This is a genomic window from Rhizobium sullae, assembly GCF_900169785.1.
Taxonomy (GTDB): Bacteria; Pseudomonadota; Alphaproteobacteria; order Rhizobiales; family Rhizobiaceae; genus Rhizobium; species Rhizobium sullae.
Map to the genome: position 1 here is coordinate 1 of NZ_FWER01000019.1, position 53,885 is coordinate 53,885.

General features: G+C 60.1%; 61 protein-coding genes, 1 tRNA gene and 2 pseudogenes (1 of these 64 running past the window's edge). 28 read left to right on the forward strand and 36 right to left on the reverse strand.

Features of this window, described 5'->3' with window-relative positions; translation table 11 throughout:
• Positions 1-93: 93 nt before the first annotated feature.
• From BN1800_RS18440 to BN1800_RS18450, 3 genes and pseudogenes are all read left to right on the forward strand, one after another.
• A pseudogene (locus tag BN1800_RS18440) lies at positions 94-649 on the forward strand (cupredoxin domain-containing protein).
• Between the two features lie 22 nt (positions 650-671).
• The gene (locus tag BN1800_RS18445) at positions 672-956 is read left to right on the forward strand and encodes a copper-binding protein (protein ID WP_027512654.1); all 285 of its coding nucleotides are present in this window, start codon (positions 672-674) and stop codon (positions 954-956) included.
• Positions 957-1,013: 57 nt separating this feature from the next.
• Positions 1,014-1,475, forward strand: a complete 462-nt coding sequence (locus tag BN1800_RS18450) for a DUF411 domain-containing protein (protein WP_086999995.1) — start codon at positions 1,014-1,016, stop codon at positions 1,473-1,475.
• A gap of 503 nt (positions 1,476-1,978) precedes the next feature.
• On the opposite strand, the gene BN1800_RS18455 is transcribed toward BN1800_RS18450, so the two are convergent.
• The 3 genes and pseudogenes from BN1800_RS18455 to BN1800_RS43935 all read right to left on the reverse strand — a co-directional run bounded on the left by BN1800_RS18455 (position 1,979) and on the right by BN1800_RS43935 (position 4,318).
• The gene (locus BN1800_RS18455) at positions 1,979-3,745 is read right to left on the reverse strand and encodes an adenylate/guanylate cyclase domain-containing protein (RefSeq protein WP_086999997.1); all 1,767 of its coding nucleotides are present in this window, start codon (positions 3,743-3,745) and stop codon (positions 1,979-1,981) included.
• 266 nt (positions 3,746-4,011) lie between these two features.
• A pseudogene (locus BN1800_RS43930) lies at positions 4,012-4,170 on the reverse strand (IS21 family transposase); the annotation flags it as partial.
• Positions 4,136-4,318: a hypothetical protein gene (locus BN1800_RS43935; RefSeq protein ID WP_375714136.1), complete on the reverse strand. Its 183-nt coding sequence runs from the start codon at positions 4,316-4,318 to the stop codon at positions 4,136-4,138. The pseudogene BN1800_RS43930 and the gene BN1800_RS43935, both read right to left, overlap by 35 nt.
• A gap of 521 nt (positions 4,319-4,839) precedes the next feature.
• On the opposite strand from BN1800_RS43935, the gene BN1800_RS18465 reads away from it, so the two are divergent.
• Both BN1800_RS18465 and BN1800_RS18475 read left to right on the forward strand, forming a co-directional pair.
• The gene (locus tag BN1800_RS18465) at positions 4,840-5,037 is read left to right on the forward strand and encodes a hypothetical protein (protein WP_087000000.1); all 198 of its coding nucleotides are present in this window, start codon (positions 4,840-4,842) and stop codon (positions 5,035-5,037) included.
• 295 nt (positions 5,038-5,332) lie between these two features.
• A complete protein-coding gene (locus BN1800_RS18475) occupies positions 5,333-6,352 on the forward strand; it encodes a GlxA family transcriptional regulator (RefSeq protein ID WP_087000004.1) in 1,020 nt (339 codons plus the stop codon).
• 16 nt (positions 6,353-6,368) lie between these two features.
• On the opposite strand, the gene BN1800_RS18480 is transcribed toward BN1800_RS18475, so the two are convergent.
• The 7 genes from BN1800_RS18480 to BN1800_RS18510 all read right to left on the reverse strand — a co-directional run bounded on the left by BN1800_RS18480 (position 6,369) and on the right by BN1800_RS18510 (position 15,251).
• Positions 6,369-7,700 (reverse strand): diguanylate cyclase, encoded by a 1,332-nt coding sequence (locus tag BN1800_RS18480; protein WP_087000006.1) that lies wholly within the window; start codon positions 7,698-7,700, stop codon positions 6,369-6,371.
• Positions 7,701-7,906: 206 nt separating this feature from the next.
• Positions 7,907-8,737, reverse strand: a complete 831-nt coding sequence (locus tag BN1800_RS18485; RefSeq protein WP_027508951.1) for a response regulator — start codon at positions 8,735-8,737, stop codon at positions 7,907-7,909.
• 167 nt (positions 8,738-8,904) lie between these two features.
• Positions 8,905-9,168: a hypothetical protein gene (locus BN1800_RS18490; protein WP_027508950.1), complete on the reverse strand. Its 264-nt coding sequence runs from the start codon at positions 9,166-9,168 to the stop codon at positions 8,905-8,907.
• Between the two features lie 122 nt (positions 9,169-9,290).
• Entirely contained in the window at positions 9,291-11,816 is a 2,526-nt protein-coding gene (locus BN1800_RS18495; protein WP_087000008.1) for a mechanosensitive ion channel family protein, read from the reverse strand.
• Positions 11,817-11,904: 88 nt separating this feature from the next.
• A complete protein-coding gene (locus tag BN1800_RS18500) occupies positions 11,905-12,456 on the reverse strand; it encodes a DUF924 family protein (RefSeq protein WP_087000010.1) in 552 nt (183 codons plus the stop codon).
• Between the two features lie 20 nt (positions 12,457-12,476).
• Positions 12,477-13,532 (reverse strand): sensor histidine kinase, encoded by a 1,056-nt coding sequence (locus tag BN1800_RS18505; protein WP_087000142.1) that lies wholly within the window; start codon positions 13,530-13,532, stop codon positions 12,477-12,479.
• Between the two features lie 273 nt (positions 13,533-13,805).
• The gene (locus tag BN1800_RS18510; RefSeq protein ID WP_087000144.1) at positions 13,806-15,251 is read right to left on the reverse strand and encodes an MFS transporter; all 1,446 of its coding nucleotides are present in this window, start codon (positions 15,249-15,251) and stop codon (positions 13,806-13,808) included.
• 241 nt (positions 15,252-15,492) lie between these two features.
• On the opposite strand from BN1800_RS18510, the gene BN1800_RS18515 reads away from it, so the two are divergent.
• The 4 genes from BN1800_RS18515 (at position 15,493) to BN1800_RS18530 (ending at position 17,513) form a co-directional block, all read left to right on the forward strand.
• The gene (locus BN1800_RS18515) at positions 15,493-15,753 is read left to right on the forward strand and encodes a hypothetical protein (protein ID WP_027508945.1); all 261 of its coding nucleotides are present in this window, start codon (positions 15,493-15,495) and stop codon (positions 15,751-15,753) included.
• A gap of 109 nt (positions 15,754-15,862) precedes the next feature.
• Positions 15,863-16,837, forward strand: coding sequence for a DMT family transporter (locus tag BN1800_RS18520; RefSeq protein WP_087000012.1), 975 nt, complete (start codon positions 15,863-15,865; stop codon positions 16,835-16,837).
• A 122-nt stretch (positions 16,838-16,959) separates the two neighbouring features.
• Positions 16,960-17,193 (forward strand): hypothetical protein, encoded by a 234-nt coding sequence (locus BN1800_RS18525; protein ID WP_087000014.1) that lies wholly within the window; start codon positions 16,960-16,962, stop codon positions 17,191-17,193.
• Positions 17,194-17,276: 83 nt separating this feature from the next.
• On the forward strand, positions 17,277-17,513 hold the full coding sequence (locus tag BN1800_RS18530; RefSeq protein ID WP_087000016.1) for a hypothetical protein: 237 nt from the start codon (positions 17,277-17,279) through the stop codon (positions 17,511-17,513).
• Between the two features lie 6 nt (positions 17,514-17,519).
• On the opposite strand, the gene BN1800_RS18535 is transcribed toward BN1800_RS18530, so the two are convergent.
• On the reverse strand, positions 17,520-17,708 hold the full coding sequence (locus BN1800_RS18535; RefSeq protein ID WP_087000018.1) for a hypothetical protein: 189 nt from the start codon (positions 17,706-17,708) through the stop codon (positions 17,520-17,522).
• Between the two features lie 259 nt (positions 17,709-17,967).
• On the opposite strand from BN1800_RS18535, the gene BN1800_RS18540 reads away from it, so the two are divergent.
• Entirely contained in the window at positions 17,968-18,372 is a 405-nt protein-coding gene (locus tag BN1800_RS18540) for a hypothetical protein (protein WP_027508941.1), read from the forward strand.
• A 50-nt stretch (positions 18,373-18,422) separates the two neighbouring features.
• Here BN1800_RS18540 and BN1800_RS18545 read toward each other — a convergent pair whose 3' ends face one another.
• Complete coding sequence (locus BN1800_RS18545) at positions 18,423-18,581, reverse strand: entericidin (protein ID WP_087000020.1); 159 nt, start codon at positions 18,579-18,581, stop codon at positions 18,423-18,425.
• 338 nt (positions 18,582-18,919) lie between these two features.
• Here BN1800_RS18545 and BN1800_RS18550 point away from each other — a divergent pair, with 338 nt between their 5' ends.
• Positions 18,920-19,162 carry a hypothetical protein gene (locus BN1800_RS18550; protein ID WP_087000022.1) on the forward strand — a complete coding sequence of 81 codons (243 nt, stop codon included), beginning with the start codon at positions 18,920-18,922 and terminating at the stop codon, positions 19,160-19,162.
• 38 nt (positions 19,163-19,200) lie between these two features.
• Here the strand turns inward: BN1800_RS18550 and BN1800_RS42485 are convergent, their stop codons facing one another.
• On the reverse strand, positions 19,201-19,419 hold the full coding sequence (locus BN1800_RS42485; protein WP_037141260.1) for a DUF1515 family protein: 219 nt from the start codon (positions 19,417-19,419) through the stop codon (positions 19,201-19,203).
• A gap of 75 nt (positions 19,420-19,494) precedes the next feature.
• On the opposite strand from BN1800_RS42485, the gene BN1800_RS18560 reads away from it, so the two are divergent.
• Both BN1800_RS18560 and BN1800_RS18570 read left to right on the forward strand, forming a co-directional pair.
• A complete protein-coding gene (locus tag BN1800_RS18560; protein WP_087000024.1) occupies positions 19,495-20,025 on the forward strand; it encodes a c-type cytochrome in 531 nt (176 codons plus the stop codon).
• A 1,163-nt stretch (positions 20,026-21,188) separates the two neighbouring features.
• Positions 21,189-21,500: a hypothetical protein gene (locus BN1800_RS18570; RefSeq protein WP_087000028.1), complete on the forward strand. Its 312-nt coding sequence runs from the start codon at positions 21,189-21,191 to the stop codon at positions 21,498-21,500.
• Between the two features lie 85 nt (positions 21,501-21,585).
• Here BN1800_RS18570 and BN1800_RS18575 read toward each other — a convergent pair whose 3' ends face one another.
• Positions 21,586-21,846 carry a hypothetical protein gene (locus BN1800_RS18575; RefSeq protein WP_087000030.1) on the reverse strand — a complete coding sequence of 87 codons (261 nt, stop codon included), beginning with the start codon at positions 21,844-21,846 and terminating at the stop codon, positions 21,586-21,588.
• A 180-nt stretch (positions 21,847-22,026) separates the two neighbouring features.
• Between BN1800_RS18575 and BN1800_RS41980 the strand changes: the two genes are divergently transcribed.
• Positions 22,027-22,314, forward strand: a complete 288-nt coding sequence (locus tag BN1800_RS41980) for a hypothetical protein (protein ID WP_087000032.1) — start codon at positions 22,027-22,029, stop codon at positions 22,312-22,314.
• Positions 22,315-22,464: 150 nt separating this feature from the next.
• Here BN1800_RS41980 and BN1800_RS41440 read toward each other — a convergent pair whose 3' ends face one another.
• From BN1800_RS41440 to BN1800_RS18620, 9 genes are all read right to left on the reverse strand, one after another.
• Positions 22,465-22,602, reverse strand: a complete 138-nt coding sequence (locus BN1800_RS41440; RefSeq protein ID WP_179213822.1) for a hypothetical protein — start codon at positions 22,600-22,602, stop codon at positions 22,465-22,467.
• The gene (locus BN1800_RS18585; RefSeq protein ID WP_087000034.1) at positions 22,599-23,159 is read right to left on the reverse strand and encodes a DUF1643 domain-containing protein; all 561 of its coding nucleotides are present in this window, start codon (positions 23,157-23,159) and stop codon (positions 22,599-22,601) included. The genes BN1800_RS41440 and BN1800_RS18585 overlap by 4 nt, the downstream gene beginning before the upstream one ends.
• 265 nt (positions 23,160-23,424) lie before the next feature.
• Positions 23,425-23,500, reverse strand: a tRNA-Lys gene (locus BN1800_RS18590).
• Positions 23,501-23,626: 126 nt separating this feature from the next.
• A complete protein-coding gene (locus BN1800_RS18595) occupies positions 23,627-24,541 on the reverse strand; it encodes a PhzF family phenazine biosynthesis protein (protein ID WP_027508933.1) in 915 nt (304 codons plus the stop codon).
• 64 nt (positions 24,542-24,605) lie between these two features.
• On the reverse strand, positions 24,606-25,352 hold the full coding sequence (locus tag BN1800_RS18600) for a DNA mismatch repair protein MutT (RefSeq protein ID WP_087000036.1): 747 nt from the start codon (positions 25,350-25,352) through the stop codon (positions 24,606-24,608).
• Positions 25,349-26,461, reverse strand: a complete 1,113-nt coding sequence (locus tag BN1800_RS18605) for an endonuclease/exonuclease/phosphatase family protein (protein WP_027508931.1) — start codon at positions 26,459-26,461, stop codon at positions 25,349-25,351. The genes BN1800_RS18600 and BN1800_RS18605 overlap by 4 nt, the downstream gene beginning before the upstream one ends.
• Before the next feature lie 72 nt (positions 26,462-26,533).
• The gene (locus tag BN1800_RS18610; protein ID WP_087000038.1) at positions 26,534-27,562 is read right to left on the reverse strand and encodes an ABC transporter ATP-binding protein; all 1,029 of its coding nucleotides are present in this window, start codon (positions 27,560-27,562) and stop codon (positions 26,534-26,536) included.
• Positions 27,550-29,244 carry an ABC transporter permease gene (locus BN1800_RS18615; RefSeq protein WP_087000040.1) on the reverse strand — a complete coding sequence of 565 codons (1,695 nt, stop codon included), beginning with the start codon at positions 29,242-29,244 and terminating at the stop codon, positions 27,550-27,552. The genes BN1800_RS18610 and BN1800_RS18615 overlap by 13 nt, the downstream gene beginning before the upstream one ends.
• Before the next feature lie 17 nt (positions 29,245-29,261).
• Complete coding sequence (locus BN1800_RS18620) at positions 29,262-30,239, reverse strand: ABC transporter substrate-binding protein (protein ID WP_087000043.1); 978 nt, start codon at positions 30,237-30,239, stop codon at positions 29,262-29,264.
• A gap of 175 nt (positions 30,240-30,414) precedes the next feature.
• On the opposite strand from BN1800_RS18620, the gene BN1800_RS18625 reads away from it, so the two are divergent.
• The gene (locus BN1800_RS18625; protein WP_087000045.1) at positions 30,415-31,473 is read left to right on the forward strand and encodes an aldo/keto reductase; all 1,059 of its coding nucleotides are present in this window, start codon (positions 30,415-30,417) and stop codon (positions 31,471-31,473) included.
• A gap of 22 nt (positions 31,474-31,495) precedes the next feature.
• Here BN1800_RS18625 and BN1800_RS18630 read toward each other — a convergent pair whose 3' ends face one another.
• The gene (locus tag BN1800_RS18630) at positions 31,496-32,716 is read right to left on the reverse strand and encodes an aminotransferase-like domain-containing protein (protein WP_087000047.1); all 1,221 of its coding nucleotides are present in this window, start codon (positions 32,714-32,716) and stop codon (positions 31,496-31,498) included.
• Positions 32,717-32,930: 214 nt separating this feature from the next.
• Here BN1800_RS18630 and BN1800_RS18635 point away from each other — a divergent pair, with 214 nt between their 5' ends.
• From BN1800_RS18635 to BN1800_RS18645, 3 genes are read left to right on the forward strand one after another with little or no spacing between them, the layout of a single operon-like run.
• The gene (locus BN1800_RS18635; RefSeq protein WP_027508925.1) at positions 32,931-33,140 is read left to right on the forward strand and encodes an AbrB/MazE/SpoVT family DNA-binding domain-containing protein; all 210 of its coding nucleotides are present in this window, start codon (positions 32,931-32,933) and stop codon (positions 33,138-33,140) included.
• On the forward strand, positions 33,140-33,517 hold the full coding sequence (locus BN1800_RS18640) for a type II toxin-antitoxin system VapC family toxin (protein ID WP_087000049.1): 378 nt from the start codon (positions 33,140-33,142) through the stop codon (positions 33,515-33,517). Before BN1800_RS18635 ends, BN1800_RS18640 begins: the two co-directional genes overlap by 1 nt.
• Positions 33,514-34,089, forward strand: coding sequence for a class I SAM-dependent methyltransferase (locus BN1800_RS18645; protein WP_087000051.1), 576 nt, complete (start codon positions 33,514-33,516; stop codon positions 34,087-34,089). Before BN1800_RS18640 ends, BN1800_RS18645 begins: the two co-directional genes overlap by 4 nt.
• A 125-nt stretch (positions 34,090-34,214) precedes the next feature.
• Here BN1800_RS18645 and BN1800_RS18650 read toward each other — a convergent pair whose 3' ends face one another.
• From BN1800_RS18650 to BN1800_RS18675, 6 genes are all read right to left on the reverse strand, one after another.
• Positions 34,215-34,526: a hypothetical protein gene (locus BN1800_RS18650; RefSeq protein WP_425299041.1), complete on the reverse strand. Its 312-nt coding sequence runs from the start codon at positions 34,524-34,526 to the stop codon at positions 34,215-34,217.
• 89 nt (positions 34,527-34,615) lie between these two features.
• Positions 34,616-35,311 carry a L,D-transpeptidase gene (locus BN1800_RS18655; RefSeq protein ID WP_087000053.1) on the reverse strand — a complete coding sequence of 232 codons (696 nt, stop codon included), beginning with the start codon at positions 35,309-35,311 and terminating at the stop codon, positions 34,616-34,618.
• On the reverse strand, positions 35,308-36,231 hold the full coding sequence (locus tag BN1800_RS18660; protein WP_244564552.1) for an ABC transporter substrate-binding protein: 924 nt from the start codon (positions 36,229-36,231) through the stop codon (positions 35,308-35,310). Before BN1800_RS18660 ends, BN1800_RS18655 begins: the two co-directional genes overlap by 4 nt.
• Positions 36,232-36,598: 367 nt before the next feature.
• Positions 36,599-37,618, reverse strand: a complete 1,020-nt coding sequence (gene ilvC / locus BN1800_RS18665) for a ketol-acid reductoisomerase (protein WP_027508918.1) — start codon at positions 37,616-37,618, stop codon at positions 36,599-36,601.
• A gap of 49 nt (positions 37,619-37,667) precedes the next feature.
• The gene (locus BN1800_RS18670) at positions 37,668-38,333 is read right to left on the reverse strand and encodes a TetR/AcrR family transcriptional regulator (protein WP_027508917.1); all 666 of its coding nucleotides are present in this window, start codon (positions 38,331-38,333) and stop codon (positions 37,668-37,670) included.
• A gap of 105 nt (positions 38,334-38,438) precedes the next feature.
• Positions 38,439-39,347, reverse strand: a complete 909-nt coding sequence (locus BN1800_RS18675) for an AraC family transcriptional regulator (RefSeq protein WP_027508916.1) — start codon at positions 39,345-39,347, stop codon at positions 38,439-38,441.
• A gap of 111 nt (positions 39,348-39,458) precedes the next feature.
• Between BN1800_RS18675 and BN1800_RS18680 the strand changes: the two genes are divergently transcribed.
• Entirely contained in the window at positions 39,459-39,830 is a 372-nt protein-coding gene (locus tag BN1800_RS18680; RefSeq protein ID WP_027508915.1) for a VOC family protein, read from the forward strand.
• Between the two features lie 251 nt (positions 39,831-40,081).
• Positions 40,082-41,128 carry an NAD(P)-dependent alcohol dehydrogenase gene (locus tag BN1800_RS18685; protein ID WP_087000057.1) on the forward strand — a complete coding sequence of 349 codons (1,047 nt, stop codon included), beginning with the start codon at positions 40,082-40,084 and terminating at the stop codon, positions 41,126-41,128.
• Positions 41,129-41,159: 31 nt separating this feature from the next.
• On the opposite strand, the gene BN1800_RS18690 is transcribed toward BN1800_RS18685, so the two are convergent.
• Both BN1800_RS18690 and BN1800_RS18695 read right to left on the reverse strand, forming a co-directional pair.
• The gene (locus BN1800_RS18690; RefSeq protein WP_087000059.1) at positions 41,160-42,425 is read right to left on the reverse strand and encodes an NAD(P)/FAD-dependent oxidoreductase; all 1,266 of its coding nucleotides are present in this window, start codon (positions 42,423-42,425) and stop codon (positions 41,160-41,162) included.
• A 90-nt stretch (positions 42,426-42,515) separates the two neighbouring features.
• Positions 42,516-42,980 carry an Lrp/AsnC family transcriptional regulator gene (locus tag BN1800_RS18695; RefSeq protein WP_027508912.1) on the reverse strand — a complete coding sequence of 155 codons (465 nt, stop codon included), beginning with the start codon at positions 42,978-42,980 and terminating at the stop codon, positions 42,516-42,518.
• A gap of 159 nt (positions 42,981-43,139) precedes the next feature.
• Between BN1800_RS18695 and BN1800_RS18700 the strand changes: the two genes are divergently transcribed.
• From BN1800_RS18700 to BN1800_RS18715, 4 genes are all read left to right on the forward strand, one after another.
• Positions 43,140-43,859: an aspartate/glutamate racemase family protein gene (locus tag BN1800_RS18700; protein WP_087000061.1), complete on the forward strand. Its 720-nt coding sequence runs from the start codon at positions 43,140-43,142 to the stop codon at positions 43,857-43,859.
• A 65-nt stretch (positions 43,860-43,924) separates the two neighbouring features.
• Complete coding sequence (locus tag BN1800_RS18705; RefSeq protein WP_087000063.1) at positions 43,925-44,842, forward strand: bifunctional helix-turn-helix transcriptional regulator/GNAT family N-acetyltransferase; 918 nt, start codon at positions 43,925-43,927, stop codon at positions 44,840-44,842.
• 62 nt (positions 44,843-44,904) lie between these two features.
• Positions 44,905-45,522 carry a TetR/AcrR family transcriptional regulator gene (locus tag BN1800_RS18710; protein WP_087000065.1) on the forward strand — a complete coding sequence of 206 codons (618 nt, stop codon included), beginning with the start codon at positions 44,905-44,907 and terminating at the stop codon, positions 45,520-45,522.
• A gap of 80 nt (positions 45,523-45,602) precedes the next feature.
• Positions 45,603-46,811, forward strand: coding sequence for an MFS transporter (locus BN1800_RS18715; RefSeq protein WP_027508908.1), 1,209 nt, complete (start codon positions 45,603-45,605; stop codon positions 46,809-46,811).
• Between the two features lie 8 nt (positions 46,812-46,819).
• On the opposite strand, the gene BN1800_RS18720 is transcribed toward BN1800_RS18715, so the two are convergent.
• Positions 46,820-47,239: a winged helix-turn-helix transcriptional regulator gene (locus BN1800_RS18720; protein ID WP_027508907.1), complete on the reverse strand. Its 420-nt coding sequence runs from the start codon at positions 47,237-47,239 to the stop codon at positions 46,820-46,822.
• 112 nt (positions 47,240-47,351) lie between these two features.
• Between BN1800_RS18720 and BN1800_RS18725 the strand changes: the two genes are divergently transcribed.
• Positions 47,352-48,239 (forward strand): SDR family oxidoreductase, encoded by an 888-nt coding sequence (locus BN1800_RS18725; protein WP_087000067.1) that lies wholly within the window; start codon positions 47,352-47,354, stop codon positions 48,237-48,239.
• Between the two features lie 245 nt (positions 48,240-48,484).
• Here the strand turns inward: BN1800_RS18725 and BN1800_RS18730 are convergent, their stop codons facing one another.
• On the reverse strand, positions 48,485-49,237 hold the full coding sequence (locus BN1800_RS18730; RefSeq protein WP_087000069.1) for a pyridoxine 5'-phosphate synthase: 753 nt from the start codon (positions 49,235-49,237) through the stop codon (positions 48,485-48,487).
• 387 nt (positions 49,238-49,624) lie between these two features.
• Here BN1800_RS18730 and BN1800_RS18735 point away from each other — a divergent pair, with 387 nt between their 5' ends.
• Positions 49,625-50,314, forward strand: coding sequence for a MerR family transcriptional regulator (locus tag BN1800_RS18735; RefSeq protein WP_087000071.1), 690 nt, complete (start codon positions 49,625-49,627; stop codon positions 50,312-50,314).
• Positions 50,315-50,348: 34 nt separating this feature from the next.
• Here BN1800_RS18735 and BN1800_RS18740 read toward each other — a convergent pair whose 3' ends face one another.
• Entirely contained in the window at positions 50,349-51,476 is a 1,128-nt protein-coding gene (locus BN1800_RS18740; protein WP_087000148.1) for an ATP-dependent DNA helicase, read from the reverse strand.
• A 170-nt stretch (positions 51,477-51,646) separates the two neighbouring features.
• On the opposite strand from BN1800_RS18740, the gene BN1800_RS18745 reads away from it, so the two are divergent.
• Positions 51,647-52,216, forward strand: a complete 570-nt coding sequence (locus BN1800_RS18745) for a DUF922 domain-containing Zn-dependent protease (RefSeq protein ID WP_087000073.1) — start codon at positions 51,647-51,649, stop codon at positions 52,214-52,216.
• Here BN1800_RS18745 and BN1800_RS18750 read toward each other — a convergent pair.
• Positions 52,194-53,792 (reverse strand): ABC-F family ATP-binding cassette domain-containing protein, encoded by a 1,599-nt coding sequence (locus BN1800_RS18750; RefSeq protein ID WP_087000075.1) that lies wholly within the window; start codon positions 53,790-53,792, stop codon positions 52,194-52,196. The genes BN1800_RS18745 and BN1800_RS18750 overlap by 23 nt on opposite strands.
• Between BN1800_RS18750 and BN1800_RS41445 the strand changes: the two genes are divergently transcribed.
• Positions 53,779-53,885 carry the 5' portion of a hypothetical protein gene (locus BN1800_RS41445; protein ID WP_179213823.1) on the forward strand. 100 nt of this gene lie beyond the right edge of the window, so 107 of the gene's 207 nt are visible here — the first part of the coding sequence; its start codon is at positions 53,779-53,781; its stop codon lies beyond the right edge, outside the window. The two genes, BN1800_RS18750 and BN1800_RS41445, sit on opposite strands and share 14 nt — an antisense overlap.

Below are 53,885 nucleotides of genomic sequence, written 5' to 3' on the forward strand. Positions count from 1 at the left end.
GGCGACCAAGGCCAAGGACGCGAAGACGCACATCACCCCGAAGCCGACAAACGGCTGAGGCTCCATCTTCCACATCAAGAAAAGGATTTACCCATGAAGAACTTTGTATTGGCACTGGCGCTGGCCGCCTTCGCAACCCCAGCCCTGGCTGCCGGCAATCATGCCGGCGGCCACGCTGAAAAAATGGCCATCGGCGAACCTGGCGATAAAGCCAAGGCCACNGGCTGCCGGCAATCATGCCGGCGGCCACGCTGAAAAAATGGCCATCGGCGAACCTGGCGATAAAGCCAAGGCCACGCAGACGATCCGCGTCACGATGAAGGAAACCGACGACGGCAAGATGCTATTCACCCCCGCCGTCTTCAACGTCCGCAAGGGGCAGACGGTCAAGATCGCGATCAAGAATGCCGGGACGGTCGACCACGAGTTCGTGCTCGATCAGGAAGACAAGATCCTTGAGCACAAGGCGGTCATGGAGAAGTTCCCGGAGATGGAACACGACGATCCGAATTCGATCCGACTTCCGGCCGGCCAATCCGGCGAGATCGTCTGGAAGTTCACCACCGACGGGCAGTTCAAGTTCGCCTGCCTGATCCCCGGCCACTACGAGGCTGGCATGCATGGCGACGTCACCGTCGCCGGGAAATAATCGAAACCAAGGAGACACAAGCATGAAAACCGCAATGAAACTCGGCCTCGCCGCCCTGCTTTCGGCCAGCGCAGCCTTCGGTGCGTTCGCCCAGGAATTCACCAAGGGCGTCGTCAACAAGGTCGACACCAAGGCCAACAAGGTCACCATCAAGCATGAGGACCTGAAGAGCCTCGACATGCCTGCGATGACGATGGTCTTCCGCGTCGAAGACCCGGCTCTGCTCGAAAGGCTCAAGGAAGGTTCGAACATCGAGTTCGTTGCCGAACGCGTGAATGGCAAGCTGACCGTCACCGAGGTAAAGTAAACCAGCCTCCCGCCGCCCGGAGGCATCCGGGCGGCGGGACATCGAGGAGTGGAGACGATGCACAGGAGAAGCTTCATCGCGATGGCGGCATCCGCCCTAGTGTTCCTTGGGGGAAGGGCCCAGGCCACTGTCCCGGCCGAGATGACCGTCTATAAGGATCCGAACTGCGGCTGCTGCCATGAATGGTCGAAGGCGATGGCGGCGGCAGGATTTTCCGTCGACGCCCGCGACACCGGCGACCTTGCCGCTGTCAAGGCGCGACTGCACGTGCCCGCCGAATTGGAGGGATGCCACACCGCCGTCATCGAGGAATACTACCTTGAGGGACACGTGCCGCTCGAGGCCGTCCAGCGCCTGTTGCGGGAGCGGCCACCCGTTCGAGGACTGGCCGTGCCGGGCATGCCGTCTGGCTCGTTGGGAATGGGCGACGACCCGGAGGCATCCTATGACGTTTATGCGATCCCGTCGGAGACCGGCGCACCATACGTGTTCATGGAGATCCGTCCCCGCAAGGGCTGACGCCGCGATCGATCAAGCCGTGCAGTACTGCCGCTCAGGAAACTGGCGCGGTGCAGAGCGCTGCCCAAAGATCGTGCTTCCAGTCGGCTCCCGGCTGCGCCGAAACGTCGACTGCATAGTCGGCGGAATTGATCCGCACCATGGCGGGCGAAACGCAGCGCACCTCGCCTCGTGTCTTCCTCCGTCCCGATAGAGCACTGTAAGGCAGTCCCCTTTTCGCAAGCTATCAATCTTGCCTATGATCGCACTCTTTGCCCTCTACCTGCCTAGAACCTCAGATAATCAAACCAGCCCCACCGCGAGCTCCCTCCCGCGAAGCGGGTTCGTGCATGGGCCTGAAAGGCGACCTCGGCGGCGGACAAGTCTCGGGCTATTGCAAAGCTCGTACTGATCGCCGCCCTGCAATTCTTCTGTCATGGGCAAAGATGATCCGAGACATCGCCCTCAGATTTCACAGAACTGGCATCTGGTGGCAGTTGCTGCATAATTGCGTTTAACTGCAGTCAATGTTCGGGCAGTCCTGCCTTCCGCAAGCCCTCGGCCATTTGATCGGCCCATTTCGGTACGGCTCGAAACACGGGCCGAGTCAGATAGCGCTGGATCGTAAAGTCCGGTTCGGCTGCCAACAGTTTCTTCGCGGCCCATCGAGCGGTGTCCTGGTCGCCTGCCATTGACGACCACGCAGTCATCATCCGATAAGGCCAGGTGACCTCTGGATGTTTGTTGACTACCTCCCGGGCGATGGAGACTGCCTCTGAAAGGGAGCCTGCCAGAGCTAATGCGAGAGCGAAGCCCATTCTCATGTTGAAGGCAAGCGGGTCCGCCGGACTGAGCGTCATCGCCCGCTCGAACCGCTCCTTAGCGCGATCAGGCTCGCCCTTGTAGCTTGCAACCCATCCAAACCTCGCCCATGCCCAGGCATTGTTCGGATCGAGCGCCAGCGCTCTTTCAAGGTAAGCCGAAGCACGCTCCTGATCGCCGCAGTGGCTCAACGCTCCACCTACGGCTGTCAGGGCAGCCGGATCATCGTCGATGGAGCGCGCCGCAGCCTCGGTGGCCCTAAGGGCGCGTTCCAAGTCCCGCTCCGGCTCTTCGGTCCAGATATAGCCGAGGTTCTGCGCATGGCACCATGCGAGAAATGCATGGGCTCGGCCGTAAGCAGAGTCGATCGCGATGGCATCCTCAAGTAGCGGTATCGCCCGCCTGACAGCATCTTTGTTGTGACCCCAGAGGTGTGGGTAGGCACGCATGACGAGGTCATAGGCGCGCAGACTGCTAGGCGGCTTACGCTTCGACAGCTCGATTTCCGCGCTGCGGATGGCTGGATGGATTGCGCCCGCGACCTGCGCCGCGATCCTGTCCTGAAACTCAAAGATGTCGTGGGTCGCGCCCTCATAACGCTCGGACCAAAGCTGGGTCCGCATCTCGGCGTCGACCAGTTGTACAGAGATGCGCAGCCGATCCCCTCCCCGGCGAACGGTCCCTTCGACCACGTAAGTGACTCCAAGTTCCCTGCCAACGTCACGCACGTCGACGAAACGTCCCTTGTACGTGAACGCGGACTGGCGGGCGATCACAAAGAAATCGCGAACACGGGAGACGGCGGCGGTGATTTCCTCCACGACGCCGTCCACAAAGTACCCATCGCTCTGACCGCTGAGGTTGTCGAAGGGCATGATCACGATCGACGGCTGGTCCCTGCCAAAGCGGGTCGCAAGCGATGGCCCTGACCCCGCGTCACGGCCCTCGGGCGTCTCTTGCCGCCAGTCGACCCGAAAGGCAGAAATTGGCCTGGGGATGTTCTTCAAGGCCCGATCGCCAAGGCTGGTCAGCGTGAACGGCACCTTGCCGTCGAGATGTTCGCGTACCGACCCGGATATGCAGATGCCTGATGGGGCCGCCATCTCCTGCAAGCGCGCCGCGATGTTGACGCCATCGCCTAGCAGATCGTCACCTGACACAACCACGTCACCCAGATTGACGCCGATGCGAAATTCCAAACGGCGATCCAGTGGGAGGTCTTCCGTGAGGCTGAGAACGCGACGCTGGATTTCAACCGCGCACCGGACCGCCTGAACTGCACTTGGGAACTCCGCGACAAGGCCGTCGCCTGCGCTGCCGAAGATACGACCGCCATGCTCGCGCACTAACTCGGCGATCCGACCATGGCACAAGTTAAGTGCACGAACCGTGCTCTCCTCGTCAATCGCCGTGAGGCGGCTGAAGCCGGCCACATCGGTGGAAAGGATGGCTGCAAGCTTTCGATCCACAGCGGTGACCGCTCCTGCGGCGTACAATATCGTTGGGTGGATGTGCGCGCATTCAATTGCGCGACTTTACATCTGACCAACGTCAAAATCCACAGGCCGTCCTTCCTGTTTGAGTAGTTCAAGAACTTCGAATCTTTGCGTCAGGATTGCTGATTCCGATGAAGCCGCCCCTCTGTTCCGAGATGATTGCGCCCCCGGATTCCGGGATGATCTCGTCCCCTTGAGGCTGCGGTTCTGCTGGCATTAATTGTTGTCAGTTCATTCGCGTCACGAGGCTTTCTCGGTCGCGTCGGAAGAACAGCGCTCCCGTAGTGAGCCGCCATCCCGGCATAGCTGCGATTGACCTGCAGATCAAAGAGGCAAGCCTTGATCACGGCGACCTTGGCATTGTCAGGCACAAGCAATGCTGCAGCCCCGCGAAAGCCCGGCAATCTCCGCACGGCGCAGCGTCTCACGCACCGTCGACGGCGCCGCACCAACGCGCACCGCAATCGACTTGTGGCCAAGACAGTCCTTAAATCGGTATCTTAAAATCTCGCGGACACGCCGCATCTTGAGTCTCTCCGCTGGCATCGCGTTCTTTCCTCTCAGCGCAATCGAAAGGACGAACGTCTCGCCAGCAGAACACCCCGACAAACAGCCCAATCAGGGGCGGAATGATTTCGGAACAAGGGCGCGGTTAATTCTCGGAATTGGGGGGGCGGCATCATTTCGGAATGCGAGGGCGGATTGCCTCGGAATCTGCAGTCAGGATTTTTCATGTTAGCCAACGATCTGTTCGTCGTATTCTCAAACTAGGCCTTGCGGTAGCCCTGACCCGACGCGGAACTTGGACGGTTGTTTTATTGTGGCCTGCCCAAAAGAACCGACTCACCTGCGTCAATATTTCACTGGGTTGCATCAGTATCGTTTGGCCTCTGCGTCACGTTTTTCAGTCTGCGACAAGTGGTTCATCACTGCCGAAGCGACATGCTGACCGTACTAAAGACGTTCAATAAATCTGATCGTATCCATAAAATCTATTCGTTTGTTTGATGAATGACCGAGGAGCATATTAAGCACCAAGCGCAAACCGCGTGAGAAAGGAAACGGCGATGACTACGATCGGTTACCGGGATGGCAAGAGTTCATCCTCCGACGCACATTTTGATGTAGCAAGCCTTGCCCGCAGGCTCGTACATTCCTGGCACCAGTGGCAGAACGCGCGGGAAATCGAATCCATGCCTTTCGACATCCGCAAAGATATTGGCTGGCCGTCTGCAGACGACGCGGATGAACGCAAGGTAATGTAATGAATGCGACATACCTCCCCGCTTGAAGGCGGCGCCCAGCCCACCGGCAGCGCCGCCTTCATCGTTTCAGCCTACAAAAATTAAATCTTGAATTTCAGACGCATATATTTCGCAAGTAAGCCGTTGGCGCAACTTTTGCAGGCTGGCTTCGTCATTTGACAATGGTCTAATTCGTCAATGTCGCAAAATAGCTCTTCACGGCCGCATTTTTCCATGCGAATGTCGCTTTTGAGACATCGGAACGGCGCATTCCACGCAACGAATAGGCAATCGCCCTCGAGCATGGATTTTTCTCATGAACAAGATGCTGACCAAGAAGCGTTCTCTCGTGTTCTTCATGGTTCCCCAGTTCACCATGCTGCCCTTTTCGGCGGCGATCGACACGCTGCGCATCGCCAACCGCATGCTCGGCTACCAGGCTTACACCTGGCGGCTGACCTCGGTCGACGGCAACAAAGTTTATTCCTCCTGCGGCATCGGCGTCGAGGCGAATTCCTCCCTCGCTGAAGAGCGCCGGCATCTCAGCGGCGAGAACCGGCCAAGCATGGTGCTCGTCTGTTCGGGCATTGATGTCGAGGATTTCAACAACAAGTCCGTCAATGCCTGGCTTCGCGAATCCTACAACCGCGGCGTTGCCGTCGGAAGCCTCTGTACGGGCGCGCATGTGCTTGCTCAGGCAGGGCTCCTGAACGGCAAGCGCTGCGCGATCCACTGGGAAAACCTGCCGGGCTTTTCCGAAGCCTTCCCGCAGGCGGAGGTCTATGCCGACCTCTACGAAGTGGACAGCAATCTCTACACCTGCGCCGGCGGCACCGCTTCGCTCGACATGATGCTGAACCTGATCGGACAGGATTTCGGCGAGGCGCTCGTCAACCGGGTTTGCGAGCAGCACCTGACAGATCGCGTCCGCAGCCCGCACGACCGTCAGCGCCTGCCGCTGCGCGCCCGCCTCGGCGTCCAGAACGCCAAGGTCCTGTCGATCATCGAACTGATGGAAGGCAATCTCGCCGAACCTCTGTCGCTGCTTGAGATCGCCGACGGCGCCGGCCTGTCCCGCCGCCAGATCGAGCGGCTTTTTCGTCAGGAAATGGGCCGGTCCCCTGCCCGCTACTATCTGGAGATCAGGCTTGACCGCGCCCGCCACCTGCTGGTGCAGTCTTCGATGCCGGTCGTCGAAGTCGCGGTCGCTTGCGGCTTCGTCTCCGCGTCGCATTTCTCGAAGTGTTATCGCGAACTCTACAACCGTTCGCCGCAGCAGGAGCGCGCAGAGCGCAAGCTGACCATTGCAACGGCCCGCCAGGCGATCGCAGCGTAACGAAGATGGCGGCGTTTTACTGCGCCGCTTCTTCCGTCATCTTGGCGTCGGAATAGACCTGATTGCGGCCCTTGTGCTTGGCCATATAGAGAAACTGGTCTGCGGCGTTGAGATAATTTTCGAAGGTCTCGTATCCCGAGATTTCAGCAACGCCGATCGAGATGGTGACCGACAGTTCCTCATCGTCGGCAGCCACCTTCAGCCGTGAAATATCCGAGCGGACTTCGTCGCAGAGCTTCGTTGCCGCAGCGGAATCCATCATCGGGAAAAGGATGGCGAACTCCTCGCCACCGAGGCGTGAGAGCAGGTTGTCGCTGCCCTCGAAGATGACGGCAAGCCGATTGGCAACCGCCTTCAGCACCTCGTCGCCGATCTCGTGGCCATAGGTGTCGTTTAGCCGCTTGAAATGATCGATATCGAGGATGGCGACCGAACTCAGCGATTTCTGCCTCAGGCACTCGTTCACGACCTTAGGCCCGTAATCGTAGAAATAGCGGCGGTTGTGGAGACCCGTCAGGTAGTCGCACGCCGCTGCCGCCCGCAGCTGCTTCATCTGCGTCAGCGTCTCGACATTGTTGGCAATGCGGCACTGAAGCTCCTCGGCCACGAACGGCCTGTAGACGAAATCGCTGGCCCCGGCCTTCAGGAAGCTCGCAGACAGCAAACGGTCATTGGAAGACGAGATGCCGATGACCCGCATCCGGTCGGAACCGAAGCGATGGCGGATGCGGCGCGTTAACTCATAGCCGGTCATATCCGGCATATGGTGGTCCGTCACCACGAGCTCGATATCGCCGTAGGCCTCAAGCGCAGCAAGCGCCTCCAGCCCCGACGTCGCCTCGACGACCATATATTGCTGCGCCTTCAGCAGATCGACGAGCACCTGGCGCGCGGACGGAACGTCATCGGCGACGAGGACGCGCATCTTGCGATTCAGTATCGCCCGCCGAACGGTCGCGACCAGATTGTCGAGCGCGAATTCATTGTCCTTCAGGACATAATCGATGACGTTGCGCTCCAATATCCGGTTGCGCGTCGCGATATCGAAGGTCGCGGTGAAGACGATCGCGGGGATGTTGTGCTCGATCGTGCAGTCGAGCGCCTCGCCATAGGGCGAATCCGGCAAATTCAGGTCGACGACCGCCATGGTGTAGCCCTGACCATCTTGCGCCAGCGCGTCCTGCAGTGCCTTCAGCGAAGAACATGATTTGACGTTGAGACCGAGTTCGGTCTGGAACCGGTGGCAGAGCACTGCGGAAAACATCCGCGAATCTTCAATCAGAAGTATTTTCTGGCCGCCGAAGCGCGGACCTGAGCCATCCCGATTGAAATCCGCCTGAAACGCCATGCAGCCGCCTACCCTCCCCAGTGCACGGATGACCCGAATCGGCCTTCCTTGCAGCGGTGCCGACGATAGTCGAGAGTCCGTGAAGGTTGAAGGTGCAGCACGGTCGCGCAGTAACCTGCAATTGTAAAAATTCGAAATGTCGTAACAACTGCCAAGGCGCCCTGGATCATCCGGGAGCCCTCCTTTCGCCGTGTTCGACCTCCGAATCAGGCAACGGCCCGCTCCCTCTTCATCGTCTGGATCTGGAGAAGCGTGTCGAGGTTCTGGTTGACGCGGCAGTAGAACTCCTCGTCTATGAACGGACGCAGCATGAAATCGTTGCCGCCCGCCTTGAGGAAGCGCGCCGAAAGCAGCCGATTGGACGAGGACGAAACGCCGATGATGCGCAGCTGATGCGAGCCGATATTGGCGCGGATGCGCCGCGTCAGCTCGAAGCCGTCGATATCGGGCATATTGTAATCGGTGACCATCAGGCCGATGTCGCGATTGGCCCTCAGGATCTCGAGCGCCTTGGCGCCGCTCTCGGCAACGCTGACGCGGAAGTTATAGCGCTTCAGGCGGCTGGAGAGCAGAGCGCGCGCCGTGGCGCTGTCGTCGACGATCAGCACGTGATGGCGCTTATTGGTGAGGAAGCGGCAGATCGCTTCCGCGAGCAGATCGACTGCGAAGATGTTATCCTTGAGGATGTAGTCGACGATATCCTTCGACATCAGTTCGTCGCGCAGGCCCTCATGGAAGGTGCCGGTGAAGACGATGGTCGGAATGCTGAGATCGACCAGATATTCCAGCGCCTCGCCCTTTTCGGCGCCGGGCAGATTGATGTTCGATATCGCCAGCATGATCGGCTCGGAAGACTTGTCGTAGGCGAGCTGCAGGTCATCGAAATTGCGGCAGATCTCGACGTCGATATCGAAAAGCTCTTTTAACCGCTTGCTGATCATCGACGTAAAGACATTGGAATCTTCCGCGAGAATAATACGCGCACGAGCAAACATCTCTCCGGAATACTGCATTCCCGAAATGCCTAAAAATGACATAGCAAACCTTTTAGTGGAAAATTCTGTCCCCGGTCGAAACCGATACATGAATTGATTTGAGTAAGTATTAATCGACATAGCGTGAAACCAAGTCAGTCCGCGAGGCGGGCTGCGATTCGTCGATTTATGCTTAAGAGACTATGCGCGAAGTGCTGTGCGGCGTGTGCCTACTTGAAGACCGCCGAGCCTTTGACGATCTCGATGGTCTCGCCGCCGCCAAGGCCGATGCGGTCGCCGTCCGGCGTCGTCATGAAGCAGCCTGTGGCGCAAAGCGTCTCCGACACACCAGCATCGACGACGACCTCGACGCGTTTGCCGCCTTCGGTGACGATAACGATGACTGGTGCGGGATCGGTGTTGGTGATTGTCGCCGCATATGCGCCCCCGGCGGCGAAAAGCGAAAGAAACAGAACCGTGGCAAATCTTGCCATTCAGTGCGGCGCAGCGATGCGCCCTCCCCTGGAGCGTCTCGGCGCTGCTGCCCCCAGCAGCGAAATCCCGATTGCCCAGGCGTTATAAGCGAAAGCCTCTGAACGATCCCTGAATAAAATCCTTAGAGTTTGCGATTGCCATCGGCCGTCTTGCCGCGCAAATGGCGCACCGCTCCGTCGTCGGTATCGTCATCAGGCTGTTCGTCTACTGTTATCGCGGAAGGTTCTGGCGCCGGAGCAACGACGTCGTCGCGGTGAAAAATGACATCGCTCTGCGGCAATGGGATTTCGATTCCTTCCTCCTTGAAGCGCTTGAGGATGGCGACACGCAGGTTGTTACGCACCTTCATGCCCTCGCCCATGTCCGCCAGCATGAAGCGCAGTTCGAAATCCAGCGAATAGACGCCGAAACGCAGGAACTCGACATGCGGCTCCGGATTGCGCAGCACGAACGGCGCCTCGTTGACCAGTTCCAGCAGGATATCCATGACCTTCTGCGGATCGGCGTCGTAGCTGACGGAAACCGGGATCTCCGAACGGCCGACCTTGTTGCGATGCGTCCAGTTGCCAACGGCAGCATTGATGAGTTCGGAGTTCGGCACGATGATCGACTGCTTGCGGAAAGTCTCTATCTCCGTCGCACGCACAGAGATACGTGTCACGATGCCTTCAGCCGTTCCCGATACCACGTGGTCGCCGACCTTGAAGGGCCGTTCCACGAGCAGGATCAGACCCGACACGAAGTTCGAGACGATGTTCTGCAGGCCAAAACCGATACCGACCGAAAGCGCCGAAGCGACAAGCGCAAGGTTCGAAAGATCGATGCCTGCCGCCGAGACGCCGAAGATCGCTGCGACGGCAACACCCAGATAGCCGATGCCGGTCTTCACGGAATTGCGCACGCCCAGGTCGACATGGCTTCGCGCCATGACGTTGGTGTCGAGCCAACGCTGAACCCAGCGGGTCAGGAAATAGCCGCCAGCGAAAAGCAGGATACCGGTAAAGATGCCGAGCAGCGAAATGTTGATGCCGCCGAGGCGGACCTCCGTAAAAAGACGGTAGGCGATCAGCTGAAGATCCTGGATATGGAAGCCCCAGAGCAGCAGGATCAGCGGAATGCCGGTCAAGAGCGCGACGGCATAGATCGCAAGGCCTACTGCGAGACCGACCTGGTCGATCGCCACCGGCCCCATGTCGAAGCGGTTCCTTAGGAAGCGACCGATGAAGGTGTCGCCGAAACTCTCCTGCTTGGAAATCGCCTTGCCCGAGAGCAGTCCGATATAGGTCGTCACGACGATCGCGCCGGTGATGATGAGCTGCGTGGCGACGAAGCGTGCAAGACCGACATAGCCGGTCAGTGCCGTGACGATGAGGCCGATGCCGAGAAGGCGCAGGACGATGGCCATGCCGCGCGGCCAGTGGCGGCCCGGTGCATCGGGATCGCCGTCGCGTGCCAGCATTGGACGACCAAAGGAGGCCGCAATCAGGATGAGGCCGATGATCAGCGCCGCAATAAAGCTTCTGACGACAGTCAGAACCAGTGGCGAGCCCATCGCTTCGCTGATGCTGCCGAACAGATAGTCGAGCGCATTGACGATCGCCATCGCCAGCAGGCATGCGCCAATCGATTGCGCGCCGCGGTTCGAAAGACGTACGAGGCGCCATTGCGGCTCGCCCGGAGCAAAGACCGCATTGCTGAAGCGCCCGACGAAATAGATAAGTCCGATTGCCGCGAAAAGCGCGCCGATGACCGGCGCGATGTCCGGCCTCAGCACATTGAAACTGTTGAGGAAAATATATGAGGTCACCAGCACTGCGGCAAGCGCAAAGGTGCGGATCAGCGTCGACCAGAAGGCAATCGAGAGCCGGCTGATATAGGAGGGATTCTCGATGCCATCGTCCCGCGTCAGGTAGCGGCCGAACATCCGGTAGCCACCTGAAAGCATGACCAGGCCTGTCGCGAGCGACATGAAGATCGCGGCGAACATCGGGAAACGCTTGAACTTCCATACGAAGCTCAGCCAGCTCGACAGCGCCTCCCGGAACTCGCCAACCTCCGCGACAAAGGCGTTGGCCGCATCGTCGAACACGGATATCGAAACCTCGGTGCGCCTCAGCAAAGTTTCAGCAAAAAGCCGCCGGCGGGTCTCGGCAACTTCGTTCATCAGCTGGTTGACGGCCACCGAGAGGTTTTCCGCATCGCCGGTGACGGCATTGATCTGCGCACGTTCGGCCGTCAGCGCGTTTCGCTCGTCGGTGACGATCTGCGCTTCCGGCGGCTGCCCTTCCTTCGGCGGGTCGCCGAGTTCGGTGAGACGGTGCTTGATCTGGTCGAAACGGGGTCGGAGTTTGACGGAGGTCGCGAGTATGTGGCGTCCCAGTTCATCCACCTGCGTGGACAGGCCAACCAGGGCGTCGTCGTTGTCGGCGCTCTGCTTTACGCTGTCCTGAAGCGATGTGAGCTTCGCCTTGGCCTTTTCGATATCCTTGACCGCTTGATCGAGCCCCGAATCCGCAAGGGGAGCCGGCGCCTCCGCCTGCGCCTGCGGTTGCTCCTGCGCAGCGGCAAAGCCGCCATGCAGGCTGGCAGCCGATACCGCAAGCATCAGGTAAAGAAACGTCCGGAGCAGAATGATTGTCAGCCGCAAAATGTCCCCGCAAGGATTCGCTTCATCAATGAGGCCTGCTTCTTATCGCAAAGAAAGGCGACAGAAAGGCGGAAGTTGCTTTCGCCGCTCAGAAACCGGCGTCGGGCCGGGCGAGATATTCCAGTTCATCGACGGTCGAGTCTCTTCCGATGATGGCGTTGCGGTGCGGAAACCGGCCGTAGGCAGCGATCACGTCCCGATGGCGGATGGCATAATCGAGATACTCGGCATCGCCGAGCGCCTGAAATAGCATCACCGACCGCTCCTGCTCCGCCATATCCTCAGCATGCTCGAAAGGCAGGTAGAAGAACGTCCGGCATTCCTCGCCAACGAGCCGGTCGGCACCGGCATCGATCGCCAATTTCGCCTCGCGAAGCGCCAATCCGTCCGTCGCAAACGCAAGCGGCGTATTCCGGTAGATATTCCGCGGAAACTGATCGAGCACAACGACCGCGGCGAGCCGGTTCTCAGGGCTTGCATGCCAGGCGCCGATCACGCCGCCCGCCAGCGCCAGGTGCGTATCCCGGAAACGGTCCCGAATTTCCTCATCGAGTGACAGCGACGTCTCGAACCACTGCTCACGGCTGCATTCCTCAAACCAGAAGGAATAAACCTCCTCCGGCGTGCATATCTTGGCCACCGCTTCCTCCCCTGCGCCGATCAGTCGACGGAAAAGACCAGTATGGCCCGCGTGCCGTGATGCGCCGGGTCATAGGTCAGCTCCGCTTTGAGGCTTGCCGCCATCGCGGTCAATATCTTCGTGCCGAGGCCGGTCCCCTTCGCGGGGCCGGAATGGTCGAAGCCGGCACCGTCGTCCTCCACGGCGAGACGCAACTGCTCGCCCACCTGTTCAACGATGACCCTGACCTCGCCCTGCACGCCTTCGCTATAGGCGTATTTGAAGGCGTTGGTGACAAGTTCGCTGACGACAAGGCCGAGCGTGACCACCTTATCCGTCGGCAGATTGACGGGCTGTGCGGCCAGCACGACGCGGTGCGGCCGCTTGTCGTCGCGGATGGAAGCCTCGAGCTCGTTCAGAAGGTTCTCGAGATATTCGTCGACTTGAACCGTGCCGATCTGGCGGTTGGTGTAAAGGCGCCGGTGAACGCTCGCTATGGCATTGATGCGCATCTGCGTTTCATGCAGCGCGTCGATCGCCACCCGGTCCGTTGTCATCGACGACTGCATGCGGATCAGCGCACCGACAAGGCCGAGACTGTTCGCGATACGATGATTGACCTCGGCGAGCAACATCTCGGCGCGGTCCCGTTGCTGGCGGATCACCTCCTGCGCATCAGCCGTCTCGCGCCGGAAGCGCGCGCGCTCCAGCGCTTGCTCCAGCGTCGCCGCCAGCAGATCGAAATAGTCGGGGGAGTTGCTCTTGAGAACATGGCCGCCGGCGCCGGCCTTCAACGCAGCCACGGCAATGCCGTTATCGCCGGAAACGGTCGCATAGATCACCGGGGGGTGATCCGGCAAGGCGATCAATTGCGGCAGGATATCGAGTCCGCTTCCCGCTCTCAGGACATGGTCTAGCACGACCGCATCGATATCGCCTTCAGCGATACGCCTCAACGCAGTGGCACCGTCTCGCGCCCATTCCACCTCGAAACCATGGCGGGCAAGATTCTCTTGCATCCGCATTGCAAACGTCTCGTCATTATCGATGGCGAGGATGCGGATTTCGGGCTCCGCACTGTTAGCATGTTCACGCATTTGGCCTCCGGACTCGGCCAAGTTGCCACGCAACTGTCCGGCGGCCGGATCGTCTGCATTCGAATGTCGTAGTGCATCGGCCATTGCGCGTAAACGGCGGCAAAGCCTCCGTCCCCCTGCAAGCCTTCAATCGAAGGAAGTTCGTATCTGAAATCATGCCGGCAATATGACCCTGCCCGCTGAAGACATTGCGGGACGAAAATACGCTACGAACGCTGAAAGATGCGCAAACCCGAAACTCAACGCAGCCGGATCGAAATGGTTCCATCGCCTTCACTTTTTTTGGAAGCGCTTGTGCTTGGAGACTTCCGCGCCGGCATCTGCAGGCAGACTGAAAAAGCGCAAGGACGATATGATGCCCATAAGGCCGACCGCCAGAAAGGCCCAGCGGAAATCGACAAGCGCAGGCTCCGGCGCTGAACGAAGCGCGGTTGAGACATTGAGCAGCGCCGCCGCAACAGCAACGCCGAGCAGCATGGCGGCCTGCTGGAGCATGCTGGACAATGTCGAGGCGGAGCTGCGCTGCGCCGGGCTGATATCGGCGAAGGCAAGCGTGTTCAGGGCGGTGAATTCCATCGAGCGCGAAAGACCGGCCGCAAGCAGGATCGCGTAGATTACCGCCAGCGGCGTAACCGGCGTGAAAAAGCCGCACGCCATGATGCACAAAGCCGCGATCAGCCCGTTCACGCAAAGAACATTGCGGAATCCGAACCGGGCAAGCAGCGGCGTCGTCACCGCTTTCATGCCGAGGTTACCGAGAAAATAGACGAGCAGATATGTGCCGGCGGCAATCGAGCTCAAGCCGAAACCTAGCTGGAACAGCAGCGGCAGCAAAAAAGGCGTGGCGTTGATCGCGACCCGGCAGGCCGTGCCCGCCGAGAGCGTCGACATCGCAAAGGTCTGGACTTTGAAGGCCGAGAGATCGAGTAGCGGATTTTCCACCTTCAGGAAATGCCGGGCGGCCATGACGGAAAGCACGATGCCTGCGGCAAGCATTGCAAAGACGGGAAGCAGGCTGCCCTCCCACTTCACGGAGAGTTCGAGCGCGGCAAGCACGAATGTCATGCCGGCGCCGCTTAGAATAAAGCCCAGCATGTCGAGACGACCCAGGTTCTCCTCGCGCTGCTCCGGTACGAAGCGCAGCACGAGCGCCATGCCGAGAAGGCCGATCGGAATATTGATCAAGAAATTCCAGTGCCAGCTTGCATAGGTCGTGATGAAGCCGCCGAGCACCGGCCCGATAACCGGTGCCGTCAGCGCCGGCCAGGTGATAAGCGCGATCGCATTCACCAGCTCGGATTTCGGCGCGCTCTTCAGGACGATGATGCGTCCGACCGGCGTCATCAGCGCGCTTCCCGCACCCTGGATCGCACGCGCGGCGATGAATTCCGCAAGGCTGCCGGAAAGTCCGCAGAAAAGCGAAGCGCCGGTAAAGACCCCAATCGACGCCAGAAACACCCGCCGTGCGCCAAAACGGTCGCCGAGCCAGCCGGAAAGCGGGATGAAAGCCGACATCGTCAGCATGTAGACGGTGATGCCGATGCTCATCGAGACCGGCTGCACGCCAAAGCTCGCCGCCATCTGCGGCAGCGATGTCGCGACGATCGTGCCGTCGAGAATCTGCATGAAGAACGATACGGCAACGACCAGCGCCACGATCTTCGCCTGGCCTCCGCTTGGCGCTTCGCCCGCTTTTTCACTCGTCTGTACTGTCGTCATCGATATGCCGTTGCGCATTGCAGGAGGAGATTCATATCGCCGCTGGGAACCGGGCAGGCAGGAGTCGGTACCCTGAATACGCCCCTTGCGCCGCCGGGAAAAGTTAAAAGGTCCAAGCCGCTTGCAATTTCCGGTTTCCCGCGCGATCCGGTGCGCATCAACGGCACAAATTGGCTTCACAAGCGTTTTACGATGATCGGCGGCAGTTTTCGCCACCGGAATTTCGATCGAGGGCATTTCGATGACGCCGGAAGACCGACGCGCTGTTTTCAGCCACCGCAGGATTGCAGCCATAGTCAAGGGAATAACGCGGGAAGACGGAACCGACATACCAATCACCGGCAAGTCGCTTGGCGAGGCAATTCTCTTCGTCTCCGAGGAGGCGGCAACCGATGCGTCGAACGTGCATATCATCTACGGTGAGCACGGTTCGCTAAGCTACACGGATTGCCTCAGCATCTACCGTGAATATGGCGCAGAGCTTCGTAGCGAACGGATGTAGACAGCCCGATGGGTTGCCCATTCGCATGGCAGCTATTCGCAACCGCATCTGCTCTCCGTAGGGATTTTTTCGTATTCGGGGATAACCTCCTCAAGTTCGATTCGAGAACATGTCCCCCATTCATTCGCCGGTCCGCGGTGTCCTCCTCGCATTCGCGGCCTACGCCGTCTTCGCTTTCAGCGATGCCTCCATCAAGATCCTTCACGGCGCGATCCCTGCCTATCAGGTTGGCTTCATCGGCGCCGTCTTCGGGCTGGTTGTCCTGCCGGTCGTCAAAGCGCGGGACGATTCCTGGCTCGATGTTGCCAGGACGTCGAACCGCACCCTTTGGGCGCTTCGCTTCGTCTGTGGAGCGATCGGCGCGATCGCCTCGATCATCACCTTCACGAAGCTGCCGATGGCGGAGGCTTTCTGTCTCCTCTTCCTGCTGCCCTCCTTCGTGACGATCCTCTCGGTCATCTTCCTCAAGGAGGATGTACGCTGGCAGCGCTGGACGGCCGTAATCGTCGGCTTCATCGGCGTGCTGATCGTGTTGAGGCCGGGCTTTCGCGAATTGTCTATTGGCCATCTAGCCGCCGCCATCGGCGGCTTGAGCGCGGCCATCTCCATCGTCATCCTGCGGGCGATGGGACCGGCCGAAAAGCGTATTTCGCTTTATGGCGCCGGGCTCATCGGAACACTGACCGTCGCCGGCCTGCTGATGCTTTCCGACATTGCTACTCCCACGCCGCGCGAGTGGCTCTTCATGGCGAGCTATGGCATTCTCGGGGCGATCGGCAATGTGCTTCTCATGACGGCGGCCCGATTCGCGCCCGCAAACCTTGTCGCACCGCCACAGTACAGCCAGATGATCTGGGCAATCGCCTTCGGCTATCTCATCTTCGATGACACGATCGATCTCCCGATGGCCGCCGGCATCGTGCTGATCATCTGCTCGGGCCTGCTGACCCTTGCCCGCGAGCGCAAGCGCGGCACGCCGCTTCCGGCCGCTGTCGTCTCGGTGGACAATCAGGCTCCCGTTTCTGCAACGGCAGAGCTTGCGGAAGCCGGCTTCGAGGGCGTGGAACGTCGAATTGCGGAATAGGCCCGCGATCGTCATAGTCCGGCCCTCGCTCGCTGCTATTCGAAAGCCGGAACAGTTTTTTCGCTCCGTCGGCACGGGAACAATCCGGAGAGGCGCTTGTTCCTGACAAAAGAGGGAGTTTCATGATTGATAAAAACAACGGCCGTGGCGAGCCGTCCACCCCGCTATCACCTTTGGAAGAAGAAAAGCGCCTGCTGGCAGAGGAGCGCCGGAGCTGGCTGATCTGGACCTTCGGGATTGCCGGAGCGATCGCCGTTGTCATCGTCATCGGCAGCATAGCCATTTCACCCGGCCCTGATCAGGCTACGACCGGATCTACCAAACCCCCGCCGCAGGTCGAAGCGCCGGCACCCTGATGGAGTGAATGCCGGTCGACAGCATTCCGACTTTCATGCGCGGTCTTTCGGCTGTATGACGCGACGACAACGAAAGGAAGCCGATGGCCGCGCGAGACCGTTTTTCGAAGAAGCTGACCTGCCCCCAATGCGGCAATACCGGTTTTGCCGAGGCCTCGGAGGACGACCACCATTCGCGCAAGCATCCCGCATTTCGTGTCGATCAGCTGCCAAAAGGCTTCTTCGAGCAAAAAAGCTCGAACTTTCAGGAAACCTATATCATTCGCTGCGAATGCAGCCGCAAGTTTCCGTTCCGCGCACTGACAGAGAAGACCGCCTGAAACGGCTCAGGCGAGACCCAGCGGAACTTCTGCGACCTTGCGGCCCGGACCATAATCGCGCTCGTGCGAGGAACGATCGCGCTCAATACGGCGGGCGCTGAAATCGATGCGGTTCGATTCGAAAATGCCGTCGGGATAGGTTCCGGTGTCATCGGTTTCGACTTCGGATTTGGCGGTAACGATTTTAAAGATCATGGGCTCCTCCAGTTCGCCGCCTTAACGGCTGACGGCGCGCTTCCGTTCCTTCATACGCGCGAGATAGTTAAAAATTAACCATACTCGACAGGCGGAAGATTGAATCTGCGGACGCCCGGTAACCCGACGCAGAGCACGGCACCGCAAGAATCGATCGAAGTCATTTCTTGCGATTGCAACAGAGTTACTTTCGTTTCCGGCATTCTCGTCATTGCAAAGAAGTGGTATCCTCGCTTTGGCAAAAAATAGGGGGAATCTCATGCCACGCTTAGCAGAACTCTACTTCAAGACCGCAGTCGTCTTCTTCATTGTCGGGATAGCCATCGGTTTGAACATGGCCATTTCCCATGATCATTCTGTTATCGGCGCCCACGCCCACTGTAATCTCTTGGGCTGGGTCAGCATGGCGATCTTTGGAGGGTATCACGCGCTGAACCCGAAAAAGGCCGAACGCCGTATCGCGCTGATCCAGTATTACATCTACACGGCGGGCCTGACGGTGTTGGTCCCTGCGCTCTACCTGATGCTGCGGGGGAACGCGGCCATGGAGCCGGTCGTGGCCGTTTCGTCGCTGATCATCTTCGCCGGCGCGTTGCTTTTCGCCTTCATTATCTTCTCACCCAAGGAACCGGCAATCACGCCTTCAGCCGCGCCGCTTCGGTAAGATCAATGCCGATAGGCAAGCGAGGGACGGCCACCGCCCCTCGCCCAGGCCTATCTCTTTTTCGAGCCAGCAGACAGCACGCGATGCGACGCGTCGTCCATCGCGCGGCTCGCTTCCTGGCCGTCACGCTTCAGGCCCCAGGCCGTATTTCCGCAAGACGAAAGCAGCAGCGCCGAGAGGCAGGCAAAAACGAACGCGGATTTCGGCATCGATTTCCCCCAATAGGAATTGACAACGTCCTGAACATGTTACGCCGCGCAATAAAATCAATACCGTACTGGAAGCGCGTGACGGCTTCTGCCGGCTGCGCGGTCTCTGCCTTGGTCAATTACGAGCGTGAGAAGATCCGTATGACAAGTGGATGCCTGAAAAACGGGTCGCCGTAAAACTCTGGCGTGCGCGCCCGGGGTCTGTCATCGCTGACGAGAACGGCGTGATTGCCTTAAGGGGCGGCTAAGCGTACTGTTGTTTATCGGCCCGATAATTCAACCGGGTGCCCGGGCCGATTGAGAGACGATCTGCTCTTGCCTGAAACAGGAGAGCTGTCATGTCTCGTTTCGAATTGTGTTCCTTTACCGATGATGACATCGAACTCGTAACGTCTGCAGTCGGGCGTTGGTCAGACAGGAATCATGTCGATGTCAAAAGCGAACACGGCCAGGCCGCGCTAACGCAGGCCATCGCCCTCGTCAGCTCCGGCATAAGGTTGCCGGAGGACATTGTGGCGCGGCTCGATGAGGTTTGCGCGCCGCCCGCCCCCGAGTACCCCAAGTCTCTTTTCGGCGAGTAGACGCTAGTGGCGACGAGGTAGCCCTTCGTTGTATGGCGCTAGCGTCCTAGAATGATTGCTTCAATCCGCCGAAGCGCATCGGCAAGGCTTACGCCCATCGCCATATCGCCGTTTCCGATGACGGCAAGCGCTCCAATCCCCATCAGCTTCCAACGCTGAACATCATCGGTGACCTTTCGCATTTCCGGAAGATCCTCCTGAATGGCCGTGACGCTGCCTAAAATAGCGGACCACTTCGGCGCAATCGATAATTCCAAATGGCTAATATATAGAGCAGGTTCGCCGTGATATTCACTTCGTTTCCAGTTGTGAATTAAGTCACGGAGGGGAAGATGTTTCGATGGAGCTCCCGGTTCGCATTTTTAGCCGTCTCTGCATTGGGTCTGCAGCCGTCCATGGCACCGGCTGCCGACGATACGAAGATTGCGCGCGGCGAATATCTCGTCACGATCGGCGGCTGCAACGACTGCCACACACCGGGATATTTCTTCGGAAAACCGGACAGCTCGCGATTTCTGGGCGGCTCGGATGTCGGTTTTGAAATCCCGGGGAAAGGCGTTTTCGTTGGCAGCAACATAACGCCTGATAAGGAGACCGGCATCGGCAGCTGGACCATGGAGCAGATCGTGACTGCGATTCAGACCGGGCAACGGCCCGACGGTCGCGCCCTGGCGCCAATCATGCCGTGGCATGCATTCGCGCGGCTCACCGAAGACGACGTGACATCGATTGCAGCATTCCTTCAAAACCTGAAACCGGTTAGCCACCAGGTACCTGGTCCTTTCAAGCCAGGGGAGAAGGTTTCAACCTTTATGTTCCGGATCTTGCCGCCGGGTGAAACCGCAGCCGCCGCGCCAAACTAGGAGGTAACGGATGCCGCGCGAAGGTGACGGTGGCGTTCCCAAGCCTTGAGTGCATTGGCGGAAGATAGACCGATTCAGACAGCCGCGCCGTACGTGCGCTACTGCTGCGTCGAAGGTTGCAACGAATGGGGTGGTCATGGCTTCTCGGCGTCACCAGGCGTGGAAACGCGGTGGTGGCCGCGGTGGGAGATATACTATTGCAGGGACTAAATCGATGCCTCCAGAACTGCCCCACACCACCGGTCACCACAAGAATTTCAACAAGTGCTTAGGTCACTGTTTTATAAAAAAGGGCCTGATGAGAAAGTCCCACACTAAAAATGAGATAATTGGAGAGAGAAAAGCGAAATAAATGAACTGATCGCCGATCGCCTGTAGCCCGAAAGGAAATAAAAAAATCAACAGAGGGTTTATGATGGCGAGCGGTATGAGGATGTCGGAATATTTCAATTGCCCTCTCCCTCATCAATCGAACATAGACTCCGGCTGACGTCGAAATCTATGTTCATTACCATACGCCCCTTCGAGCTATCTGTGGCTTCCACCGCTACTAATCCCCCTCCACTATCGGAAGAGGGAGCGCCGCCATAGTCACCTCAGTTCCCCGACCCCGGGACGATCCGCCTCTTCGTGGCCGCCCTCGCCGTCTCCGCGATCCACATCAGCCAGCGCTGCCACTCGATCCGATGCCTGATCGCATTGAGCGGACGGCAAGGCTGAGGCAGGCATGTCACACGAAACCTTTTGGTTCCGTGGGCACGGGATCGAGGGCTTTACCCATGTGGAAGAGAACCATGATCCGTGTCAACATTACGGTCAATCTAGCCCTTGTCTTTTCGGCATTGCGGCGATTTTGAAGGTGTTGCTCTGACGCAGGGCGTCGGCCTTACGGTCGGCGCCTTTCATATTCCGCCAAATCCCACGCTGAACCGTATAGAAGGCAAAGAGCCGGCTTGCCCACTTCTCACCCTCGAATGAAGGCTGCTCCGAACGGGCGAGCGCAATCTTATTCCCCATCTATTTTAGATCAAACCGCCCCACAGCTTGTGGAGAAGTCGAATAACCGGGGCGACAATGTGCAAAGCCGATCCTGTTGTTGAACTGCACTTGCGACTCATGGGCGTTCATTATCAATTGCTCATGCAACCAGCAAAGGAACGGCTATGGCACGCTACATTGCAGTTTACGATATCGCCGACACCTATCGAGATCCGCACGCCGCGTTTATCGCTCAAGCGGAGAAACTTGGATGGTCGACTTGGGTATGGGCGCTTACCGCAAAGAAATGGTATAAGCTACCCAACACCACCCTGATCGGCGACTTCCAAGATCGCGACGCGGCACAAGCAGCATTCAACGCCGCAGCAAAGGCCGCCAGAGCTGAGAAGGGTGAGCTTACGGTTGAGAAGTATTTTATCGCCGACTGGGACTCAGCCACATTTGACTCTGACGTCAAAGCCGACCCCGCGAAATGATCGCTCGTTCGGTGCGCTTAGACATAGGTGACTTTTGTCATCACCCCGGAAGCCGTGTGTTGTAAGGCCCCCGAGGTGGTTTCCTTCACCGTTCGTCACCGGCCTTTTCAAAGGTAAGGCGATAGACGCCGCCCATCTCGAACTGCTCAATGGCAGCCGGATTCGTGGCGGTCATGGAAAGCTCGCCCTGCGGCGTATACTTCGACCAGTCGCCATTGCCTTCCGGCAGGCCCTGCAGATAGCCGGCGAAGGCAGCAGCAAGCTTGATCTCGACGTTAACCTGGTCTGCCTGGCTGGTGGCGCGGTGATTGATTTCCTTCACGTAGAACATTGCCTGTACGCTCATGCGTCTTCTCCTTATTTGCCGGAACCCGCCAGCGCGGATGGATGTTGATTTTTCCGCCCTCGAATGAGGAAGCAAAAATGAACATCGGGAGCTGCGGAGCCTGAACAAATGGGCCTGCTTCGCGTTTAACCGTGACACTGTTGCGTAAGGGCGCCATACCGTTGCCTGAGGCAGGACATCATGTCTTCCGACATCTACACCCCATACGACCGCCGAGCAGAACTCGACGGCACTTGGACGGTTTTCGATGTCGTCACCGGCTACCCCGCAATGATCGGATGCAAGCAGCTCACCGAGCTGGCTGAGAAGAACGCGGCAGAACTAACAGACATGCTCAACCGGATCCCGGTGCGCGATAGATGGCGGCTCCCCAGACAGGCCACTCAGGGACTACCACCACGTACACAGGGCGTTGATCTCGGTCCGAATAGCCCAGGGTCGGCTCCACAGCCGAAGCCAGGGCTGTAATGTGTCAGGAAGTTCACCCGGGCAGAGCCTCAAACCTTCATCCCGCACCTGGGTTGGTTCACTCCGCTTGAACTTTAGCAAATCTCTTGCGTTTTACAGCGAACGCAGCGCCCGGATTTCCCGGTGGTTGATATTTTGTTTGACTCCCAATCACTTGCCGAAAGGATCATCTTCGATCTCGTGCATCATTCCTCGAGCGTGGCTTTGCGCGGCCGCACGGCGTCGATAGACCGGCACCAACTTGATGCCGAGACCGTCGAGCAGTGCGTCGAGCTTCCCTTTGCTCATATGCCGGCTGCCCTCCACATGATTGCTTTCTGATCTGCCGGGATACGATGCTTCCCCCGCGCCATCGGATGCTTAGGAGCTCCGCTCGACGTCACGCCCCAGCACCACAAGTCAGGATACGGCCCTTCCCCGGACTGGATTTCATCGGCAACATGATCCGCAAAGTCTATGTCCCAGGCTATCGCGCCCCAGCAGACAAACACTTTGGCTGCGGCTTTGGCCTTGGCAACGACATGAGGGAGATTGACGAAATAGAGATCGTCTCTGACGTCACATGCGCCATGCTCGATGGTTGCGACGATACGGCGGCACTCCGAAGGGTCTGAGGTGGAGAATGGATAGAGGTTGACGGCGTCATATCCGCCGAATCCGAACTCGCGGAACCATCTATTCCACCAGAGAGAGGTGTTGTCCTCTACGAGCTTTCCTGCCCTCGACGGATTGTGGCCGATGACACAAGCCTGCGGGCCTTCTCCCCATCGCCTGGTCAGCGTCAGCCGGTTCGGGCCGTAGAACTCGGCATCGCGATGCATCGCGAAGCCGAAGAGGTCAGTCATTCGCTCTCCTTCGGCCGGTAGGCACGCTTCAAGTGATGCCAGCAGTAATTATCGTCGCCGGTGGCCTGAGCACAAAAGATGAAGGGACGGCCTTGGTTACGGGAGGGAGGTCACACTGCGCAGTCTGGCGCGTGATGCGATGAAGCTCATGGAGAGCCGCTGGAGCGAGATTGAACCCCGGAACAGGAACGGAACGTGAATTGGAAACCAGTAGTTCGTATTTTCCGGAGTACCTCAAGATTTCCCAATGATTTCAAGAGGTTTTTGGTGGGTGATGTAGGGCTCGAACCTACGACCCGCTGATTAAGAGTCAGCTGCTCTACCAACTGAGCTAATCACCCGTTCGCGCTTGGCTGCGCGGTGTGACGGGGCGTATAAACAGGATCGCTGGTCTTGTCCAGCGCCCTGCCGAAAATTCTTTGATTTAATTTCGAAGAATTTTTCGCACGGCTGAAATGGGAATGAAATCAAAGGTCGAGCGTACCCGTGGCGATGCGCACCGCCTGCCCGCCGATCCGGGCATTGGAGATGGTCCCGGCTTCGACATCGACATGCAGGTGAACGAAGGACGGCCGGCCCATCTCCACGCCCTGTTCGACCGTGATCGGATGATGGCCGTCCGGCAGCCGGTCGAAATGATGGATCGCGCCTGAAAGAGCTGCGACAGCCGCGCCGGTCGCCGGATCTTCGGTTATTCCCATGTCGCTTGCAAACATACGCGCGTGGAACTGCGCCGAATGGTTCATGCCGGCGCGGCAATAGACATAGGCCGAGGCCAGCGAACCGTCGACGAATGGCACGGTCTTCTCCCATAGCTGCGGATCGAACTCGAGCCGCGTTGCAGCCCCAACATCGTGGACCGGCACCAGCAGGAAAGGAACGCCGGCGCTCCAGATCGAGGGCACGTGATTTTCAAAACCGATCTCCGTCACCTTAAGCGACAGCGCATTGGCGATGCCCAGCTTATCCAGCGGCATGCTGATCTGCTGCGATTTCTTCGGTAGATCGAATTCGGCAAAACTCGCCTCGCCCCGCCGCAGCCGAACCGCGCAGCGCACCGGCCCGACATTTTCCTCCAGCACCGAGACGAGATCGAGCGTCATGTCTCGGCCATGCGCGTCTTCGGCAAGCGCAATCGCCGCGCCGACGGTCGGGTGGCCGGCGAAGGGCAGTTCGCGGCCCGGCGTGAAAATCCTGAGCTTGGCTGTGTAAGCCGGATTTGCGGAGGGACGTACGAAGACGGTCTCCGAGAGGTTCATCTCTCGGGCGATCGCCTGCATCGCATCGTCGCTCAGATCGTCGCCGTCGAAGATGATGGCCAACGGATTTCCGGCGAGTTTGCGGTCGGTGAACACGTCATAGACGCTGTAGCTACGCGCCACGTCGGTCTCCTTAATCGGTCATCGAACCTGCAACCTGCCCGACCGGCGAAACGAGCGCAAGATATTAGCCGTCGTTTATATTGGCGAAATACCAATCGATGATCGGAAGCATGGCGACATTGTAAGGATAGGCCGAATGATCGGCTGAACGGATCGCGACCGCGCCGGCAATTTCCTTATCCTCGGCAACGAGCATATGGGCCGCGATCCGCTCGATCATTTCGTCCGCAGTTAGGTCGAACCGGAACAGCCGGAACACGGTCACCGTGCGGCGGAAGTGGCTGGCATAATAGGTGGCATCCGGCGTCGCGTCGCGAAGATCGAGACCCGTTTCCTCAATCACCTCGCGCCGCATATTGCCCTCGACGTCACAACAGCCGCCCGCGATATCGTCGAGGTCCAGCGAACCGGCGGCACAATAAACCTGGCCGGCATTCGCCGTGTGCGCACCCATGCGCACGGCGATGATCGCGCCATCCGACGACACCATGATGCCGAATGCGAAAAGATGGATGCCGCCTCGGCGCTCGGCCTGCTTGCGCCACCACATGAAGGTCGAGAAAGGAATGATATGGCCCGCGCCCGCTATACCGCCGTCGTTCAGGGCAAGCTCATGCTGAAACACCATTCGACCGTCGAAGAGCTCCGGTTTGTCCGATATCTCGCGCTTCCAGTTCTCGCCCGCAAGCGCTGCATTCTGCAGATGAAAAGGATGCTCGCCCGGCAGCACGCGAAGGTCGATCGAGGCGACAGGAAAAACAGTCCTCTCCGGTGGCCACCCGGCAAAATCATCTGAAAATTCAAGACTCATACTAAATCCAGTGTCATGACGACGGGGCAATGGTCGGAGGCTTTCGGTCGGTCCCAACCGGTGCGCGGATAGCGCTCGACTTCCTGGCCTGGCGGAAAGATCGTGCGGAAAGGCTGGCCGTTCCGAATGATCTCCGCCGCCCGGCCAACGTTCGCTTTCGCAAGCGCCGGTGAGAGCCAGAGATAATCGAGCTGGCAAAGCCACTGCTCTTCCGGTCCCCGCGCGTGATAGAGCGTCCAGCGGTCGAGCGGATCGCGGCGGCGAACGGCGTTCTCGGCAAAGTCGTCATGGCTGAACACGTCGAGCGCGCTTTCGGCCTCGTCGTTGTGTTCGAACCGGTACCCGCTCCGGCGCACGCCGATGACGTTCACCCGCTCCTGATAGTCGTTCATGTCGCCGCAGATCACGAAATTCTTGTTGGCTGTATGTCCGGCGCCGAACCTATCCTCGATGATCCGGCGCACGGCCAGCGCCTCGGCCCGGCGGACGGGCATCGTCGCCTGCCTGCTGCTGACGCCGTTGGTGCGTGGCCCATCCATCGACTTGAAATGCACGACATAAAGCGACAGCGGCACGCCGCCGATCACGAGGTCGAGTTCCAGGCAGTCGCGCTTGAAGATCTTGTCGTCAATACGGTTCGTGAGCGCCAATTGATCGTTGAACAAATCGAGATCGCGATAGGTGAGCATCGCGTGGCTCTTGATCTCCTTCAGTTCGATCTTCTGACCGTCATGCGTTTCCTCACGCATGAGGACCGCGACATCGATACCGCGGCTGTCATTGCCCTTGACGAGATATTTCTGCCGGTAACCGGTTCCCACCATCCGGAAAAGATAGCCGTACTCGAAGGCCTGCAGCGCCTCAATATTGTCGATTTCCTGGAGGCAGAGAATGTCAGCAGCGGCATCGGCGATCGCAAGCGCCGTCATCTGTCGCGTATCGTCAGTCGAGGCGATGACCCGCGCCTGTTCGAGCTGCTGATAGACGCCTTCGCTCTGCACCTCGAAAAGCTTGATCACACGGTCCTGGCGCAACTGATTGCGAAAGCCGGTGAAATCGAAACGCGTCATCAGGTTTTCGACGTTGAATGTGGCAAGGCGAAGCGACATCGAACATTTCCGGTTGGCGTTACGTCATTTGTAGAGACGAAAGAGGCATTCGGGAAGGCTGCTTGGACGAAATCAGAGTCGCCATGCGGCACGGATCGCGACCTTCAACACGTCGCCCGCCTGCACTGCCGTACGGCTGAAAGCGCGCAGCATCTGGCCATCCTCCAGGGCGAGTTTCAGCGCGTAACGCTCGCCTTCATAGAGAACCGATTCCACCGTGGCCGGAATGCCCTCGCCGCCGAGCAGGACGTCTTCGGGACGCACGAGCATATCGATCTTCGGTCCCTCGCCTGGCTTGCCGGCAATAACAGCCTGGAGCACTTTCCAGTCGAGGTCGCGCCTGTCACCGACCGGATACCGCGCGGTCAGGATCGCCCCTCGCCCTATCAACCCACCGACCATCCGCCCTTCGGGGCGCGCGTAAATTTCGGCCGGTGGGGCGACTTGCAACAGGCGCCCTTCGGACATCACCGCAACGTCCGTGGCCAGCGCCATCGCCTCGCTCTGGTCGTGCGTCACATAGATCATCGTGGCGCCGGAACGCTGGTGAAACTCGCGAAAGGTCTCCTCCATCTCCTGCTTCAGATGCCGATCGAGATTGGCGAGCGGCTCGTCGAGCAGCACCACATCCGGCGATGTCACCAGGCAGCGTGCCAGCGCCACGCGCTGGCGCTGCCCGCCCGAGAGGTCGGCTGGACGCCGCTCGGCGTAGTCCGCAAGCCGCACCGTCGAAAGCGCATCCCGCACCTTCCGGTGATAGGTTTCGCCTGCAACGCCGCGCACCTTCAGCGGGTAGCCGACATTGCCGGCGACGTTCATATGCGGCCAGAGCGCATAGGACTGGAAGACCATTGCCATGTTGCGCCGTTCGGGCGGCAGAGATTGCGAAGCATCGGCAAGCAGCCGCTCGCCGAGATGGATCGAACCGTCGCTCGGTGTCTCGAAGCCTGCGATCATTCTGAGCACCGTCGTCTTGCCGCAGCCTGAAGGGCCGAGCAGCGCCAGGAACCCTCCCTCGCGCACGTCGAGTGAAAGCGCGGTCACTGCCGGTTTTCCGGTGCCGAAATCCTTGGCTACATGATTGAGGATCAGCTTCGCCACGGCACCACTCCCTTGGGAAGCCGCTTTGCCAGCAATTCCAGAAGCAGCATCGTGACGACGACCATGACGACGACAAGCACGGAAAGCGCAGACGCCAGATCCGAGCTGCCGCTGTCATCGAGATTGTAGATTGCCACGCCGAGCGTCTGCGTACCCGCTGACCAGAGCAGCGCTGAAATCGTCAGCTCGTTACAGGCGATCAGGAAGACGAGAATGACGGAAGCACCGGCTGCTGGGGCAATCAGCGGCACGATGACGTCCCTCAGCCGCCGGAAGAAGCCTGCGCCGGAAAGCCGTGCTGCCTCTTCCAGCGCTGGATCGAGCTGGTGGAACGCGCTGACGACCGGCTTCAGGCTGACGGCAAAGAAGCTCGAGAGATAGGCGATCAGGATGATCCAGATGGTGCCGTAAAGCGTGACGTTGAGAACAGGCACCGGTGCGGCAAAGACGAGGATGAAGCACACCGCAATGACGATGCCCGGCAGCGAATAGGGTATCTCGATCAGACTTGAGACGATACGCGCAATCGCGTCCTTGCGCCGCGTCAGGGCATAGGCCGCCAGAAAAGTCACCAGCAGGAGACACACCGCCGTTCCGGCCGCAAGCGAGAGCGAATTGATAAAGGCCGTCCGCGTCACCGCCTGGCGGAAGAGAATTTCATGAAAGGCGCTGAGGGACATGGTTTTGAAGGTCAGCGGCACGCCATAGGCCGGCACCAATGCTCCGGCAAGCAGCGCGAAGAACGGGGCTGCCAGCATGAAGAACAAGATGATCCAAAGCAGCGGCACGAACAGATACTTCCAGCTGCCGAGACCGAAGGCCGCTGTCGCGCCCGAAAGGCCAAGCACACGATAGTCCCGGCCGCGCAAGGCCCGATCCTGGATCGCAAGCCCTGCCACCGAAATGATCGCGATGATTGCCGACAGCAGCGCCACATCACCGAACGTACGGCTGGTGAAGGCCGAGAATTTCGAGAAGATCAGCGTCGGCAAGGTATATATCGAGGCGGGAATGCCGAGGATCGCCGGAATGCCGAAATTGCCGGTGCAGGAGACGAATGAGATCGCCGCACCCGCGATGACACCGGGCAGCGACAGCGGCAGGATAATATCGCGAAAGACACGAAAGCTGGATGCGCCCGAAAGCCGTGCAGCCTCCACGCCGTCGCGCGGCAACGCCATCAGCCCGGCCCTCAAAGCCAGATAGACGAGCGGCGCATGCTGCACGCCGTAGAGCAGCGCAATACCGCCGACCGAATAAAGCGGCTGCGGGGAGCCTAGCGGTGGCGCGATGTGCAATGCTTTGAGAAGCGGGCTCGACGGGCCGGACATCTGCACCCAGGCCAGCGCCGTCACCTGCGGCGGGATCATCATCGGCAGCACGAAGAGGAAGCTCAAAAGCCCCTTGCCGCGAATATCCGTCAGCGTCAGCAGGAAGGCGAAGGCGCAGCCGATGACGAGCGAAAGCGCCGTGCCGAGAACGGCGGTGACGATCGTGTAATAAGTGGCCGACCAGAGGGCCGGATCGGCAAGTACGGCAGCCACGCCACCATTCGCCAACGCGGCAATGCCTGCAACGGCGAGCCGCGCCAGCGGCAGCACGCTGAGAACCACAACCATAAGAATGACAAAGGGAAACAGCCAGGCCGGCTGGCTGCTTCCCGCACGAACATATCCCTGCATCGGCTATCCGGTTGTGATCAGTTCGATCCGTAGATGCCCGAGAAGGTCTTCAGATCCTGATCGGTATTCTTCAGCGCTTCGCCAGCCTTGATCGGTAGCACCTTGATGCTGTCGCGTGCCGGAAAACCTTCCGGCAGCTTCATGCCGTTACGGGCCGGAATATAGCCGAGCTTCACGAAGGCTTCCTGGCCCTTTTCAGACAGCACGTAGTCGACGAATTTCTTCGCCGCGTCGGCGTTCTTGGTACTCGCCAGAATGCCGACGGGCTCGGTCACGGCCGAAACGCCCTCTTGTGGGAAGACGAACTCGACCGGTGCGCCCTTTGCCTTCTCGCGGATCGGCATATAATCGACGACCATGCCGTAAGCCTTCTCGCCGGAAGCGACCGATTTCAGGACCGCGCCGTTGCCGCCGGCAGCTATGGCGCCGTTTGCGGCAAGGGCCTCGTAGTAGTCCCAACCGAGGCCATCGACTGCAGCCAGCGTCTGGGCGTGGATGAGAGCCGCACCCGAGGTCAGCGGGCTCGCCATAGCAACGAGGCCCTTGGCGTCCGGCTTCGTCAGATCCTTCCAGCTCGCCGGCTTCATTGGAGCCGAGGTATTATACATGATGCCGGTAGTGATCAGCTTGGTGGAATAATAGTAGCCCTCGGCATCGTAGAGCGCGGCGTCGTAGTTTGCCGCTTCCGGCGACTTGTAGGCGAGCAGCTTACCGGCTTCCTTGAGGCGCTCCAGCGTCACCGTGTCGGCAATCAAGAGCACGTCGGCAACCGGATTGCCGGCTTCGATCTCGGCCTGGAGCTTCGCCATGATCTTCGGCGTGCCGTCGCGCACCCAATCGACCTTGACGTCCGGATTGGCGGCCATGAAGCCATCGACCGTCGCCTGCGCGTCTTCGTTCGGCTGGCTGGTGTAGAGCACGAGATCGGCGGCCTCGGCCGAAACGGAAATGAAACCGGCAGCCAGCAGTGCGGTAAAGATGGAGAGCTTCTTCATGGCAATTCCCTCATGATGAACATGAGCGTTCCATAGAGAGGCCGAATAACATGATTGTGACAGTCGGCTAAAGATCGCCGCGAATACCGGCGCGAGCCGCACTTGACCGTAACGGTACTCCGCTATCTTCTAACCCGCGTTTCGATTTTTGATTTTTGAAGTTGGGAGATGAGCAATGGAATATCGTCTGCTTGGCCGCTCGGGCCTCAAGATTTCGACCGTGACGATGGGCACGATGACTTTCGGCGGCAAGGGCTGGGCGAAGATGGTGGGCGATCTCGGCGTTGCCGAGGCCCGCCGCCTCGTCGACATATGCCTCGATGCAGGCGTCAATCTGATCGATACCGCGGATGTCTATTCGGCCGGTATTTCGGAGGAAATTCTTGGCGACGTCCTTGGCGGCAAGCGCAAGAACGGCGTGCTGATCGCCACGAAGGCGCGCTTCCCGATGGGCGACGGCCCGAACGACGCCGGCTCGTCGCGCCAGCACTTGATCGCAGCCTGCGAGGCAAGCCTCAGGCGCATGAAGACCGATGTCATCGATCTTTACCAGCTCCATGAATGGGACGGCCAGACGCCGCTCGAAGAAACGATGGAGGCCCTCGATACGCTCGTGCGCCAGGGCAAGGTCCGTTATGTTGGCTGCTCGAACTTTTCCGGCTGGCACGTCATGAAAGCACTCGGCGTCAGCGAAAGGGAAAGGCGCCAACGCTTCGTCAGCCAGCAGATCCACTATACGCTCGAAGCCCGCGACGCCGAATACGAGCTGCTGCCGATCAGCGTCGATCAAGGTCTCGGGGTTCTCGTCTGGAGCCCGCTTGCGGGCGGCCTCCTCTCCGGCAAACATCGCCGGAACCAGCAAACGCCGGAGGGCACGCGCCAGTTCGCCGGATGGGACGAGCCGCCGATCCGCGACGAAAACCGTCTCTGGAATATCGTCGAAACGCTTGTCTCGATCGCCGAAAGCCGCGGTGTATCGGCCGCACAGGTGGCGCTTGCCTGGCTGATCGGCCACAGGGCCGTGACCTCCGTCATCATTGGCGGGCGCACCGATGCGCAGTTCAAGGATAACCTCGCGGCCGCCGAACTGAAGCTAACGGAGGAGGAGCGCAAACGCCTCGACGACGTCAGCCTGCCGCCGCTGATCTATCCTTACTGGCACCAGCTCAATACGGCGAGCGATCGCCTCAGCGAGGCGGACATGGAACTGTTCGCCCCGCACCGCCAGAAATAGGCTTCAAAGGGATCGGCGGCGTTCAGCCGCCGATTTCCTTGGCGATCAGCTTGCCGAGACGACCGATGCCTTCCTCGATCATGACGTCGTTGGCGCAAGAGAAGCTGAGGCGGATCGTGTTCTCGCCCGAGCCGTCGGCAAAGAAGGCCCTGCCGGGAACGAAGGCGACCTTGGCGGTCTCGATCGATTTCGCAAGCAACGCCGCGCCATCCATGCCTTTCGGGAGCGTAATCCAGATGAACATGCCGCCTTCCGGTTTCGTCCAGGTGATACCGGCCGTCATATGCTTGGCAAGCGCTGCCAGCATCGCGTCGCGGCGATGGCTATAGGCGGCCTTGATCTTTGCAACCTGCGCATCGAAACCGCGCTCGGCGACCTGGGTAATCGCCATCTGGTTGATCGTCGAGGAATGCAGGTCGGCCGCCTGCTTCATCAGCACGAGCTTACGGATGACCGGCGCGTTGGCGACGACGAAGCCAACGCGAAGACCGGGCGCCAGCGTCTTCGAGAAGCTGCCGCAATAGATCGTGCGGGTGTTGTCGATATGCCCCTTCTTGGCGATCTCCAGCGCCAGGATCGGTGGGACCGGCTCGCCGTCATAACGCAGCGATTGGTAGGCGGCATCTTCGATAACCGCGATATCGAGTTCTTCCGCAAGTTCGAGTACCTTTTCACGGCCCACGCGATCGACGGTCTCGCCGGTGGGGTTCGAAAAGTCGGCGGAGAGATAGGCGAACTTCACCTTGCCGCCATTCCGGGCAGCCGCCGCGCGGTAAGAATCCGGCGTGCGGTTTCCATTGGGCGTCAGCTGGTCGTAGGACGGCTCGTACGCATTGAAGGCCTGCAGCGCGCCGAGATAGGTAGGCCAGGTAACGAGCGCCGTATCCATCGGCGAGAGGAAAAGCTTGCCGAGATAATCGAGTCCCTGCTGCGAGCCAGAGACGATGAAGACGTTGTCGAGCTCGCAGGGGATATCGAGCGCCGCCATCTGCTTCACCAGCCATTCGCGCAGAGGCTTGTAACCTTCGCTCACCGAATACTGCAACGCCGAGTCGACAGCCACGCCATTGAAAATATCGGCATAAGCCGCCTGGAATTCCTTGCCGGGAAACAGCGCCGGATCCGGAATGCCGCCGGCAAACGAAATGATGTCCGGCTGGTCAAGAAGCTTCAGAAGCTCGCGGATTTCCGATGCACGCATGCGCGACGAACGCGTGGCAAACATATTCTCCCAATTCAACATGGGCGTTTCCTCATATTTTCTATAGCCGCCACCAGACCACGCAGCCGGATTTATGTCAACAATACTGACCTATTTTCTTGTCATGGTGACAAGTTTCAGGTCTTGTATTCGAAAGCGGCAGGGACAGGAATAGCGGGCCGATGGAAATCGAATGGCTCTTGACCGATCCGCGCAGTATTCTTACCTTGTTGAGATCGATACCAAAGAGGTAAGAATGGCCACTGCAACGTTGTCCACGAAATTTCAGATTTCCATTCCCAAGGAAGTGCGCGACCAGCAGCACTGGACGGCGGGCCAGGAGTTCGTCTTTATCCCGAAAGGTAAAGGCGTATTGCTGATGCCCGTCCCGGGATTGAACGATCTGCGCGGGCTTGCAGAAGGCGCAAACGCCGAGAATTATCGCGACAGGAACGACCGCTTTTGATGCGGGTCGTCGATAGCTCCGCGTGGATCGAATGGCTGGTTCAGGGTCAGGCCGCCGATCGCATTCAAGGCGAAATACCCGAGCGAACTCAATGCATCGTTCCCACCATCGTACAGCTCGAGCTTGCAAAATGGCTGGAGCGGGAACGTGGCGAAGAGGCCGTCGACAGTTTCTTCGCTTACACGGCCACATGCGTCATCGTACCGCTCGACACGGTACTTGCCCGCAGGGCGGCAGAGATTTCGGCTGTTCACAAGCTGGCTATGGCCGACGCGATCATCTATGCGACTGCGGAAGAGCATGATGCCGATATTTTAACGCTGGACGCTCACTTCAAAGATTTGGATCGCACCCTTTATTTCGAGAAGAACGGATGACCTCTTCATTCTACGACGAAAATGCCGAGATCTACGCCTCGCGAAACCGCAAGCTGCCGACGGCGCGGCTCGATGTGTTTCTCTCCGCCCTACCCTCCGGAGCTGCAATCCTCGAACTCGGTTGCGGCGGCGGACAGGACAGCGCCTACATGCTTTCGAAAGGCTTCGACGTGACGCCGACGGATGGCTCGGCTGAACTGGCCAAGCAAGCTGAAAACCTGATTGGCAGGCCCGTGCAGGTGATGCGTTTCGAAGAATTGCAGTCCGAGAACGAATTCGATGGCATCTGGGCCGAAGCCAGCCTGCTGCATGTGCCGCGCGCGGACTTGCCCGGCGTGCTCGCGTGTATCCGCCGGGCGCTGAAGGATGGCGGCGCACTCCACGCGAGCTTCAAGGCGGGAACGGCAGAGGGCCACGACGGCTTCGGCCGGTATTACAACTACCTTTCCGCGGCCTGGCTTTCGGAATTGCTGACGGCCGGCGGCTGGCGGCACATCACCATCGGTGAAACAGATGGTAGCGGCTACGACAACAAGCCAACGCGCTGGCTTCACCTCCAAGCACAAAAATGAAAAGGCTGGAGCGTTCGCCCCGTCCTTGGCCCGTGATTGACGCCGCTTGATTGGCTGCCTTTCGTCGGGCGTGATCCCGTCCGCCTCACCGGCGTAGCCCCGCGGGACGGCAGATCTGCCGACGCTCAGGCCGGCGTGACGGAGCGCACCGTGCCGTTATTGTCGACCACGCATGTAAATTTCCGGCCGCTTGCGTCGAGGTCGACGCCATAGGTCGCCGCATCGATCTGACGCGAACCCGTCGGCAGGATCTTTGTACTCTCTGTGCCGGCGCTCTTCGCCGCCGCGTTGGCGCAAATCAGTTGCAGATCGGCCGGCGCCGTCTGCAGGCTGGTTCGCGACATCTCGGTCGGTGGCGGCGCCGACGATTGGCAGGCGCCAAGAAGTGCGGCCGCAACCGAAATGAATGCCATCGTCCAGTTCAAACGCCCGTTCATAGGTATTCCCGACACGTCCGCCTCCGTTCCTTTTGTTGCCAGCGCACTCCCGAAGACAGCGCTCTCACCGGCCTTGCCCCCGCAGTCCTTCAGATGCCCTTGTAAAGCGCCGCTCCTTGCATCAAGACGATGACCTTCGCACCAACTGAGACCCGGGAGTAAAGGTCGACAACGTCGTCGTTGTTCAGCCGGATGCAGCCGGACGAAACGTCGAGCCCGATCGTCCACGGTTCAACAGTTCCGTGAATGCGGTAGATCGTGTCGCTGTCGCCTTCGTAGAGATACATCGCTCGCGGGCCGAGCGGGTTGTCCGGGCGCCCTCCCGGCATTCCGGCGGCCCATTTTGCCGCGTTAGGGTCGCGCGCCACCATCTCCGGCGGCGGCGTCCACGTGGGGTTTTCTGCCATCCGTCCAACGCGGACCATACCGGCCCAACCGAACCCCTCGCGCCCGACGCCGATGCCGTAGCGGATTGCCTGGCCTCCGGGCTGCACGAGATAGAGAAAATGCTGGTTTCCGTCGATGATGATCGTGCCCGGCTCCTCGGCCGTGCGGAACGTTACAAGCTGCCTGCGGAACGCCTCCGGAGGCTGCTTGTTGCGCGCATAGTATTGCCGCGCCTTCTTCTTATCGAAGTCGACCCATTTGTGCGTCTTCGAATCATAGATCTGCGTCTGTGCGAGAACAACGAGCGGTCCCAGGCACACGGCGGCAGCAAGAACGAATGCGCCGATTCTGCGAGGCCGCGCGACGACGGTTTGGCGGCGATCGAAGCCCTTCGTCATTGCTTAGCCCACCCGTCGATTCGTGTTGCATTGGCTTCGACCCATCTGGTCGCGTAGTCGATCGGCAACTGGCGCTCCACCTCGAGCGCGTAGCTCATCTTCGTCACCTCTTCCTGCGAGAAATCCACGTGATCGAGAAACCTGGCGATATCGGGGTGTTTCTTGCCGAAGGCGGTGGCGTAGGCGATCCGGAACTCGGTGGCGTCCCAGGCCGTGGTCGCGCTCGACTTGCTGATCCACAATGGATCGCGGGCCGGCACGATCTTCCACTTGGCATCGTCGTGCGGCGGCTCCTCGAGACGGACGAGTTTGTGGAGTTCGAATACGTGGTGCGGCGCATAGCAGTAAAATACCATCGGCCGACCTGTCGCCACTGCCGCATCCACCGCGGCCATGGCCACGTCCTCCTCCACTTCGACCAGCGTCAGGTTCGCCCCATAGCCATAGCTGTTGGCCCGCACGCGCTCGATGCCGGTCGACAGCCAGGTGGGCGCGCCGATCCACATCTCGCCAAGCCCATCGTCATCCGTATCGAGGATCTTCGTCTTGGCCGCATCGGCCAAGTCGCTGACCGACTTTATGGTCTTTGCCGCCTCGGGCGTCGCACAGAGGCCTTGCCATGCAGCCACGCCGCGCGGCGACAGGGTCACGGTGCTCTTTTCCGTCACGTATTTCTTGATGAGCTCGTCGAAATTCGGGCGCCACACCTCGGGCTGAATATCGACCTTGCCGCCATCGAGCCCGACGAAAGCATTGAGCGTGCCGAGCGGCTGAATTTCTGCTTCGAGACCGAACTTCTTGGCGATCCCGACCTTCAGGATATTGGCGGCCGCCTGCCCCGACGGCCAGTTCGGCATGGCGATCACCAGATCTGTCGCGCCGGCTGGCAGGACCGCCGCGAGCGCGAATACGAGCGCCATGGAGCAAATGCGCAGTTTTGTCTTCACAGTCCCCTCCGAGCAGATTGACCTGACCGATCCGAATGACATGCGAATGCGAGATGCCTGCGAGTGGATGGCCGAAAGCCGGCACCACCAACCAATTGCGACGCGATATCAAGACCGCGTCTCAGCATTTTTCAATTGCTTCTGTTCTTTAAGCCCAATTCAGCGCGCTGTGCCCGCTCAGTTTCCACCAGCGAGAGCAAGATGCCCAGCTTCTTGGCCCTCGTCAACTTGCCGTTGACGGTTTTTTATCTTGGGATGCCGGAGATTGCCGGCACCTTGCTCCAAAATAAAGGGCCGGAGCGTTGCGCCCGGCCCCTTCTAATCAGCAGTCAAGACGCGCTTAGTTGACGCTCTTGTCGACCAGCTTGTTCTTGCCGATCCACGGCATCATGCCGCGCAGCTTGGCGCCGACTTCTTCGATCTGGTGCGAGTCGTTGACGCGGCGGATACCCTTGAAGCGCGAGCCGCCGGCGCGGTATTCCTGCATCCACTCGGAGGTGAACTTTCCGGTCTGGATGTCCTTCAAGACGCGCTTCATCTCGGCCTTGGTTTCTTCGGTGATGATGCGCGGGCCGGTAACGTACTCGCCCCACTCGGCTGTGTTGGAGATCGAGTAGTTCATGTTCGCGATGCCGCCTTCATAGATCAGGTCGACGATCAGCTTCACTTCGTGCAGGCACTCGAAATAGGCCATTTCCGGCGCATAACCGGCTTCGACCAGCGTTTCGAAACCAGCGCGGATGAGCTCGACGAGACCGCCGCAGAGGACGACCTGCTCGCCGAAAAGGTCGGTTTCGCATTCTTCGCGGAAGTTGGTTTCGATGATGCCCGAACGGCCGCCACCGACGCCGCAGGCGTAAGAGAGAGCGAGTTCAAGTGCATTGCCGGACGCGTTCTGGTGAACGGCAACGAGGCAGGGAACACCGCCGCCCTTCTGGTATTCGCCGCGAACCGTGTGGCCCGGGCCCTTCGGCGCGATCATGACGACGTCGACCGAAGCCTTTGGCTCGATGAGGCCGAAGTGGACGTTGAGGCCGTGCGCGAAAGCGATCGCGGCGCCGTCGCGGATGTTGGCAGCAATTTCCGCCTTGTAGATGTCGGCCTGCAGTTCGTCAGGCGTCGCCATCATCATCAGGTCGGCCCACTTGGCGGCTTCGGCAACGGTCATGACCTTGAAGCCGTCGGCTTCAGCCTTCTTGACGGTCGGCGAACCGGCCTTGAGCGCGATGACGACGTTGCCGGCGCCGCTGTCCTTCAGGTTCAGCGCATGGGCGCGGCCCTGCGAGCCGTAGCCGATGACGGCGACTTTCTTGGACTTGATGAGGTTGAGATCGGCATCACGATCGTAATAGACGCGCATTTGAAGTTCCTTCCCTTTGCTTGTCGTGTTGATGGTAGAACAGCGGAAATCAGCTCAGCGCCGGCATTTCCGCCAGAACCTTCTCCGTGCCGTAAAGCCGGAGGAAGGCGGTGACCGCCCTCTCCGCCTGGCGTGCGGTATCCTTGAGGCCTGGCTCGCCGAGCAGCATGCGCACATGCAGATCGGAAACAATCAGGCCGTAAAGCGTGTGATAGGCTTCGTCGGCATCATAAAAGCGCAGCAGCCCGGCCCGCTTCCCCGCATCGATCAGCGCCATGGCGCGGCGGTCGATCTGGCGGCGGCCGCGCTCCAGAAGCAGCTTGCCGAGCTTCGAGCCGTCGCGATGCGACTGGCCGATCGCCAGCCTGTTCAACGCAAGCGAGACATCGCCGGCCAGAACCTCCAGCAGGTCGCGTGCGAAAAGGACGACATGGTCATGCAGGCTTGCCGCCGTCAGCCGCTCGCCATTGCGCTCGAAGGTGCGCACCTTGCTTGCCTGATAGGCGATCATCGCAGACAGCAAGCCATCGCGGTCGCCGAACCACTTGTAGAGGCTTTCCTTGGAGCAGTTGGCGGCGCGCGCGACGCCGGAGGTCGTCAGCGCCTTCTCCCCGCCATCGACAAGAAGCTGCAGCGCCTGCTCCAGAACGGCGTTCTGACGCGGCGAAAATTCGCTGGGCTCCAAGGTTTCGACAGACACGATATGCGCTCCCAAATACGTACCGTACGGTACGGTTCGTGGGTGCTTATCGCGCAGACGCCATCCCCCGTCAAGAGGGGTCACGACAGGCGAAGCACAAATTTTCTGCAGCCGGCCGCTTTATTCGGCAGCGGTCGCCAAGAGTTCTGCATCGACGTCGCGCGCAGGCGAGATCCCGTAAAGACGGCTGTATTCCCGGCTGAATTGCGACGGGCTCTGATATCCGACGCGATGCCCGGCCATTCCGGCATCCAGCCGCTCGACCATCATCAGGCGACGCGCCTCGTGCAGGCGGAGCTGTTTTTGGAACTGCACCGGCGTCAGTGCTGTGACGGATTTGAAATGATGATGGAACGAAGAGACACTCATGCCGACATGATCGGCGAGCGTTTCGATCCTCAGGGGTCGCGCATAGTTTTCCCTGAGCCACGCAACCGCGCGGGCAATCCTGTTGCTCTGGCTTTCTGATAGCACAATGCTCAGGAGGCGCGGGCCGTCCGGCCCCGTCAGAACGCGATAGAGAATCTCCTGCTCGATCAGGGGCGCCATGGCGGCGATATCGTTTGGACGGTCAAGCAGGCGCACCAGCCGCACGGCGGCATCCAGCAATTCCGGCGGCGCAGCGTTGACGACCATGCCGCGCAGCCCGCCGGTATTCGCCTCCGGGCGCGGGATGTCGACACGGTGCAGAAGCGCAGCAACCCGCTCGGCATCGATCGCCATTGCAAAGCATAGATGGGGCGCCTCCGGGTGTGCTTCCGTCACACGCCACGACACCGGAAGGTCAAGTGACGTCAGGAGGTAGTCACCGGTGCCGTAGTTCAGCGTTTCCGTCCCAAGCCTGACGCTCTTTGCGCCCTGCAGCACCATAGCGACGCAGGGGCGGTAGGCCGAGTGGAAAGGTCCCGCGGGCTGGGAACGGCGGCTCAGGAACAGGTTGCCGATTGCCGTCGTGAACTCGCCCTCCCCGGACGTATGGCGCGCCGCGATGGAAGCGATTTCCTGATAAGGGTGGAAGGGCAGTGTCATTGAGTAACTCGTTCTGAGAGGCACAGTTCATTTTATCTAAGCTTCATGGCAGCATCCCACAAACCCGAAGTCGCATTATGCGGTCTCAGGAAGCAAAAGGAGTAGAAAACGATGCGTTTCATCAATCCTATTCCTTTCGTTCGCGACATAAATCGCTCGAAGGAATTCTACAACAAGCTGCTCGGTCTAAAAATTATAGAGGACGCCGGGAATTTTGTCCTTTTCGAGTCCGGCTTTGCGATCCATGAGGGACGATCGCTTGAACAAACGGTCTGGCGCCAAACGCGTGACGCCGCCGAATCTTATGGGCGAAGAAACTGGATTTTGTATTTCGAACACGGCGATGTTGATGCCGCCTTTGAAAAGATCGCGCCGCATGTGGAACTGATCCACCCCGTAGAAAAACAAGCGTGGGGCCAGCGGGTCTTCCGTTTTTACGATCCGGATGGGCACGCAATAGAAATTGGCGAACCACAGAGCTGAAGGTCGACATTTGACCGACAGTCTGCGTGGGAACGTTTTTCACGCGTGGATGTTCACAAATCATCACCCTGGAGCATGGCGCAGCACACCTGAACGACAGTGTGCGGCCTGCAACTGCCGCCAATAGCCTTGCTACCAGACAGCGCGGATTTGCAGGATCGTGCAAAAAGCTCGCAGGATCTTTCTAGCACTTCTTTGCAGTTTCGATGCATAGTTCGGCCGTCCAATTCTCACATCAAAGGAAGTTTCAGATGGCTATTGCAAAAGGCTATGCCGCGACCGATGCGTCGAAACCGCTGACGCCCCTCACCTTCGAGCGCCGCGAGCCGAATGACGACGATGTCGTTATCTCGGTTCAGTATTGCGGCGTCTGCCATTCGGATATCCACCAAGCCCGCAACGAATGGGGAAATTCGCGTTACCCGATGGTCCCGGGCCATGAAGTTGCCGGCGTGGTGTCCGCTGTCGGCTCAAAGGTCACGAAGTTCAAGGTCGGCGATCGCGTCGGCGTTGGCTGCTTCGTCAATTCCTGCATCGGCTGCGCTACACGCGACCTCGACTACGAACATTTCCTGCCAGGTCTCACCCAGACCTACAACGACGTTGAAGCAGACGGCGAAACGCCAACCTATGGCGGTTATTCCGACTCGATCGTCGTCAAGGAAGGCTATGTCCTCTCCTTCCCGGACAACATCCCGCTCGACTCGGGCGCGCCGCTGCTTTGCGCCGGCATCACGCTCTATTCGCCGCTGCGTCACTGGAAGGCCGGTCCCGGCAAGAAGGTCGCAATCGTCGGCATGGGTGGGCTCGGCCACATGGGCGTCAAGCTCGGCGCCGCCATGGGTGCCGATATCACCGTGCTCAGCCAGACGTTGTCAAAGAAGGAAGACGGCCTGCGGCTCGGCGCCAAGGAATATTACGCCACGAGCGATGCCGAGACCTTCACCAAGCTCGCCGGCACCTTCGACCTGATCATCAACACGGTCGGCACGGCGATTGACTGGAACGCCTACCTCAACCTTCTGAAGTTCGATGGCTCCATGGTGCTTGTCGGCGTTCCGGAACATGCCGTTCCTGTCCATGCCTTCTCCGTCATCGCCGGCCGCAAGAGCCTTTCCGGCTCGATGATCGGCTCGATCAAGGAAACGCAGGAAATGCTCGACTTCTGCGGTGAGCACAACATCGTCTCCGAAATCGAGAAGATCGCGATCCAGGACATCAACGAAGCTTACGAACGTGTCATCAAAAGCGATGTGCGCTATCGCTTCGTCATCGACATCGCCTCGCTGGCGGCCTGACAACAGGCAGGCGGCTCACCGAGCCGCCTGCCTATTTCTCTTCCCGCATGGTTTCCCTCTGAGTGATCAGCCGCGCGCTGTGCTGGCCGCTGAGATAGATCCAGAGCCAGCTCCAGGCGACGGCAAAGCGCGAGCGCGTGCCGATCAGGAAGTAGATGTGGGCGATGCCCCATATCCACCAAGCGATCCACCCTTTGAGCTTGATCCTGCCGAAATCGATAATCGCGGCACTTTGGCCGATCGTGGCAAGGCTACCCTGATGCCAGTAGCGAAAAGGCCCCGGCGCAGGCTTGTTCTGCAGCCGCGCGCGGATGACCTTCGCAACGTAAGCGCCCTGCTGCTTGGCGGCGGGCGCGATCCCGGGCACCGGCTTGCCGTTTTCCCGAACGACGGACGCCGTATCGCCGATGACGAAGACATCCGGCAATCCCGGCGCGCTCAGGTTCTTTTCGACGATAGCCCGGCCTGCCCGGTCGGCTGGTATATCCAGCCATTTCGCCGCCGGCGACGCCTCCACGCCCGCCGCCCAAACAATCGTCCGGCTCGGGATGAATTTCTCGCCGACCTTTACGCCCTCTGCGGTGCAGTCCGTCACGAATTCGCCGAGATGAACCTCGACGCCGAGTTTTTCGAGCGCCTGCTGTGCATAGGCCGAAAGCTCCTCGGCGAAGCTCGCAAGCACCCGCGGCCCCGCTTCGATCAGCACGATTTTCGCATTGCGCGTATCGATGTTGCGAAATTCCCGCGGCAGAGTCTTGCGCGCCAGCTCGGCGATGATGCCTGCAAGCTCGACGCCGGTCGGTCCCGCTCCGACGATCGCGAACGTCAGAAGCGCATCGCGCGCGACCGGGTCGGTTTCGGTCTCCGCGCGCTCGAAGGCCAGCAGCACGCGTCGGCGGATCGTCGTCGCGTCTTCCAATGTCTTCAGACCAGGAGCAACGGGCGCCCAGTCGTCGCGCCCGAAATAGGCATGCGTTGCGCCGGTGGCCAGAACGAGCGTGTCATAACCTAACGTCATTCCGCTGCGTAATGCCACTTGCTTTGTCGAGGTGTCGACGCCGGTGACTTCACCGAGCAGCGTCGTGACGTCGGGCCGATCGCTGTAGAGATGGCGGATAGGCCACGCAATCTCCGAGGTGGACAGGATCGTCGTCGCGACCTGATAGAGCAGCGGCTGGAAGAGATGGTGGTTGCGGCGATCGACCAGTGTGATCTTCGCCCCCGCGCCCTTGAGCCCGTTGACGAACTGCAGCCCGCCAAAACCGCCGCCGACAACGACGACACGATGATCGCTCATGACATAGCCCTCTTCGCCATTTCGCTGTCGCAAATGTCACGCTTTACGGGCAGGTTTCAACTGCTGGTTCGGCATGGCTGCCCTGCAGTCTCAGTCGGCATAGCTGACCGGGATCGCTGTGCCGCCTTTGAGCAGTTCCATGGAGATCGACGCCGCGACCTCGAACAGCTCGACCTTGCGGACGATCTGCTTGTAGATGACGTCGTAATGCTCGACGCGTGGCAGCACGATCTTCAGGATGTAATCCTGATTGCCCGTCAGCCGATGGGCTTCGACGATTTCCGGAATGCCGCTGATAGCCTTGCGGAACGTCTCGATCCATTCATCGGAATGATGCGCCGTCTTAATCAGCGCAAAGACCGTGGTCGGCACGCCCATCTTTTCGCGGTCGAGCACGACGACGCGCCGGGCGATGTGGCCGCTTTCCTCGAGGCGCTGGATACGACGCGAACAGGCCGATACCGAAAGCGCGACACGCTCGGCGAGATCGCTGACGGAAATGCCGGCCTCCGCCTGGAGAAGGTCGAGAATCTTTTTGTCACGATCATCAAGCATTGCCGTCTTTCATATTGGCGCCGCTTTTTTGCACGATACAGAGAAAATGCGCAAATTTCTAGATCGAGGCTGCAAAGTCGGTCAAAGAATGCAAAGATTCGGCGCGAAGACTGATGCATGCTTTGCGCAGATAGAAATCTGAACAGCAGGAGCGCGAAAATGCAAACAATCGGCTTAATCGGCGGCATGAGCTTTGAAAGCTCTGTGGTCTATTATCGTCTGGCGAACGAGATGGTGCGCGAACGCCTGGGCGGCCTCGCATCGGCCGAACTCGTCATGCACTCCGTCAATTTCGAAGAGATCGTCGCCATGCAGAAGGCGGGCGACTGGAACGCCGCTGCCGCGCGCCTCGGCGATGTCGCGCTTCGCCTGCAGGCCGCCGGTGCCAGTTGCATCCTGATCTGCACCAACACCATGCACCTGATCGCCGATCAGGTCGCATCCCGGCTCTCTGTTCCGCTGATCCATATCATCGACGAGACGGCGAAGTCGCTGAAGGCTGCCGGGCGCAAACGTCCGCTGCTGCTCGCAACGCGCTACACGATGGAGCATGGCTTTTACGCGGATCGCATGAAAAGCCTGGGCGTCGACGTGAGGGTTCCGGATGCAGACGACCGCACCATTATTCATGACATTATCTTCAACGAGCTTTGCGCCGGAAAAGTGCTCGACAGTTCTCAGACAAAGCTGATGGAGATCATCGAACGCGAACGCGCAAATGGCGCAGACAGCATCATCCTCGGCTGCACCGAGATCTGCCTCATCCTCGATCCAAACAGGCTGCCCCTGCCTGGCTTCGACACCACGGCGATCCACGCAAAGGCCGCTGTCGACTTTTCAATAGGTGAAGTGCCGAGCGAGAAAACAGAAGCTGCGTAACGTGCAGTTTACTTGACTCAGTCAACTAAATACAGGACAAAATCTCCTAATAGGAGGTTTTGTCCATGTATGATTCTGCTCTCATCGACGCTGCCCGCGACTTCAACCGCTTCTACACCAACTTCCTCGGCGTGCTGAACAAGGCCTACCTCGACACGCCCTTCACGCTGACGGATGCACGGGTGCTTTTCGAGATCGGCTCGCATGACGGCATCAGCGCCGTCACGCTGGTGCGCGATCTGCATCTGGACCCCGCTTACCTCAGCCGCATTCTGAAGCGCTTCCGCAGCGAAGGGCTGATCGAGACGAAGGCCGATCCTGCCGACCTGCGCAGCCAGACCATCAGTGTCACCGGCAAGGGATACGAGCAGTTCCGGGAACTCGGCCACCGCGCGAATGCGCAGATTGCCGAGCGTTTCGAGGCGCTTGCCCTTGGCGAGCGGCAAAGCGTCGTCAGCGCCATGCAGACTATCCGCTCGCTGCTCGACCCAAACATAAAGCCGAACCCACCGATCATCCGCGCACACCGGCCCGGCGACATCGGCTGGATCGTCCAGAGCCAGGGCAAGGCCTATGCCGAGGAATATGGCTGGGACATGCGCTTCGAGGGCCTCGTCGCCGAGGTCGCCGGCAAGTTTCTGGCGGACTTCGACCCGGCGATGGAATATTGCTGGATCGCCGAGCGCAATGGAATCAACGTCGGCTCGATCCTCGTCACGAACGGTGGCGACGGCATTGCCAAGCTCCGCCTCCTCTATGTCGACAAAGCCGCACGCGGCTCGGGGCTTGGCAGGATGCTGGTCGACGAGTGCATCCGCTTTGCAAAGGCAAAAGGTTACCGGCAGATATCGCTCTGGACGAACGACGTCCTGCACGCCGCACGCGGCATCTACGTGAAGGCCGGATTCCGACTTGTCTCCGAGGAGAGACACCGGATGTTTGGCCCGGAGGAAACCGGCCAGACCTGGGTTCTCGATCTCTGATTTCGCCGCTTCGCAAAAGTTTCGCTTGATTTGGAAACGATCATTTCCTAATTAGGTGAGCCATGACGACCGCGATCCTCGACGACAAAAGCCGACACCGCGGCAGGCCGCGTGAATTCGACATGGATGCAGCACTCGACGAGGCGCTCTGCGTCTTTTCCGAACGCGGCTATCATGCAGCTTCCATCAGCGAATTGACCGACGCGATGGAGTTGACCTCCGGCAGCGTCTACAAGGCCTTCAAGGACAAGCGCGGCATCTTTCTGGCTGCCTTTAACCGGTACCGCGCCGTGCGCCGCAGCTTGCTTGATGAGCGCCTGGACAAGGCGGAGAGCGGGCGCGACAAGATTTACGAGCTCCTGCGCTTTTACGCCGCGTCATCGCACGGTGACATCGGCCGCCGCGGCTGCCTCGTCGTCTGCAGCGCCAACGAGCTTGCGATCTTCGACGGGGAAGCGGCAGAGCGCGTCGCCGGTGCCTTCGCGGCCAACGAAGCGTTGCTGCTGGACCTCATCCGTCTCGGCCAGTCCGACGGCTCTATCCCGGAAACGCTCGATGCGGCGACAACGGCCCGCGCCCTGCTCTGCCTCACGCAAGGCATGCGTGTCGCCGGCAAGACCGGCCGCCGCGAGGAAGACATGACAGCCGTCGCGGACGCCGCGATGAAACTTCTCGCCTGAAACGCTTCGCCCGCAAGAAGCGGGTGGCGTAGAACGACTTCACGACCGATCCTCCCCAATTCCGCATACCGGAGTTTTTCATGAGCATTTCAACTGCAACGAATGAGACCGCCGTGCCCCGGACGATCTCACCTTTGATGACGTTTCTTTTTGCGGCCGCCTGCGGCCTTGTTGCCGCCAATCTCTATTATGGGCAGCCGCTGGCCGGTCCGATCAGCGCCGATCTCGGTTTTACGCCGGCGGCCACCGGCCTGATCGTCACGCTGACGCAGATCGGCTACGGCATCGGCCTGCTTCTCATCGTGCCGCTCGGCGATCTGCTCGAAAACCGCCGCCTCGCGCTGATGCTGATCCTGGTATCTGCCGCCGCACTCATCGGTGCAGCACTTTCCTCAACGCCCGCCCTGTTCCTGCTGGCCTCGCTCTCCATCGGCCTCTCCTCGGTCGCGGTGCAAGTTCTGGTGCCTTTCGCCGCCCATATGGCGCCGGATGCGATGCGCGGTCGCGTCGTCGGCAACGTCATGAGCGGTCTTCTCTGCGGCATCATGCTGGCTCGCCCCTTTGCGAGCTTCGTCGCCGAAGCCTCGTCGTGGCACATGGTCTATTACATCACGGCCGCCGTCATGGTCGGGTTGGTCCTCATCCTGCGCGCAAATCTGCCAGTTCGCGTCCCGCATACGAAGCTCGGCTACGGCGCCCTGCTCGCCTCGATGCTCCACCTTGCAGTGACGTCGCGCATCCTGCAGCGCCGCGCGCTCTATCAGGCAGGCATGTTCGGTGCCTTCAGCCTGTTCTGGACGACGACTCCGCTGCTGCTTGCAAGCCCGGCTTTCGGCCTCTCCCAGAACGGCATCGCGCTCTTTGCGCTTGCCGGAGCTTCCGGCGCCATCGCCTCGCCGATTGCTGGACGCCTCGCCGACCGTGGCCTGACGCAGGTTGCCTCGGCCTTTGCCATGCTGATCGGCATGGGGGCCTTCGTCATCAGCCACTTCGCGGGCGACGGTTCGCTGACCGCGCTCGTCCTGCTGACGGCGGCGGCGATCCTTCTGGATTTCGGCGTGACGACCAATATGGTCTGCGGCCAGCGCTCGATCTACGCGATCAGTGCTGACCATCGCAGCCGCTTGAACGGTCTCTATATGGCGACCTTCTTTGCCGGCGGCGCTCTCGGCTCGGCGCTCGGCGGCTGGGCCTATGCGGCCGGGGGATGGACGATGACAGCCTGGATCGGCTTCTGCTTTCCGGCTTTCGCCTTCCTGCTCTTCCTTACCGAGGGGCGCGGCAAGTAAGCCGCATCTCAGCCTCCGGCGGCATCGAAGCGGGCGCGGGCGCCGCGAACGGCATCATGGTTCGCTTCCGCCCAGTTCAAAAGCAGCGCCAGCGTGGCGTAAAGCGAGCGCCCGAGTTCGGTGACCCGGTATTCGACGCTCGGCGGCTTCGTCGGAAATACCTCCCGCTCGATATAGCCCTCGCGCTGCAGGTCACGCAGCGTCTGCGTCAGCATCCTCTGCGAGATATCCGGTATCTTCCGCCGCAGCTCGCCGAAGCGGTAGGGCCGCGCGGCAAGCGCCTCCAAAAGCAGCGTCGACCACTTGCCGCCGATCTGCTGCATCATGTCCCTGACCGGGCAATTGTTAAAATCGAGACTGCCGAGATCGATCTCCCGGCGGATACCGGGGGCCGGCTTGCTCTTCAGATTGACGACAGCGCTCATAATGGGCTGGTTCCCTTTTGGTAACGTAGAGCGGAAAAACTGCCTTCTTTACAGCACGAAGTCAATTCCTATTTTAGAGCTGCTCTCTTTTTGAGACCACCATAGAGGAAGACCTATGAGCGAAACGATTCTCGTCACCGGCGCCGCCGGCCAACTTGGCCAGCGCGTCATTCATCACCTGCTCGAAACGTACAAGGTTCCGGCCGGAAGCATCGTCGCCGCCACCCGCGATCCGGCGAAACTTGCTGCGCTCGCCTCAAGGGGCGTCGCCACCCGCAAGGCCGACTTCGACGATGCGGCAAGCCTCGAAGCCGCCTTCAAGGGCGTCGATCGGCTGCTCATCATCAGCACCGACGCGCTCGCCGTTCCCGGCCAGCGCCTGACGCAGCACAAGGCCGCCGTGGAGGCTGCCGCCAAGGCCGGCGTGAAGCACATCGCCTACACCTCGATGCCCTCGCCCGACAAGTCGGTCGTCACTTTCGCACCGGATCACCTCGGCACCGAAAACGCCATCAAGGCAGCCGGCATTCCCTACACGATCATCCGCAACGCCTGGTATTTCGACAATTATCTACACGGCATGCCGCATAACCTGCAGTCCGGCAGCTGGTACACGGCAAGCGGCGACGGCAAGATTTCCAACATCTCCCGCGAAGACTGCGCATTGGCGATCGCCGCCGCCCTCGCCTCCGGCACGAGCGAAAGCGCGACCTACACGCTAACGGGCAGCGAATCGCTGACGGCCGACGAGGTCGCCACCGGCATCGCTGCTGCTGTCGGAAAGCCCTTACAGGCCGTCAAAGTCAGCGACGAGCAGCTCGGCCAGGGTATGCGGAGCGCGGGCCTTCCCGATTTCGTCGCCGACATGCTGGTCTCCGCAGATGCCAACATCCGCGCCGGCAACTTCGATCTCGTCACGGACGACTTCAAGACGCTGACCGGCAAGCAGACGCAGAAGCTCAAGGACTTCTTCGTTGCAAACAAGGCGGCGCTGCTGGCGTAGGCCGCTTGCGCTCAGGAGGCCGGCGCACCGGGACAAAGAGCACGTCGCCGCCTCTTGAGCCGCTGCGCCTCCAAACACTCCGTCATGCTTGGGCTTGACCCGAGCATCCACTCCTCGATCGGCGAGTAGCGGCTTGGATCCTCGGCTCATGGCCGAGGATTCCGGCAGAGGGTTTAGGGACGGAAGAACTGGCCCTGCGGTGGCGCGTTTATCGCCGATCGGCATCTACCGGAAATCCGATAACCTTAAACCTTCTGCCCGCAGGCCCGGCAGAACCGCCGCACCGTTTCCGCCATGCCGTATTCCAGCGCATCGGCCGTCAGGCCGTGGCCGATCGAAACTTCTGCAAGCTTCGGGATGCGCGCCACGAGCGGCGGCAGATTGGCGACAGTCAGGTCATGGCCGGCATTGACACCCAGTCCGATCGCAAGGGCTGCGTCCGCCGTCTTGCCGAGCGCTTCGAGAATGGGGCCTGCCCGCTCCGGCGCGTCGTAACAGCCGCCATAGGGGCCAGTGTAAAGCTCGATCCGGTCCGCCCCCACCGCCTTGGCGATCTTAACCGCCTCGGCATCGCTGTCGCCATCGGCAAACAGCGAAATGCGGGCTCCCATCTTCTTCAGCCGTGCGACGACGTCCGTGAGGAAGGCCCGGTGTTTACGGAAATCCCAGCCGTGGTCGGATGTCGCCTGCGACGGATCATCGGGCACGAGGGTCACCTGCTCTGGTGCGGCATCCTTGCAGAGCTCGAGGAATTCCTCCGTCGGATAGCCCTCGATATTGAACTCTGCTTCCGGAAACTCGTCGTCGATCAGGTTGCGGATCACCGGCAGGTCAGAGAACCGGATATGCCGCTGGTCCGGCCGCGGATGGACGGTCAGCCCGCTGGCACCTGACTGCAAGGCGATGCGCCCCAGCCCTTCTACGCTCGGCCAAGGCAGATCGCGCCTGTTGCGCAGCATGGCGATGGCGTTGAGGTTCACGGAAAGCGTCGTCGGCATGTCGATGATCCATTCGATATGGGTAAAGCGTGAGCTGCTTTTATGCCAACGAACCGGCCGAGGCCAACGAGATTCGCATATGGCTGCATGCAAATCTGTGATGGACGCCTCACCAGCGATTCAGTGACGCCCGCTGCCAATCCGGCTAACGTCACGCCGGATATCAAGTTTTCGAATGCTGCGCGATGCTATCCTATTTAAGAACGATTATTTTTAGCACTTACAAAAATGCCCATTCACGCATAACGTGAGAATAAGTATCGAGTAAGTACGCCGCGTACTGCTTCTTCCCGACGACAAGAACGCCTCGAGGAAACACCACTCCGCAGCGCCTTCGAAGCAACTGGCAAACCGCATGAGGTGCAACTATTTGCTCCAGGAGGGTTCATGCCAGACGGTGCCAAACGTGCCGCCGGTAAAGCTTCGGAAAGCCGGTCCAGGTCCAGATACCGGTTCCTGCCATCTGCAGCACTACCGCCGGATTTGCCTGAGGGACCGGTGCCAATCGCCGAAATGGCGAACGCATTCGGGGTCACGCACAGGACACTACATTTCTACGAAGAGAAAGGACTGCTCTCGGCAAACCGCATCGGCCTGATGCGCGTTTACGGCGAAGACGATGTGATGCGCATGGCCGTCATCAACATCTGCCGCGAGGCAGGGATGCCGATCGCCGTCATTCAGGAACTGATGGGCGATTTGGGCCGCGCTGCCTCACAGGAGGAAGCCGAGGCAATATTCCAGGAGGCGCTCGCCGTCCGCAAGCGCGAGCTAACGGCGGAAATGTCGACACTGCATCGTCAGCTACAGCAGGTCAGCGACCTGCTCGACCCCGACGCCAGCAGCGAGATACCGTTGCTGAACGACAACGAGGATCAATCCACTCTTTCGGATAAGGAATTGCGCTGCCTCTCTTTGATGGCCGAGGGCTTCTCGACGCAGCGCATCGCCCGGTCGCTTGACCTGAAGCATGACGAAGCACAGGCGCTTGAAGCCGACATCATCTTGAAGTTCCGCGCAAACAACCGCTTCCAGGCGATCGCCAAGGCGGTGCTTCTCGGCATCGTCAAGATTTGACGCTCCGGCAACGGCCGCCACCGTTTCCGCAGCGTCACCGCACGATTGTCAGCGTTTCCGCCGCGCGGGTGATCGCCGTGTAAAGCCACCGTTCGCGGGTATCGCGAAAGGCCCAGCTTTCATCGAAGAGCACAACATTATTCCACTGCGAGCCCTGCGCCTTGTGCACGGTCAGAGCATAGCCGTAATCGAATTCGTCGTAGCGCTTGCGCGTGTTCCACGGGATTTCGCCTTCGACATCCTCGAAAGCCTGCTTCAGCAGCTTGATCTTGGCCGCGCCGCGATCCATGTCGTCGTCTTCCGGCCGCACGAGCAGGTTGATACCCGGCTTCGTCGTCTCCTTCGACGACGTCATCACCTGCCAGAGCGAGCCGTTGAGCAGCCCCTTGGCGGGGTCGTTGCGCAGGCAGACGAGCTTGTCGCCTGTCTGTGGATAATCGGCCGTGAAGCCCTTCAACTCGCGCAGCCGCTGGTTATAGCGCCGCCGCGTGCGGTTGGTGCCGACGAGCACCTGGTCGGCGTCGAGCACCAGCGCCTGGTTGACCTCGTTCTTCGAGATCACCTGGGCGGTGCCGTAGTCGCCATGCATGATTTCGTTGCCTTCGCGCACCTGCATTGCAAGCTTAATGATTGGATTGTCACGCGCCTGCCGGTGGATGTCCGTCAGCAGGTAATCCGGCTCCTGATTGGTGAAGAAGCCGCCGCCCGAAACGGGCGGCAGCTGGCCGGGGTCGCCGAGCACCAGGATCGGCGTGCCGAAACTCATGAGATCCTTGCCGAGCGCCTCGTCCACCATAGAGCATTCGTCGACGATGATCAGCGCAGCCTTGGCGACCGGGCTCTGCCGGTTGATGGAAAACATCGGCGCGATCGAGGTCTTGCCGGTCTGCTCGTCCTCGACCGCCTCTTCGCCGCGCGGACGGTAGATCAGCGAATGGATCGTCTTGGCGTTGCTCGCCCCGCGCGAACGCAACACCTGCGCTGCCTTGCCGGTGAAGGCGGCAAACAGCACGTCGCCGTCGACATTCTCCGCAAAATGCTTGGCGAGCGTCGTCTTGCCCGTTCCGGCATAGCCGAACAGACGGAAGAGCGGCGACCGGCCCTCCTTCAGCCATTTCGAAACGGCCTTCAGGGCTTCGTCCTGTTGCGGAGCAAATTGCATGCGAGCGACTTGGCAGGATTCGCGGCCGCGAAGCAAGGCGGAAAAGTGCGCCAGCAGGTAGCTGCCGCGCGATTGCCTGCTCTCAGCCGCTTGAACGCAGGTTTTGCGCCCTTTAGTGTCGCCGCGTTGCCTGAGGGATTCGCGTGAGAAGAAGCATTCAACTCTGCCTGATGATGGTGGCTGTGCCGATGCCTGCTGCCGCCCAAGCGGAATGGCTGGCCGTCGAACAGGTCAAGCCCTACGCCATCACCGGCAAATCGGGCGCCGAGCTCTACGCATCGATCGGCGAACATGGCCCGAAGGCCGGCATCGGACGCGTGATCGCGCATACGACCTTCAAGCTCACCTGGACCAGGAAGTACGAGCCGCAGCCGGACAAATCCTGCAATCTGACTGTGGCGCGGCCGAAACTGATCATCACGTACACGCTGCCGAAGCCTTCGACGCAGCTACCGTCTGCGACCAAGGTGAGTTGGGAGAGCTTCATTACAGGCGTCGAGACCCACGAGCGCTGGCACGGCGAAACCATCAAGCATATGGTCAAGGCGATCGAGGCCTACAGCCTTGGCCTCACCGCCGCCGACGATCCGGACTGCAGCAAGATCCGCGTCGTGCTGACGAAACGCCTCGGCGAACTCTCCGGCTACCAGCGCCAGCAGGGCCGCGATTTCGACAAGGTCGAGATGGGCCAAGGCGGCAATATCCAGCAGCTCATCCTCAAGCTGGTGAATGGCCCGTAGGCAATTCCAGTCTGCGCGTAATCCCAATGCCGTCCAGAAAGACGTCATCGTGACTGACGACCAGTAGCGCGCCGTCATAGGCACGCAATCCGCTTTCGACCGCAGCGATCGAATCGATGTCGAGATGATTGGTCGGTTCGTCGAGGATAAGGAGCGAGGGTGGTTTCGGTCCGCCCAGAACGCACGCCAAGCCGGCCCGCAGCAGCTGGCCGCCGCTGAGCGTCGATACGATCTGGAGCGCCGCATCGGCCCTGAACATGAACCGGGCGAGCGCCGACCGGCAGGCATTTTCGGCCGCGCGCGGATTTATCCGCAGAAAATTGTCGCGAATCGAGATCGACGGATCGAGCAGGCTCACCTGCTGGTCGAGCATTGCGAACTTGGTCATGACTGAAACCGTCCCGGTCCATGGCTTCAACTCCCCAGTGACAAGCGCCAGCAATGTCGTCTTGCCCGAACCGTTCGGGCCGGTAACGGCGATGCGCTCCGGTCCAACGATCTCAAAGGACAGATCGCTAAGGACCGCATCGGCAGGCCGATAGCCTGCCGTCGCAGAGTCCATTTTCAGCACAACCTTGTTGGCAGGCAGTCCAGCCGGCGGCAGCGTCACCGAAAATGGCTGTAGGATTTCGATCTTGTCGTGCGCGGCGGCGGCGTCTTCAAGCGCCTGGGTACGCCTGCGTTCGGCAAGCCGGGCGTTGTCGCCGCGTGTTGCTTCGCTACGCCGTTTCAATGCGCCGGCGACGATGCGCGGCAAGTCGCCCTTGGCGGCCTTCTTCCGGCCGGCGCGATCCCTGCGCGCTTGCCGTTCGGCTGTCAGTTGCGCGCTTCGCTCAACCTCGGCCACGCGCTTCTCTGCGTCGGCGAGGTCAAGCTGCGCTGCAGCCAGCTCGACAGCCTTGCGCTCCCGGTACTGGCTCCAGTTGCCGCCGTAACGGGTCGCGCCGAGCGACGTCAGCTCGACGATCGCGTCCATGGTTTCGAGCAGTTCCCGGTCATGGCTGACGGCGATGGCTCCCGCCCGCCAGTTTGCGAGCAGGTCGATGACGGCTCGGCGTCCATCGCGGTCGAGATTGTTGGTCGGCTCGTCGAGGATGAGAAAATCGGGCTCGACGAAGATCAGTGCGGCAAGTCCCGCCCGCGTGCGCTGTCCGCCCGACAGCGCGGCAAGACGTGTCCCGGGCTCAGCATCGATCCCGGTGCGATCGAGAGCGGAGGCCATGCGTGCTTCCAGCGTCCAGTTGGCAGACGCAAGCTCTTCGGCCGTCGCTTCGCCCGCCTCGGCCCGCCGAAGGACGGCGAGCGCCTCGGTCACGCCGAAGAGATCGCCAACCGTTTCGTCGGCTTCCACCTGGACGCTTTGGCGCAGCACGCCCAGGCTACCGCCCAAAGCTATCGTCCCGGACTGAGGCTGGAGTTGGCCGGAGATCAACTTGAGAAGCGTCGTCTTGCCAACGCCGTTGCGGCCGACAAGACCTGCGCGGTCCGTGCCGAAGTTCAGATCGAGATTTGAGAAAAGCGGCCGGCCGTCAGGCGTGGACCACGACAGATTGGAGAGAGTGATGGATGCAGGCATGGATATGACGTTCCCCGGTGGCAAGGCGAATTGGCGTTGCGATCGGGTTGAAATCCATTGCTGCACACATCCAGTTGAAATGATCGATTGCCG

Coding starts and splice junctions, on each gene's coding strand:
- BN1800_RS18445 (WP_027512654.1), top strand. CDS start 672: ATGAAAACCGCAATGAAACTCGGCCTCGCCGCCCTGCTTTCGGCCAGC.
- BN1800_RS18450 (WP_086999995.1), top strand. CDS start 1,014: ATGCACAGGAGAAGCTTCATCGCGATGGCGGCATCCGCCCTAGTGTTC.
- BN1800_RS43935 (WP_375714136.1), bottom strand. CDS start 4,318: ATGCCAGCGGAGAGACTCAAGATGCGGCGTGTCCGCGAGATTTTAAGA.
- BN1800_RS18465 (WP_087000000.1), top strand. CDS start 4,840: ATGACTACGATCGGTTACCGGGATGGCAAGAGTTCATCCTCCGACGCA.
- BN1800_RS18475 (WP_087000004.1), top strand. CDS start 5,333: ATGAACAAGATGCTGACCAAGAAGCGTTCTCTCGTGTTCTTCATGGTT.
- BN1800_RS18480 (WP_087000006.1), bottom strand. CDS start 7,700: ATGGCGTTTCAGGCGGATTTCAATCGGGATGGCTCAGGTCCGCGCTTC.
- BN1800_RS18485 (WP_027508951.1), bottom strand. CDS start 8,737: ATGTCATTTTTAGGCATTTCGGGAATGCAGTATTCCGGAGAGATGTTT.
- BN1800_RS18490 (WP_027508950.1), bottom strand. CDS start 9,168: ATGGCAAGATTTGCCACGGTTCTGTTTCTTTCGCTTTTCGCCGCCGGG.
- BN1800_RS18505 (WP_087000142.1), bottom strand. CDS start 13,532: ATGCGTGAACATGCTAACAGTGCGGAGCCCGAAATCCGCATCCTCGCC.
- BN1800_RS18510 (WP_087000144.1), bottom strand. CDS start 15,251: ATGACGACAGTACAGACGAGTGAAAAAGCGGGCGAAGCGCCAAGCGGA.
- BN1800_RS18515 (WP_027508945.1), top strand. CDS start 15,493: ATGACGCCGGAAGACCGACGCGCTGTTTTCAGCCACCGCAGGATTGCA.
- BN1800_RS18520 (WP_087000012.1), top strand. CDS start 15,863: ATGTCCCCCATTCATTCGCCGGTCCGCGGTGTCCTCCTCGCATTCGCG.
- BN1800_RS18525 (WP_087000014.1), top strand. CDS start 16,960: ATGATTGATAAAAACAACGGCCGTGGCGAGCCGTCCACCCCGCTATCA.
- BN1800_RS18530 (WP_087000016.1), top strand. CDS start 17,277: ATGGCCGCGCGAGACCGTTTTTCGAAGAAGCTGACCTGCCCCCAATGC.
- BN1800_RS18535 (WP_087000018.1), bottom strand. CDS start 17,708: ATGATCTTTAAAATCGTTACCGCCAAATCCGAAGTCGAAACCGATGAC.
- BN1800_RS18540 (WP_027508941.1), top strand. CDS start 17,968: ATGCCACGCTTAGCAGAACTCTACTTCAAGACCGCAGTCGTCTTCTTC.
- BN1800_RS18545 (WP_087000020.1), bottom strand. CDS start 18,581: ATGCCGAAATCCGCGTTCGTTTTTGCCTGCCTCTCGGCGCTGCTGCTT.
- BN1800_RS18550 (WP_087000022.1), top strand. CDS start 18,920: ATGTCTCGTTTCGAATTGTGTTCCTTTACCGATGATGACATCGAACTC.
- BN1800_RS18560 (WP_087000024.1), top strand. CDS start 19,495: ATGTTTCGATGGAGCTCCCGGTTCGCATTTTTAGCCGTCTCTGCATTG.
- BN1800_RS18570 (WP_087000028.1), top strand. CDS start 21,189: ATGGCACGCTACATTGCAGTTTACGATATCGCCGACACCTATCGAGAT.
- BN1800_RS18575 (WP_087000030.1), bottom strand. CDS start 21,846: ATGAGCGTACAGGCAATGTTCTACGTGAAGGAAATCAATCACCGCGCC.
- BN1800_RS41980 (WP_087000032.1), top strand. CDS start 22,027: ATGTCTTCCGACATCTACACCCCATACGACCGCCGAGCAGAACTCGAC.
- BN1800_RS41440 (WP_179213822.1), bottom strand. CDS start 22,602: ATGAGCAAAGGGAAGCTCGACGCACTGCTCGACGGTCTCGGCATCAAG.
- BN1800_RS18585 (WP_087000034.1), bottom strand. CDS start 23,159: ATGACTGACCTCTTCGGCTTCGCGATGCATCGCGATGCCGAGTTCTAC.
- BN1800_RS18600 (WP_087000036.1), bottom strand. CDS start 25,352: ATGAGTCTTGAATTTTCAGATGATTTTGCCGGGTGGCCACCGGAGAGG.
- BN1800_RS18605 (WP_027508931.1), bottom strand. CDS start 26,461: ATGTCGCTTCGCCTTGCCACATTCAACGTCGAAAACCTGATGACGCGT.
- BN1800_RS18615 (WP_087000040.1), bottom strand. CDS start 29,244: ATGCAGGGATATGTTCGTGCGGGAAGCAGCCAGCCGGCCTGGCTGTTT.
- BN1800_RS18620 (WP_087000043.1), bottom strand. CDS start 30,239: ATGAAGAAGCTCTCCATCTTTACCGCACTGCTGGCTGCCGGTTTCATT.
- BN1800_RS18625 (WP_087000045.1), top strand. CDS start 30,415: ATGGAATATCGTCTGCTTGGCCGCTCGGGCCTCAAGATTTCGACCGTG.
- BN1800_RS18630 (WP_087000047.1), bottom strand. CDS start 32,716: ATGTTGAATTGGGAGAATATGTTTGCCACGCGTTCGTCGCGCATGCGT.
- BN1800_RS18635 (WP_027508925.1), top strand. CDS start 32,931: ATGGCCACTGCAACGTTGTCCACGAAATTTCAGATTTCCATTCCCAAG.
- BN1800_RS18640 (WP_087000049.1), top strand. CDS start 33,140: ATGCGGGTCGTCGATAGCTCCGCGTGGATCGAATGGCTGGTTCAGGGT.
- BN1800_RS18645 (WP_087000051.1), top strand. CDS start 33,514: ATGACCTCTTCATTCTACGACGAAAATGCCGAGATCTACGCCTCGCGA.
- BN1800_RS18650 (WP_425299041.1), bottom strand. CDS start 34,526: ATGAACGGGCGTTTGAACTGGACGATGGCATTCATTTCGGTTGCGGCC.
- BN1800_RS18655 (WP_087000053.1), bottom strand. CDS start 35,311: ATGACGAAGGGCTTCGATCGCCGCCAAACCGTCGTCGCGCGGCCTCGC.
- BN1800_RS18660 (WP_244564552.1), bottom strand. CDS start 36,231: ATGGCGCTCGTATTCGCGCTCGCGGCGGTCCTGCCAGCCGGCGCGACA.
- ilvC (WP_027508918.1), bottom strand. CDS start 37,618: ATGCGCGTCTATTACGATCGTGATGCCGATCTCAACCTCATCAAGTCC.
- BN1800_RS18675 (WP_027508916.1), bottom strand. CDS start 39,347: ATGACACTGCCCTTCCACCCTTATCAGGAAATCGCTTCCATCGCGGCG.
- BN1800_RS18680 (WP_027508915.1), top strand. CDS start 39,459: ATGCGTTTCATCAATCCTATTCCTTTCGTTCGCGACATAAATCGCTCG.
- BN1800_RS18685 (WP_087000057.1), top strand. CDS start 40,082: ATGGCTATTGCAAAAGGCTATGCCGCGACCGATGCGTCGAAACCGCTG.
- BN1800_RS18690 (WP_087000059.1), bottom strand. CDS start 42,425: ATGAGCGATCATCGTGTCGTCGTTGTCGGCGGCGGTTTTGGCGGGCTG.
- BN1800_RS18695 (WP_027508912.1), bottom strand. CDS start 42,980: ATGCTTGATGATCGTGACAAAAAGATTCTCGACCTTCTCCAGGCGGAG.
- BN1800_RS18700 (WP_087000061.1), top strand. CDS start 43,140: ATGCAAACAATCGGCTTAATCGGCGGCATGAGCTTTGAAAGCTCTGTG.
- BN1800_RS18705 (WP_087000063.1), top strand. CDS start 43,925: ATGTATGATTCTGCTCTCATCGACGCTGCCCGCGACTTCAACCGCTTC.
- BN1800_RS18710 (WP_087000065.1), top strand. CDS start 44,905: ATGACGACCGCGATCCTCGACGACAAAAGCCGACACCGCGGCAGGCCG.
- BN1800_RS18715 (WP_027508908.1), top strand. CDS start 45,603: ATGAGCATTTCAACTGCAACGAATGAGACCGCCGTGCCCCGGACGATC.
- BN1800_RS18725 (WP_087000067.1), top strand. CDS start 47,352: ATGAGCGAAACGATTCTCGTCACCGGCGCCGCCGGCCAACTTGGCCAG.
- BN1800_RS18730 (WP_087000069.1), bottom strand. CDS start 49,237: ATGCCGACGACGCTTTCCGTGAACCTCAACGCCATCGCCATGCTGCGC.
- BN1800_RS18735 (WP_087000071.1), top strand. CDS start 49,625: ATGCCAGACGGTGCCAAACGTGCCGCCGGTAAAGCTTCGGAAAGCCGG.
- BN1800_RS18740 (WP_087000148.1), bottom strand. CDS start 51,476: ATGCAATTTGCTCCGCAACAGGACGAAGCCCTGAAGGCCGTTTCGAAA.
- BN1800_RS18745 (WP_087000073.1), top strand. CDS start 51,647: ATGATGGTGGCTGTGCCGATGCCTGCTGCCGCCCAAGCGGAATGGCTG.
- BN1800_RS18750 (WP_087000075.1), bottom strand. CDS start 53,792: ATGCCTGCATCCATCACTCTCTCCAATCTGTCGTGGTCCACGCCTGAC.